The 57,494-nt window shown below is 71.0% G+C and carries 48 protein-coding genes, 1 pseudogene and 1 riboswitch (2 of these 50 cut by a window edge); of the genes and pseudogenes, 23 read left to right on the top strand and 26 right to left on the bottom strand.

Annotated elements, in window-relative coordinates:
* From ACFYT4_RS06700 to ACFYT4_RS06685, 4 genes are all read left to right on the top strand, one after another.
* Positions 1-477: the end of an MFS transporter gene (locus ACFYT4_RS06700; RefSeq protein ID WP_389266264.1), read on the top strand. 819 nt of this gene lie to the left of the window's left edge; 477 of the gene's 1,296 nt are visible here — the last part of the coding sequence; its start codon lies beyond the left edge, outside the window; it ends in the stop codon at positions 475-477.
* Positions 478-708: 231 nt separating this feature from the next.
* On the top strand, positions 709-1,830 hold the full coding sequence (locus ACFYT4_RS06695; RefSeq protein ID WP_389265956.1) for a MerR family transcriptional regulator: 1,122 nt from the start codon (positions 709-711) through the stop codon (positions 1,828-1,830).
* Positions 1,831-1,946: 116 nt separating this feature from the next.
* Positions 1,947-2,660, top strand: coding sequence for a hypothetical protein (locus ACFYT4_RS06690; RefSeq protein WP_389265954.1), 714 nt, complete (start codon positions 1,947-1,949; stop codon positions 2,658-2,660).
* A 515-nt stretch (positions 2,661-3,175) separates the two neighbouring features.
* Positions 3,176-4,561 (top strand): serine hydrolase domain-containing protein, encoded by a 1,386-nt coding sequence (locus ACFYT4_RS06685; protein ID WP_389265952.1) that lies wholly within the window; start codon positions 3,176-3,178, stop codon positions 4,559-4,561.
* A 309-nt stretch (positions 4,562-4,870) separates the two neighbouring features.
* Here ACFYT4_RS06685 and ACFYT4_RS06680 read toward each other — a convergent pair whose 3' ends face one another.
* The 7 genes from ACFYT4_RS06680 to ACFYT4_RS06650 all read right to left on the bottom strand — a co-directional run bounded on the left by ACFYT4_RS06680 (position 4,871) and on the right by ACFYT4_RS06650 (position 10,455).
* On the bottom strand, positions 4,871-5,329 hold the full coding sequence (locus ACFYT4_RS06680; RefSeq protein ID WP_389265950.1) for a MarR family winged helix-turn-helix transcriptional regulator: 459 nt from the start codon (positions 5,327-5,329) through the stop codon (positions 4,871-4,873).
* A 284-nt stretch (positions 5,330-5,613) separates the two neighbouring features.
* The gene (locus ACFYT4_RS06675; RefSeq protein ID WP_389265948.1) at positions 5,614-6,474 is read right to left on the bottom strand and encodes a GNAT family N-acetyltransferase; all 861 of its coding nucleotides are present in this window, start codon (positions 6,472-6,474) and stop codon (positions 5,614-5,616) included.
* Positions 6,475-6,479: 5 nt separating this feature from the next.
* Complete coding sequence (locus tag ACFYT4_RS06670; RefSeq protein ID WP_389265946.1) at positions 6,480-7,025, bottom strand: DUF2269 domain-containing protein; 546 nt, start codon at positions 7,023-7,025, stop codon at positions 6,480-6,482.
* 209 nt (positions 7,026-7,234) lie between these two features.
* Entirely contained in the window at positions 7,235-7,714 is a 480-nt protein-coding gene (locus ACFYT4_RS06665) for an NUDIX domain-containing protein (protein ID WP_389265945.1), read from the bottom strand.
* 49 nt (positions 7,715-7,763) lie between these two features.
* Positions 7,764-8,654 carry a LysR family transcriptional regulator gene (locus ACFYT4_RS06660; RefSeq protein WP_389265943.1) on the bottom strand — a complete coding sequence of 297 codons (891 nt, stop codon included), beginning with the start codon at positions 8,652-8,654 and terminating at the stop codon, positions 7,764-7,766.
* A 240-nt stretch (positions 8,655-8,894) separates the two neighbouring features.
* Positions 8,895-10,019 (bottom strand): cystathionine gamma-lyase, encoded by a 1,125-nt coding sequence (locus tag ACFYT4_RS06655; protein WP_389265941.1) that lies wholly within the window; start codon positions 10,017-10,019, stop codon positions 8,895-8,897.
* A gap of 58 nt (positions 10,020-10,077) precedes the next feature.
* Entirely contained in the window at positions 10,078-10,455 is a 378-nt protein-coding gene (locus tag ACFYT4_RS06650) for a phage holin family protein (RefSeq protein ID WP_389265939.1), read from the bottom strand.
* Between the two features lie 51 nt (positions 10,456-10,506).
* Here ACFYT4_RS06650 and ACFYT4_RS06645 point away from each other — a divergent pair, with 51 nt between their 5' ends.
* From ACFYT4_RS06645 to ACFYT4_RS06630, 4 genes are all read left to right on the top strand, one after another.
* Positions 10,507-10,824: a cupin domain-containing protein gene (locus ACFYT4_RS06645; protein WP_389265937.1), complete on the top strand. Its 318-nt coding sequence runs from the start codon at positions 10,507-10,509 to the stop codon at positions 10,822-10,824.
* A gap of 127 nt (positions 10,825-10,951) precedes the next feature.
* Entirely contained in the window at positions 10,952-11,164 is a 213-nt protein-coding gene (locus tag ACFYT4_RS06640; protein ID WP_389266263.1) for a DUF5326 family protein, read from the top strand.
* A gap of 253 nt (positions 11,165-11,417) precedes the next feature.
* The gene (locus tag ACFYT4_RS06635; protein ID WP_389265936.1) at positions 11,418-12,203 is read left to right on the top strand and encodes an IclR family transcriptional regulator; all 786 of its coding nucleotides are present in this window, start codon (positions 11,418-11,420) and stop codon (positions 12,201-12,203) included.
* A gap of 124 nt (positions 12,204-12,327) precedes the next feature.
* On the top strand, positions 12,328-12,762 hold the full coding sequence (locus ACFYT4_RS06630; RefSeq protein ID WP_389265934.1) for an SsgA family sporulation/cell division regulator: 435 nt from the start codon (positions 12,328-12,330) through the stop codon (positions 12,760-12,762).
* A 411-nt stretch (positions 12,763-13,173) separates the two neighbouring features.
* Here ACFYT4_RS06630 and ACFYT4_RS06625 read toward each other — a convergent pair whose 3' ends face one another.
* Entirely contained in the window at positions 13,174-14,607 is a 1,434-nt protein-coding gene (locus ACFYT4_RS06625) for a YibE/F family protein (RefSeq protein WP_389265932.1), read from the bottom strand.
* Between the two features lie 72 nt (positions 14,608-14,679).
* Positions 14,680-14,838, top strand: a riboswitch (TPP riboswitch).
* Between ACFYT4_RS06625 and thiC the strand changes: the two genes are divergently transcribed.
* Together thiC and ACFYT4_RS06615 are read left to right on the top strand one after the other, a co-directional pair.
* On the top strand, positions 14,831-16,642 hold the full coding sequence (gene thiC / locus ACFYT4_RS06620; protein WP_389265930.1) for a phosphomethylpyrimidine synthase ThiC: 1,812 nt from the start codon (positions 14,831-14,833) through the stop codon (positions 16,640-16,642). Its footprint overlaps the riboswitch before it by 8 nt.
* A gap of 80 nt (positions 16,643-16,722) precedes the next feature.
* Positions 16,723-18,123, top strand: a complete 1,401-nt coding sequence (locus ACFYT4_RS06615) for a VWA domain-containing protein (RefSeq protein WP_389266261.1) — start codon at positions 16,723-16,725, stop codon at positions 18,121-18,123.
* A gap of 172 nt (positions 18,124-18,295) precedes the next feature.
* On the opposite strand, the gene ACFYT4_RS06610 is transcribed toward ACFYT4_RS06615, so the two are convergent.
* The 3 genes from ACFYT4_RS06610 to ACFYT4_RS06600 form a co-directional block, all read right to left on the bottom strand.
* Positions 18,296-19,123 carry a hypothetical protein gene (locus ACFYT4_RS06610; protein WP_389265929.1) on the bottom strand — a complete coding sequence of 276 codons (828 nt, stop codon included), beginning with the start codon at positions 19,121-19,123 and terminating at the stop codon, positions 18,296-18,298.
* Between the two features lie 149 nt (positions 19,124-19,272).
* Positions 19,273-20,607 (bottom strand): metallophosphoesterase, encoded by a 1,335-nt coding sequence (locus ACFYT4_RS06605; RefSeq protein WP_389266259.1) that lies wholly within the window; start codon positions 20,605-20,607, stop codon positions 19,273-19,275.
* 169 nt (positions 20,608-20,776) lie between these two features.
* Positions 20,777-21,889, bottom strand: coding sequence for a LacI family DNA-binding transcriptional regulator (locus ACFYT4_RS06600; protein WP_389265927.1), 1,113 nt, complete (start codon positions 21,887-21,889; stop codon positions 20,777-20,779).
* Between the two features lie 549 nt (positions 21,890-22,438).
* Here ACFYT4_RS06600 and hisC point away from each other — a divergent pair.
* From hisC to ACFYT4_RS06570, 6 genes are all read left to right on the top strand, one after another.
* Positions 22,439-23,518, top strand: coding sequence for a histidinol-phosphate transaminase (hisC, locus tag ACFYT4_RS06595; protein ID WP_389265925.1), 1,080 nt, complete (start codon positions 22,439-22,441; stop codon positions 23,516-23,518).
* Positions 23,519-24,245: 727 nt separating this feature from the next.
* A complete protein-coding gene (locus tag ACFYT4_RS06590; protein ID WP_389265923.1) occupies positions 24,246-25,754 on the top strand; it encodes a cytochrome ubiquinol oxidase subunit I in 1,509 nt (502 codons plus the stop codon).
* 22 nt (positions 25,755-25,776) lie between these two features.
* Positions 25,777-26,778, top strand: a complete 1,002-nt coding sequence (gene cydB / locus ACFYT4_RS06585) for a cytochrome d ubiquinol oxidase subunit II (RefSeq protein WP_389265921.1) — start codon at positions 25,777-25,779, stop codon at positions 26,776-26,778.
* 66 nt (positions 26,779-26,844) lie between these two features.
* The gene (cydD, locus tag ACFYT4_RS06580) at positions 26,845-30,459 is read left to right on the top strand and encodes a thiol reductant ABC exporter subunit CydD (protein WP_389265919.1); all 3,615 of its coding nucleotides are present in this window, start codon (positions 26,845-26,847) and stop codon (positions 30,457-30,459) included.
* 613 nt (positions 30,460-31,072) lie between these two features.
* Positions 31,073-32,797, top strand: coding sequence for a GAF domain-containing sensor histidine kinase (locus ACFYT4_RS06575; protein ID WP_389265917.1), 1,725 nt, complete (start codon positions 31,073-31,075; stop codon positions 32,795-32,797).
* 135 nt (positions 32,798-32,932) lie between these two features.
* On the top strand, positions 32,933-34,009 hold the full coding sequence (locus tag ACFYT4_RS06570) for a M23 family metallopeptidase (protein ID WP_389265915.1): 1,077 nt from the start codon (positions 32,933-32,935) through the stop codon (positions 34,007-34,009).
* 21 nt (positions 34,010-34,030) lie between these two features.
* Here the strand turns inward: ACFYT4_RS06570 and ACFYT4_RS06565 are convergent, their stop codons facing one another.
* The 6 genes from ACFYT4_RS06565 to ACFYT4_RS06540 all read right to left on the bottom strand — a co-directional run bounded on the left by ACFYT4_RS06565 (position 34,031) and on the right by ACFYT4_RS06540 (position 42,798).
* On the bottom strand, positions 34,031-34,882 hold the full coding sequence (locus ACFYT4_RS06565; RefSeq protein WP_389265913.1) for a Cof-type HAD-IIB family hydrolase: 852 nt from the start codon (positions 34,880-34,882) through the stop codon (positions 34,031-34,033).
* Between the two features lie 480 nt (positions 34,883-35,362).
* Positions 35,363-36,040 (bottom strand): hypothetical protein, encoded by a 678-nt coding sequence (locus ACFYT4_RS06560; RefSeq protein WP_389265912.1) that lies wholly within the window; start codon positions 36,038-36,040, stop codon positions 35,363-35,365.
* A gap of 476 nt (positions 36,041-36,516) precedes the next feature.
* The gene (locus ACFYT4_RS06555) at positions 36,517-37,260 is read right to left on the bottom strand and encodes a Crp/Fnr family transcriptional regulator (RefSeq protein ID WP_389265910.1); all 744 of its coding nucleotides are present in this window, start codon (positions 37,258-37,260) and stop codon (positions 36,517-36,519) included.
* A 216-nt stretch (positions 37,261-37,476) separates the two neighbouring features.
* Positions 37,477-38,373: an LLM class flavin-dependent oxidoreductase gene (locus tag ACFYT4_RS06550; RefSeq protein WP_389265909.1), complete on the bottom strand. Its 897-nt coding sequence runs from the start codon at positions 38,371-38,373 to the stop codon at positions 37,477-37,479.
* Positions 38,374-38,671: 298 nt separating this feature from the next.
* Complete coding sequence (locus tag ACFYT4_RS06545; protein WP_389265907.1) at positions 38,672-39,919, bottom strand: SWIM zinc finger family protein; 1,248 nt, start codon at positions 39,917-39,919, stop codon at positions 38,672-38,674.
* Positions 39,916-42,798, bottom strand: coding sequence for a DEAD/DEAH box helicase (locus tag ACFYT4_RS06540; RefSeq protein WP_389265905.1), 2,883 nt, complete (start codon positions 42,796-42,798; stop codon positions 39,916-39,918). Before ACFYT4_RS06540 ends, ACFYT4_RS06545 begins: the two co-directional genes overlap by 4 nt.
* Before the next feature lie 308 nt (positions 42,799-43,106).
* Here ACFYT4_RS06540 and ACFYT4_RS06535 point away from each other — a divergent pair, with 308 nt between their 5' ends.
* Together ACFYT4_RS06535 and ACFYT4_RS06530 are read left to right on the top strand one after the other, a co-directional pair.
* Positions 43,107-43,355, top strand: coding sequence for a hypothetical protein (locus tag ACFYT4_RS06535; RefSeq protein WP_389265903.1), 249 nt, complete (start codon positions 43,107-43,109; stop codon positions 43,353-43,355).
* A complete protein-coding gene (locus ACFYT4_RS06530) occupies positions 43,352-43,753 on the top strand; it encodes a DNA-binding protein (RefSeq protein ID WP_389265902.1) in 402 nt (133 codons plus the stop codon). The genes ACFYT4_RS06535 and ACFYT4_RS06530 overlap by 4 nt, the downstream gene beginning before the upstream one ends.
* 48 nt (positions 43,754-43,801) lie before the next feature.
* On the opposite strand, the gene ACFYT4_RS06525 is transcribed toward ACFYT4_RS06530, so the two are convergent.
* The 5 genes and pseudogenes from ACFYT4_RS06525 to ACFYT4_RS06505 form a co-directional block, all read right to left on the bottom strand.
* The gene (locus ACFYT4_RS06525) at positions 43,802-44,056 is read right to left on the bottom strand and encodes an LLM class flavin-dependent oxidoreductase (RefSeq protein ID WP_389265900.1); all 255 of its coding nucleotides are present in this window, start codon (positions 44,054-44,056) and stop codon (positions 43,802-43,804) included.
* A 194-nt stretch (positions 44,057-44,250) separates the two neighbouring features.
* Positions 44,251-44,802 (bottom strand): RNA 2'-phosphotransferase, encoded by a 552-nt coding sequence (locus ACFYT4_RS06520; RefSeq protein ID WP_389265899.1) that lies wholly within the window; start codon positions 44,800-44,802, stop codon positions 44,251-44,253.
* A 129-nt stretch (positions 44,803-44,931) separates the two neighbouring features.
* Positions 44,932-45,870, bottom strand: coding sequence for a MerR family transcriptional regulator (locus ACFYT4_RS06515; RefSeq protein ID WP_389265897.1), 939 nt, complete (start codon positions 45,868-45,870; stop codon positions 44,932-44,934).
* Between the two features lie 466 nt (positions 45,871-46,336).
* The gene (locus tag ACFYT4_RS06510; protein ID WP_389265895.1) at positions 46,337-48,109 is read right to left on the bottom strand and encodes an SDR family oxidoreductase; all 1,773 of its coding nucleotides are present in this window, start codon (positions 48,107-48,109) and stop codon (positions 46,337-46,339) included.
* Between the two features lie 85 nt (positions 48,110-48,194).
* Positions 48,195-48,338 (bottom strand): annotated as a pseudogene (locus ACFYT4_RS06505) (Xaa-Pro aminopeptidase); the annotation flags it as partial.
* Positions 48,339-48,681: 343 nt separating this feature from the next.
* Between ACFYT4_RS06505 and ACFYT4_RS06500 the strand changes: the two are divergent.
* From ACFYT4_RS06500 to ACFYT4_RS06480, 5 genes are read left to right on the top strand one after another with little or no spacing between them, the layout of a single operon-like run.
* Entirely contained in the window at positions 48,682-49,683 is a 1,002-nt protein-coding gene (locus tag ACFYT4_RS06500; RefSeq protein WP_389266258.1) for an ABC transporter ATP-binding protein, read from the top strand.
* Entirely contained in the window at positions 49,680-50,582 is a 903-nt protein-coding gene (locus tag ACFYT4_RS06495; protein WP_389265893.1) for an ABC transporter permease, read from the top strand. The genes ACFYT4_RS06500 and ACFYT4_RS06495 overlap by 4 nt, the downstream gene beginning before the upstream one ends.
* 49 nt (positions 50,583-50,631) lie before the next feature.
* Positions 50,632-51,543 (top strand): ABC transporter ATP-binding protein, encoded by a 912-nt coding sequence (locus ACFYT4_RS06490; RefSeq protein ID WP_389265891.1) that lies wholly within the window; start codon positions 50,632-50,634, stop codon positions 51,541-51,543.
* 16 nt (positions 51,544-51,559) lie between these two features.
* Positions 51,560-52,279 carry an ABC transporter permease subunit gene (locus ACFYT4_RS06485; protein ID WP_389265889.1) on the top strand — a complete coding sequence of 240 codons (720 nt, stop codon included), beginning with the start codon at positions 51,560-51,562 and terminating at the stop codon, positions 52,277-52,279.
* Positions 52,280-52,300: 21 nt separating this feature from the next.
* Positions 52,301-52,510, top strand: coding sequence for a hypothetical protein (locus tag ACFYT4_RS06480; RefSeq protein ID WP_389265887.1), 210 nt, complete (start codon positions 52,301-52,303; stop codon positions 52,508-52,510).
* Positions 52,511-52,990: 480 nt separating this feature from the next.
* On the opposite strand, the gene ACFYT4_RS06475 is transcribed toward ACFYT4_RS06480, so the two are convergent.
* The 4 genes from ACFYT4_RS06475 to efeB all read right to left on the bottom strand — a co-directional run.
* Positions 52,991-53,809 (bottom strand): HAD family hydrolase, encoded by an 819-nt coding sequence (locus ACFYT4_RS06475; RefSeq protein ID WP_389265885.1) that lies wholly within the window; start codon positions 53,807-53,809, stop codon positions 52,991-52,993.
* Positions 53,806-55,083, bottom strand: a complete 1,278-nt coding sequence (gene serS, locus ACFYT4_RS06470) for a serine--tRNA ligase (protein WP_389265883.1) — start codon at positions 55,081-55,083, stop codon at positions 53,806-53,808. Before serS ends, ACFYT4_RS06475 begins: the two co-directional genes overlap by 4 nt.
* Positions 55,084-55,718: 635 nt before the next feature.
* A complete protein-coding gene (gene pheA, locus ACFYT4_RS06465; protein ID WP_389265881.1) occupies positions 55,719-56,654 on the bottom strand; it encodes a prephenate dehydratase in 936 nt (311 codons plus the stop codon).
* A 340-nt stretch (positions 56,655-56,994) separates the two neighbouring features.
* Positions 56,995-57,494, bottom strand: partial view of an iron uptake transporter deferrochelatase/peroxidase subunit gene (efeB, locus tag ACFYT4_RS06460; protein WP_389265880.1) — the final stretch only. It continues 787 nt past the right edge of the window; 500 of the gene's 1,287 nt are visible here — the last part of the coding sequence; its start codon lies off the right edge, out of view; it ends in the stop codon at positions 56,995-56,997.

Below are 57,494 nucleotides of genomic sequence, written 5' to 3'. Positions count from 1 at the left end.
CCGGTGGGGATCGGGCTGGCCTTCACGGGTGCCGCCGTGGCCTGGGCGGCTTCCTCCTGGGTACAGGGCCATCTGCTGGAGCACTGGTCCCGCCACCGTCTGGTCGTGACCGGCGCCCTGGTGCTGGCGGGGGCGGTCACGATCGCGATCGCCGGGACGTTTCCGCCGGTGCCCGCGTTTGTCGCCGCGTCGGCCATGGTCGTCGCCGCCGTCGGTATGGGGCTGTTCGCCCCTTCTCTCACGGTGCTGTCGCTCTCCCACAGCCCACCGGGCCGTCAGGGATATGCCAGCAGCGCGATGCAGACCAGCCAGAACCTGGGCCAGGTGTCCGTGCTGGGTGCCGCCTCCGCCGTCTTCAACGCCTTCCTGGCCCTCGGTTCCGGCGACCCCGCAGGCTACGGCGCCGCCTTCGGGCTCCTGCTGGTTCCGTGCGCCGTGGCCGCCCTGTACGCCGTCCGCGTCCGCGCCGGGAAATGACCGCGCGCCGGTGTGGCGACCCGGCCCGGCCCGAGCGGCGGCTCCCGGCCCCAACCCCGGCCTCCTCGAACCCGGCGCCGTGAACGGGCCCGACCGGTCAGCCCGACCGGTCACCACGTCGGCCCGGCCTGCTGGTGAGGATCCGTACCTCGCGCGTTGACCTGCCTCCCGCGCGTGGAGCATGACCCGTGCGTTGACCTTCAAGCCGCTTGAACGCCGACAATCGCGTGCATGGACGACATCGAAGCGCCGCTGAGCATCGGCGCCTTCGCCCGGCGGGTGGGGCTCGCCCCGAGCGCCCTGCGCTTCTACGACGACTGCGGCATCCTGCGGCCCGCCCGGGTGGACGACGGGACCGGCTACCGGTACTACGGCCCGGACCAGGAGGTCCGTGCCGTTCTGGTACGCCGGTTGAGGGAGGCGGGGCTGCCGCTGACCGACGCCTCGGTGGTGCTCGACGGCTCCCCCGAGGAGGCCCGGATCGTTCTGGAGAGGCATGCACGCAGGACCCGGGACCGGGCGTCCGCGGCGCAGTCGGCCATCGAGCGGATCCTCCGTGAACTGCCCGCCGGGGCCGGACGGGCCGAGGCCCGTATCGGCGGGGCCGAGCTGTCCAGCGCGGTCCGGCAGGTGGCTCCGGCGGTGGCGGTCGTCTCCGTGCGGGAGGAGTTTCCCGTACTGGGCTGTGTCCTGCTCGAACTCGACGGCCAGGAAGTCCGCCTGGTGGCCACCGACCGCTACCGCCTGGCGGTGCGGGTGCTGCGTCCCGGCTCCATCGAGGGTGGATCGTGCCATGTCCCGGTCGATGCCGCCGAGATGAAGCACATCGCGTCCTGGGCGCTGCGCCTGCCGGACGTCACCATCGGGACGGACGGGCGCGATGCCTGGATCCGCGGCGGTGACGAGGTGCGGACACTGCCGGGCATCGACGCCGTCTTTCCCTCGTACCGGGAGATTCTCGAAGATCTGCCCGCCGCCCGGCACCGGGTGATCACCGACCGGGACGCCCTTCAGCAGGCGCTTGCCGTGAGGGAAGGAGGAGCCGGGGGAAGCGGACCCGTCACCTTGCGCACCGACGGGCAACGAGTTCTCGTCTCGGGCCGTGGACCGGTGGATACGGCGTTGCGTGCCATCTGCACCGGACCGCCGCTGCTCATCGCCTTCGCCCCGGACGTACTGCTGTCGGCACTCGACGCCGGTGTCGGCCCCGATGTGCTGCTGGAGATCTCGTCACCGACGCAGCCGGTCGTGGTCCGCTCGGCGGATCAGGGCAGTTTCACCACCCTGGTCATGCCCGTCCACCCGGTGACGGTCCGCCCGACGCCTGTCCACCCGGCATCGGGGAACGGCTGAGCCGTCTCCCGAACGGGGCCGGCCCGCTCCTCCCCACGGGCCGGGACTTCGGCCCTGGAGTGGTGCCCCGATGCCACGAGGTGACACCCCTGACCACGAAGAAGGAGGACAACCACATGAACCCCGACAACCCGGTGGTGCGTCTGTGCGCCCAGGGCATGGAGGCCGAGGCCGCCGGCAGGGACGCCGACGCGCGTGATCTCTTCCGCCGGGCCTGGGAGGCCGCTGCCGACGACTACGAAGCCTGCGTGGCCGCCCACTATCTGGCCCGGCATCAGCCCACACCCGAGGAGACGCTCCACTGGAACCGCGAATGCCTCAGCCGGGCGGATCTCGTGGCCGACGAACGCGTCGAGGGCTTCTACGCCTCTCTGCACCTGAACATGGCCAGGAGCCACCTGGATCTCGGAGAACCGGGCGCGGCGCGCGAGCACTTCGTCCGCGCCTCCGAGCGTGTTCACACCGTGCCGCCCGGGCCGTACGGCGACGGGATCCGTTGTGCGATCGCCGAGGGGCTGCGCTCGACGGGCGCGACCGCGCCCCGCGCCGGCGGTGATCTCCTCGCCGGGCTGCTCGCCGCGTTCTGTGCCCGGGGCGACCTCAAGGCCCTGGGCCTGATCCTGCCCGCCTATCTGGGAGACCTCGGCACGGACGACGACCGGGTGCGGCTCTCGACGGCTCTGCGCCTGGTTCACGCCGGCCGGTGGCTGCCGGACGGGGAGCAGGCCACGCTGGGCCGGGTGATCGGCTCCCTCACCGGGCCCGTTCCCGCCGCCACGGCCGCCCCCGGCCGTGAGCTCCGGGATCAGGCCGGTGACATCAGTTCTTAGAGGTTTGTCCCAGTCGTCGATGAAGAGAGGCCGCGCGGGGCCGGCGGATGGCCGACACGGCCGTTGTCGGGCTCCGAAGGTCGTTTCCATACGGGACCGAGGCTTCCCGTAGCCGGTCGAGCACCGCGTCGAAGGCGTCCGGGTCGACACCGAACGCGAGATGTGTGCCGGGCGGCTGCGGAACCGTCGGGAAGTCCAGGGTGAGGGAGTCGTCGACCCGTACGGAGGCGAAGTGGCGTCCGGACCCCAGTAGCCGAGCCGGATGGTGACGGCGCTGTCGTGTGCGATGGCCAGAGGGACGGTGGCGCGCACGATCACCGCGCGGCGCTCCTCAGGACTCATGGCGGGGGCGCGTCACTCCTTTGGCAGGTGGCATGGCATCCAGACCACGGAGTGACTGCTCACCCAGTGATGGCCGGTGCGGGCTTCCGCGCTTCGCGCAAGGGCGGGCTGTGCGCTCGACATGGCGGGCCGTGCGGTCGACTCGGGCCCCCGGTCGGCGATAGACCTGCTTCATGACCTCATCCCTGACAGAACAGCTTCTGCCCGCCACCGAGCGGGCCCTTCTGCATCGCATCGCCGTAGCTCAGTCGGACGGACGGGCGCCTTCCCTCGTCGCCGGGGTGGCGCGCGAGGGCCGACTGGTGTGGACCGGGGCCCGGTCCGGTGGCGCAGGGGCGTCGGCGGGCGCCGATACGCAGTACCGCATCGGCTCCATCACCAAGACCTTCACGGCCGTTCTGGTGATGAGGCTGCGGGACGAGGGGCTGCTCGATCTGAACGATCCCCTGGAGAAGTATCTGCCCGGGTCGGGCGTCGGGGAGGTGACGATCGCTCAACTGCTCGCCCACAGTGCCGGTCTGAGCGCCGAGTCACCGGCGCCGTGGTGGGAGCGGACGCCCGCTTCGCTGCGGCCGGAGCTGGCCGACGTGCTGGGGGACCGGACGCGGATGCATCCGGTCGGCCGCCGGTTCCACTACTCCAACCCCGGCTACACGCTCCTCGGTTCCCTGGTCGAGGCGGTACGCGGCGCGTCCTGGGCGGACGTACTGCGGCGGGAGATCCTGGAACCACTGGGCCTGGAGCGTACGAGCGTGCAGCCGAGGGCTCCCCACGCCGACGGCTGGGCGGTGCATCCCTGGGCCGATGTGCTGCTTCCGGAACCCTGCGAGGACCTCGGGCTGATGGCCCCGGCCGGACAGCTGTGGTCGACCGTCGCCGACCTCTGCCGGTTCGCCGTGTTCCTCGCCAAGGGCGACGACCGGGTGCTGGACGCGTCCTCCGTACGGGAGATGCGGACACCGTCCGTACCCGCGGAGGCGGGCGCCCTCGGCAGCGTCTACGGACTGGGGACCCAGATCCTGGGGCAGGACGGCCGCACCCTTGTGGGGCACACCGGCTCGCTGCCCGGCTTTGTCGCGGGGCTCTGGGTGAGCGTGGAGGACGCGGTGGCCGCGGTCGTGCTCGCCAACGCGACCTCGGGCCCGTCAGCAGGCGTCGTCACCGCCGAACTCGTCCGGATCGTGGCCGAGGCAGAGCCGCGTATCCCCGAGCCCTGGCGGCCCCTGCCGGAGGTCGACCGGGATCTCCTGGCGCTGACCGGACCCTGGTACTGGGGCACCCAGTCCTTCGGGCTGCGGCTGCTCCCCGATCGGGTGCTGGAACTCCAGCCCCTGAGCGCCACCGGCCGCGGGGCCCGCTTCACCGTCGAGCCGGACGGGACCTGGACCGGCCGGAACGGCTACTACGCGGGGGAGACTCTCCGGGTGGTGCGCAGGTACGACGGATCCGTGCGCCATCTCGATGTGGGGTCCTTCGTTTTCACCCGTGAGCCCTATGAGCCGGACGCCGGAGTGCCGGGCGGAGTCGACGAGGACGGCTGGCGCGGGCTGCGGCCCTGAGCGTGTTTCACGTGAAACACCCTCCGCTGCCCGGCCGACGGATGCGCTTACGTCGCGGCTCCCCCTCCGGCGGTGTACGGAAACGGGGTGAATCCTGGCTGCACCGGCCGGGGCCGGGCAGACGCCCGGCATCCGGCCCGGTGGCGCCCGGCCTCCGCCTCGATCACAGCGGTGGCCTCATGTCCGGCGTCGGTGAGCAGCCGCCGGACGATCTCGCCGTCGTGCCCCGGGCCCGGCAAACCGGCCGTTCACCACCGGTGGGCCGAGAGATTCCCCGTCAGAGGCGGAGCTTGAATCCGGCTCGGCAGGCTACGCGGGGATCCGCAGCTCCTCGACCGTCCGGACCAGCGGAGCGAGCGTGGGGTTCTTGGCGGCCTCGTCGAAGGCCTCGCGCAGGGCGGCGTCATTGGTGGGCCGGGCCTCGGCGAGCAGTGCCAGTCCGGCTTCGGTCACATCGGTGTAGATCCCGCGGCGGTCGGTGTCGCACAGGTAGCGGGTCAGCAGTCCTCTGTCCTCAAGCCGGGTGACCAGGCGGGTCGTCGCGCTCTGGCTGAGCACGACCGTGTCGGCGACCTGCTTCATCTGGAGGTGGCCGCCGGGACCGTCGTGCTGGCGGCTGAGGGCGTCCAGGAGGGAGTACTCGCGCACGCTGAGACCGTGCCTGCCCTCCAGGGCCCGCTCGACATGGGTCTCGATCTTCCCGTGGAGCAGGGAGAGGGCGCACCAGCTCTGGGAGAGCGCGGAGAGTGCGGGATCCATGGCGGTCATCGCTGTTCCTCCTCCGTGCTGCCCTGTGCTCGATCCGTTGGTGCGCGACGACAGGGCGCTGTCTCCAGGGTAGACGACAAGCGCAATATTCCGCGTCTGCAACCATCTTGTGTCCGCTCGGCCCGGGCGGCGCCGGACCCCTGACGCTGCCTCGCTCGGCTCTGGGCAACGGCGGCGGACCCCCGAGCGTGCCGTGCTCGGCCCGGACGGCGCCGGCGCACCTCCGACTGTGCCCGGCCCCACCGCGCCCGATGCTCCGACCGGCTCCCGGCCGTGCCCTGAGGTCAGCCGCAGGCGAGCGAGAGCGGGGCGAAGCGCCGGGACCGGTCGCCGGGCAGATCGTCGACGGCACGGATCATCACCTCGTTGAAGGCGATCGTCTCCATGCCGTGTTCCTTCACCCAGGTCAGCAGCTCCTCATGGTGCCCGTCGACGTCCGTTCGCAGGGCACGGTCCGTTCCGGCGGCGAGTGAGGCGATGAGAGCCTTTGCCGTTCTGGTGTCCCCGGCGATCAGCGGGCCCACGACATGCGTGTCCATGTTCGGCCAAGCCGCCGCGTACCCCGTGAGTACGCCGTCCTCCTCCGCCACCCTCAGCTGGTCGGCGAAGGCGGGCAGCCGAGCGATCATATGGGTGCGGTCCAGGCCGAAGACCTCGGTGTCCAGGCGCACGATCGCCGCAAGGTCCTCGGCGGTCGCCGGGCGGGTGGCCGCGTCGGCCGAGGCGGTGAGGGCGGAGTCCCGGAGGCGGCCGCTGACCATCTCGGCGCGCCCCACGGAGGTGAAGCCCAGCTGTTCGTACAGCGGCTGTCCGTGCGGGGTGGCGTACAGCGTGAGCGGGGTGTCTCCGGTTTCGCTCAGCACATGCCGCATCATCCGGCGGCCGATACCCTGGCGCGCGTACCGGTCCGCGACGACCATCATGCCGATCGCCGAGAGCTCGGCGCCGTAGGAGGTCACCACACAGGTGGCGACCAGCCCCTTGCCGGAAGGGTCGTCGATTCCGTGCACGGTCCCCGCAGCCAGCAACAGTCCCCACTTGTGCTCCTCGCGAGGCCAGCCGCGGTCTTCGGCGAGATCGGCACAGGCAACAAGATCGTCCATCGTGAGACGGCGAATGGGGAGTCCCGGGAGAGGAGTTGACATAAGGATCAGACTGTCTGGCCCGGTGATCGCTCGTCCAGTGCTTTCCGGGAAGTGGCCTCCGCGCGCAGTCGCCGACCGCGACGGGTCGGCCCCCATGGCTTCAGTACGGAGATGACGGTCATGAAGAGATAGGCACTGAAGGAGACGATCGGGCCCATCACCAGATCCGTCGCACTGGGCAACGGGGCACCGGAGGCCACGGTCTGGACCGCGTGATCGACACCCGGCCGCAGAGCGAAGACCGAGGCCGTGAGGGTCACCAGGGTGATGCAGAACTTGGTGACAACCCAGCGGTGTCGCATCAGACCCCATGCGGTGCCGAGGGCCAGGGTGAGTCCGCTGAGCAGGGTCAGCACCGCGAGGGGCAGCACCAGCCAGTCGGTGAACACCTTCATCGAACGGGCCGCCGCCTCGGTCATGGTGCCGGAGTCCGTGGTGATCGCGGCGGTGGCCAGCGCGAGGAGACCGAGCGTGAGCCCGAGCCAGCCGGCGGACGCGGAGACATGGACGACAAGGACGGCACGCCGTAGGGGACGCTTGAGTGGTTTCACGTGAAACACGGTGCCGGGCGAGCTGTCGTCCTGCGTCTGACAGCGGGAGTAATCGGCGGTACTAGCCTCGGCGTACGGCCCGCGGTCCGGCCGCCGCCGCGAGACCGGGCAGTGCCGTGCCGGGCACGGCCCCAGGACGGCTCAGCGGCCCGTCCGCGGGCGGGGGGCATCGGCCCGCCCGGCGTGCAAGGACTGCCCCCAGCGAGCGGTCAGCCCAGGTCGGGGGCGTGCATCGCCCGTACACCCTCGATATTGCCGTCGAGATAGTGCCGCAGTGACAGCGGTACGAGATGGACCCCGGCGATCCCCATCCGGCTGAAGGGGACCCGTACGATCTCGTACTCCCCGCAGGGCTCGTCGACCTCCGGGCCGTGGCGCTGCGCCGGATCCATGGATTCCAGACGGCAGACGAAGAAGTGCTGCACCTTCACTCCCGTCACTCCGCCGTCCGCGATGTGCTCGACGGTGTCGACGAAGCAGGGCACGATATCGGTGACCTTGGCACCCAGCTCCTCGTCCAGTTCGCGGTGGAGCGCGTCGATGACGGTGGCGTCGTCGGGCTCGACCCCGCCGCCGGGAGTGAGCCAGTAGGGATCCACACCGGGCTTGGTGCGCTTGATCAGGACGAGATCGTCGCCGTCGAGCAGGATGGCGCGTGCGGTGCGCTTGACCACGGGGCGTTCGGTCATGACTGGAAAATGGCCCGGACGGCCCGGTCTGAAACCCGAGGCCGTCCGGTCACCAGTCGACGGCCGCGCGCAGCAGCCCTTCGTGGGCCCGCGCGATGTGCGGCAGGGCGAGCGTACCGGTGCGTACGACGAGGAAATAGGTGCGCAGCGGAGGCACCTGGGGGTCGAGTAGCGCCACCAGCCGCCCGCGCTCCAGCGCGTCCTCGCACAGATAGCGCGGCAGGACGGCGAGCCCCGCACCGGAGGCGGCGGTCTCCAGGACGGCCCGCAGATCGGGGGCGATCACGGTGCCGGCGGCCGCGGGCCGTGATTCGAAGACGGCGGCCCAGTAGCGCGAGACCAGCGGCAGGGACTCATGGACCTCCACCACGGGCAACTGCTCCAGCACGACATGGCCCCCGCGCAGCACATCGGGCCCCAGCCGCGCTGCCCAGCGCGGGGAGGCGACCAGTACGTGTTCCTCGTCGCAGAGGGGAGTCGACGTCAGCAGTCCACCGCGCGGCCGGGCCGTGGTGATGGCCAGATCGTGATGTCCCGCCGCCAGCCCTTCCAGGGTCTCCTCGGAGTTCCCGAAGGAGGCCCGCAGCGCGAGTCCCTGGGAGATCAGCGGGGTGAGGGCGGGCAGGGCGCGCAGTGAGGTGAACTCGGGAAGACCCGCGAGATGCAGGGTCCGTCCGCCCGCCTCGTCGTCCAGCCCGGCCTCGGCGATCTCCACCAGGGCGTCCAGATGGGGCGCGGCGCGGTGGGCGAGTTCGTCGCCGATGGTGGTGGGGGTGACGCCCCGGGCCTGGCGCAGGAACAGCGGTCGGCCCAGCTGCCGCTCCAGGGTGCGGATCTGTCCGGTGACGGCGGGCTGGGAGAGCCCGAGCAGTGCGGCGGCACGGGTGAAGGAACCGGCCCGGTGCACCGTGACGAACGTGCGCAGCAGGGCCAGATCCATGCCCATGGCCTCCCGACCGACGATGCCCGCGGACCCGCACAACTATAAATAAGTCGATAGGTCGCTGTCGCTACTGTGATTGGACACTGACGCAGAGTCAACTAGCCTTGTTCGCGCGGTTCTTCGGGGAATGAACCGGGACGGCCCGAGCCATGAGGGGGGAGGCTCGGGCCGTCCGCCCCGTGAAGAACGCCCCGGCCACGGGCGCTCCGGGGTATGCGGCCGATCCGCGCGCGGGCCCTATCGCGCCGCGTCGAGCGCCCGCAGCACATCCGCGAGCAGGTCCTCGGGGTCCTCCGCACCCGCCGACAGCCGGATGAAACCCTCCGGTACCGCGTCGCCGCCCCAGCGGCCCCGGCGCTCGGCCGAGGAGCGCACCCCGCCGAAGCTCGTCGCGTCGTCGACCAGCCGGAGCGCGTCCAGAAAACGTTCCGCGTGGCCGCGGTCGGGCAGGACGAAGGAGACCACCGCGCCGTACCGCCGCATCTGGCGCGTCGCGTTCGCGTACGAGGGATCCGACGGCAGCCCCGGATAGCGCAGCCCCGTGATCTCGTCCCGCTCACGGAGCGCCTCGGCGAGGGCCAGCGCGTTGGCGCACTGCCGCTCGATCCGCAGGTGCAGCGTGGCGAGTGAACGGTGGGCGAGCCATGCCTCCATGGGCCCGGGAATCGCCCCGGCGATCTTGCGCCAGCGCCGCACCTGCGCCGCGAGAGCGGCGTCACGGCAGGTCACATGGCCGAGCAGAAGATCGCCGTGACCGGTCATGCCCTTGGTGTCGCTGGCCACGGAGAAGTCGGCGCCCAGCTCCAGCGGGCGCTGGCCGAGCGGGGTCGCCAGGGTGTTGTCGACGGCGACCAGCGCGCCGGCGGCATGGGCGGCGTCGGTCAGCCGCCGTACATCGCACACATCGAGCCCCGGGTTGGACGGGGTCTCGATCCACAGCAGCCGTGCTCCCCCGAGCAGGGACAGCTGCGCGTCGCCGCCCGTCGGCGCGGTCCTGACCTCGACGCCGTACGCCGCGAGCTGCTCGCCCACCAGAGGCAGCGCCTGATAGCCGTCGGCGGGCAGCACCACCGCGTCCCCCGCCCGCAGCAGGGAGAACAGCACGGCGGAGATCGCGGCCATCCCGGAGGCGAAGGTGACGGTCTCGACGGGCTCCCCGGGCGCCTCCAGCTCTCCGATCGCCCGCTCCAGAAGGGTCCAGGTCGGGTTGGAGTCCCGGCCGTAGGTGTACGGGCCGGCCGGCTCGCCCGGCAGGTGGAAGTGGGCCGCGAACACCGGGCCCGGCAGCGTCGGCTCGTGCTTCACCGGCGCGGGCAGTCCCGCCCGTACCGCCCGCGTACCGTCTCCGGCGCCTGCGCTCATGTCCCTGCCGCTCCTCGTGCCGCCGGTCCGCCCGTCACCCCATCCTGCGTGATCCGGCTCAGTCGCCGTCGGGCAGGGCGACGTTCACGGCCCAGGAGACGACCGAGATGATCAGGGCGCCGAGCACGGCGGTCCAGAAGCCCTCGACATGGAAGCCCAGACCGACCGTGTCGGCCAGCCAGGAGGTCAGCAGCAGCATCAGCGCGTTGATGACCAGGGTGATCAGCCCGAGGGTGAGGATGAACAGCGGCAGCGCCAGCAGCTTCGCCAAGGGCTTGACGAGGACGTTGACCAGACCGAAGATCAGGGCGACCAGCACCAGGGCCAGCGTTTTCTTCCCGGTGCTGTCACCGGTGAGCGTGATGTCCGCGACCAGCCAGATGGCCACAGCCAGGGCCACCGCGTTCGCGATCGTCTTGACTACGAAATTCTTCATGTGTCTGATCGTGGCAGACGTGATCGGAACGAGAGCAGGGGCGGACGCAGGATGAAGGCATACCGGCTGGACGAGCTGGAGGTGGAGCGCGCCGCGAACGACGGCGCGTACCTCCAGTTCCTCCGCGAGCGGAACATGTCGGTCGGTCTCTACGCGCTCGACGCGGGGGCGCTGGACCCGCAGCAGCCCCACCGCCAGGACGAGGTCTACTTCGTCGTCAGCGGCCGTGCCGCGATCACGGTGGGTACGGAGACGACCCAGGTCGCACGCGGAAGTGTGATCTATGTCCCGGCCGGAGTGCCGCACAAGTTCCACCACATCACCGAGGATCTGCGGGTGATGGTGGTCTTCTCTCCCCCCGAGAGCTGACCCGCACCCCCGGGAATCCTTAAGGGGCGGATCAGGGGAGTTCAAGGGCTTGGAGCCCCCCGTTGCCCACTGCCGTCCGCCTAGCATCGAGGGCAGGAACTCAGAACCACGAGGAGGAGCGATGGCTGTGCGAGAGATATTCGCGGGGATGCCGTGGTGGTTGAAGTGGGTCGCGGTGCCCGTCATCGCGCTGGCCGTCTTCGGCGGACTGATCACGAGCGTCGTCGGATTTGTGATCGGTCTGCTGTTCAAGGCTCTGGTCCTGGTCGCCCTCGTGGCCGGACTGGTCTTCGTCGTACGCAAGTTCATGACGTCCTCGAACTCGCGCGGTGACTGGTAACCATTGTCGGTTCGGGTGTTAACCCAGCCGGGGGAACACCCCCCAAACCCCAGGTCCGGCGGGTGGGGCGACCATTACAGTGGCAATCCGCCGCCAGGCTTCCGGATTCACCACCCCTAGTGAGCCCTCTTGTGACCTCTTGAGCGCCCCCCTGGGACCGATGTGGGAATCCCCCGAGGGGCCTCGCGGCGGGCACACGGGGACGGCCCCCGCGGGCGGGCGAGTCGCCCGTCACGAAGCCCGGGGGTGACCTTTGGCCACATTCACGAACGCCGTCGGCACACATGCCGCCGTTCCCACACTGATCGGCTCGGTACAGCGGGCGCTCAGGCTGCTGGAGGCGGCGGCGTCCCATCCGGACGGGGCGCCGGCGAAACAGCTCGCCCGGGAAGCGGGCATTCCGCTGCCCACGGCCTACCACCTGCTGCGGACACTGACCCATGAGAACTATCTGCGCCGTGAGAAGGGCGTTTTTGTCGTGGGGGACGCGGTCGACCTGCTGGCCCTTGGGGGGTCTGTGCAGAATCGTCGCACCAGACTGGAGGAGGCACTGGCGCACTGGCGGGACGCGATCGGTGTCCCCGTCTACTTCGCGGTCTACCGCGAGGGCGAGATCGAACTCGTCGCCGTCTCCGACACCCCGTACGCCCCCGCCGTCACCGAGTGGGCGGACTTCCGCGAGACCGGGCATGCTCATGCCATCGGTCAGTGTCTGCTCAGCCAGCTCGGCCAGGCCGCCCGCCGTGACCATCTGGATCGGCATCCCGTACGGCCGGTGACGCCCTACTCCGTACGCGACCGGCGCGCGCTGCTGGAGCGGCTCGCCGCCGTCGAGCGCATGCAGCCGGTCGTGGAGCGGCAGGAGTACGCCCTCGGCACGGTCTGCGCGGCGATCCCTATCACAGCCGGATCCACCGCCGCGGCCATGGCGATTTCCCTCCCCCTGCACCAGGAGGAGCGGCTGCTACCGGCGATCGAGCAACTACGCAAGGGCATAGGCGGGTTGCTCAGCTCCCTCGCGTTCTCTATCAGTATCTGAAAAATCACTCCTTGTAGTTCTCTGGTCGCTTAGAGCACGATTGCACCAAGAGGTTCAGGGGAATCCTTCCTGACCGTTTTCTGCAAGCTTCTTCTAGCAGGCTTCATCCACTGCGGGGTACACAATGCATGAGTCGGTCCAGGCCGAGGTCCTGATGAGCTTTCTTGTCTCCGAGGAGCTCTCGTTCCGGATCCCGGTGGAGCTCCGGTACGGGACGGAGGATCCGTACGCCGTGCGGATGACCTTCCACCTGCCCGGTGACGCGCCTGTGACCTGGGCCTTCAGCCGCGATCTGCTGCTCGACGGCATCGTCGGGCCGAGCGGGGACGGTGATGTGCACATCGCTCCCATGGGGCCCGAGGAACTGTCCGACCTCGGCATCCGGCTCCAGGTGGGCGGAGACCGGGCGCTGTTCCAGGTGAGCGCGGCGCCGGTCGTCGCCTTCCTCGACCGTACGGACCGGTTGGTACCGCTCGGGCAGGAGCGGGCGTTCGGCGACTTCGAGGACGCTCTGGAGAAGGCGCTGAGGAGCATCCTCGCCGAGGAGAACGCGGGCTGAGCCGTACGGGGGCACTCCGCACCGCGGAACCCGCCCCGGTCCGGATCCCGGGCCCGCCGACCCGGACCCCTGGTTCGTACGCCCGGTCCGGACTCCCCGGGTACGGGCTCTCGGGTACGGACGTTCCGGTACGGTCCCGGTTCCGACCTCCGGGTCCTGGTTCCGACCCTCGGGTCCCGACGTTCCGGCTCCCGGACCGACGCACCGGTCCAGCCACCTGACCGACCGCCTGTGGCCGCGACCGACCCCCGCCACGCCGACCCGCCACGACGCCCCCCGGCGCCTTCCGCGGCTGACCCCCGCCGGCGCTCCGGCCGCGCCCCGGCTGGCCGCCCCGCGCGGCCCGCTTCCGCAGTCGCTCCGGCGCGGTTCCTCCCCGCTCCGTCCCCGTCCCCGCCAACTCCGCTCGGGCTACTTCTTGCGGCGGCGTCCGGTGCCGCCACGCCCCGGGAACCCCAGCCCGCCGAACCCGCCCGGCGCCGGCACCCCGCCGCGCGGGGGCGTCCCGGTATGCGCCACCGGGCCGTCGGCACCCGGCCGGTCGGCGGAGACGACCAGCGCCGCGAGCGCGGTGGTCACCGGCACGGAGGCGACCAGGCCGATCGACCCGACCAGTGTCCGGACGATCTCCTCCGCCACCAGTTCACTGTTGGCGACCGTGCCCACACTGCTCTGGGCGATGGTGAACAGCAGGAGCAGCGGCAGCGCGGCACCCGCGTAGGCCAGGACGAGCGTATTGACCACGGACGCGATGTGGTCCCGCCCGATCCGGATGGCGGCGCGGTACAGCTCCCGGGGGCCCATACCGGGATCGGCCTGCCGCAGTTCCCACACGGCCGACGTCTGGGTGACCGTCACGTCGTCGAGCACACCCAGCGAGCCGATGATCACCCCCGCCAGCAGCAGACCGCTCATGTCGATACCGGGATACAGGCCGTGGATCAGGCCCGTGTTGTCGTCGGTGTTGCCGGTCAGGCTCGCCCAGTCGATGAACACCGAGCCGAGCAGCCCGATCAGCAGCAGCGAGATCAGCGTGCCGAGCACCGCGACCGATGTCCGCGCGGTCAGCCCGTGGCAGAGATACAGCGCGATCAGCATGATGGCGCTCGACCCGATGATCGCGACGATCAGCGGATTGGAGCCCTCCAGGATCGCGGGCAGGATGAACAGCGTCAGTACGGCGAAGGAGGCGGCGAGCGCGATCAGCGCCATCACTCCGCGCATCCGCCCCACCAGCACCACCGCCAGCGCGAAGATCCCCGCGAGCACCGCCATCGGGACCTTGCGGTTCACATCGATCACGGAGTACTGGAGATCGCGGGGCGCGTCGGGGGCGTACGCCACCACCACTCCCTGCCCCTTCTCCAGCTGCCGTGACGCGTCGGGCTGGATGATCTCGGTGAAGGTGCGTCCCTTGTCCTTGCCGCTGGTGACCTCGATCGTCGCCTTCTTGCAGTCGCCCTGTTGGGCGTTGACCGCCTCGCGCCCCTGGGGAGTGCCGGTGTCGCCCGTGGGCGGGACCTGCGCGACGTTCACGTCCTTGCAGTCGACGGTGTCGACCCGCGTGACCGTCCCCTGCTGGGTCTGGCGGTCGAAGCCCACACCGGTGCGCTCATGGCCGGGCGCGGAGCCGGGCCAGAGGACCACCAGACCCACGGCGACCGCGGTGGCGAAGGGAATCAGCACCGCGGCGATGACCTTGCGCAGATGCCGGGAGACGGGGGCCGCCGGGCCGTGGCCGTGGGTGTGGCCGTGGACGTGCCCGTCGGGCTCGGACGGCTCCTGTCGCCGGGGGGGCTGCGAAGGTCCGTGCGGCTGCTGGGGGTCGGACGGTGAAGAGGTCACCGGCCGATCATCGCAAGAACGGACGGGGGCACCCTGTTCAGCACGCCAGACATGACGCTAGCGTGGTGGCACCTTTGCACACGCGGGAGCTCGGAGCACCGGGCTGAGAGGGCGCTGATCGCCGTACGACCCGTCTGGCCAACGCCAGTACGCCGTCTGCGGAAACCGCTGCGTCGACCGCCGAACCTGTTACCGGGTAATGCCGGCGTAGGGAGTAGGTCTCATGACCGTTCAGGATGCACGCACGCCTGCCGCCGACCGGAACGCAGACCGGGCCGCCGGGTCCGGCGAGCGCAAGCCGGGCTGGCACAAGGGATATGTCGAGGGCTCACGCCCCGACCTCCGGGTGCCGGTCCGTCACGTGCACCTCACCAACGGGACGGATGTGACGCTGTACGACACATCCGGTCCGTACACCGACCCCACCGTCGAGACCGATGTACGCCGCGGCCTGCCGCCGCTACGGGAGCACTGGATCACCGGGCGCGGAGACACCGAGGAGTACGCGGGCCGTCCCGTGCGCCCCGAGGACGACGGGATCAAGCACACATCGCCGCGTGGCGGGCTCAGGAACCTCGACGCGGTCTTCCCCGGCCGTCCGCGCCAGCCCCGCCGGGGCCGTGACGGGCGGGCGGTGACCCAGCTCGCCTATGCCCGACGGGGCGAGATCACCCCGGAGATGGAGTACGCGGCCATCCGGGAGAACGTTTCCCCCGAGGTCGTACGGGAGGAGATCGCCGCAGGCCGCGCGGTGCTGCCGGCCAACGTCAACCACCCGGAGATCGAGCCGATGATCATCGGCAAGCGGTTCCTGGTGAAGGTCAACGCCAACATCGGCAACTCCGCCGTCACCTCCTCCATCGAGGAGGAGGTCGAGAAGATGACCTGGGCGACCCGCTGGGGAGCCGACACGGTGATGGACCTGTCGACGGGCCGCAACATCCACACCACCCGCGAGTGGGTCCTGCGCAACTCGCCCGTGCCGATCGGCACCGTCCCGCTCTACCAGGCCCTGGAGAAGGTCGACGGCAGGGCCGAGGAGCTGAGCTGGGAGGTCTACAAGGACACGGTGATCGAACAGGCCGAGCAGGGCGTCGACTACATGACCGTCCACGCCGGAGTGCTGCTGCGCTACGTCCCGCTCACCGCCCGCCGCAAGACGGGGATCGTCTCGCGCGGCGGCTCGATCATGGCGGCCTGGTGTCTGGCGCACCACAGGGAATCGTTCCTGTACGAGAACTTCGAGGAACTGTGCGAGATCCTCGCCGCCTACGACGTGACGTACTCGCTCGGGGACGGACTGCGGCCCGGTTCGATCGCGGACGCCAACGACGAGGCGCAGTTCGCGGAGTTGCGGACGCTCGGGGAACTCAACCGGATCGCCAAGCGTTTCCAGGTTCAGACGATGATCGAAGGCCCCGGTCACGTCCCGATGCACAAGATCAAGGAGAACATCGACCTCCAGCAGGAGATCTGCGAGGAGGCCCCCTTCTACACGCTCGGCCCGCTCACGACGGATGTGGCCCCCGCGTACGACCACATCACCTCCGGCATCGGAGCGGCGATGATCGCCTGGTGGGGCACGGCCATGCTCTGCTACGTCACTCCCAAGGAACATCTCGGTCTGCCGAACCGGGACGATGTGAAGACCGGCGTCATCACCTACAAGATCGCGGCACACGCGGCCGATCTCGCCAAGGGGCACCCGGGAGCCCAGAAATGGGACGACGCCCTCTCGGACGCCCGTTTCGAGTTCCGGTGGGAGGACCAGTTCCATCTGGCCCTCGACCCGGACACCGCACGGGAGTTCCATGACGAGACCCTGCCGGCCGAGCCCGCGAAGACCGCGCACTTCTGCTCGATGTGCGGTCCGAAGTTCTGCTCGATGAAGATCAGCAGGGACATCGCCGAGCAGTTCGGCGGCGATGCCGCTGCCTCCACCTCGACGGATGAGGAGATCACCGAAGGCATGCTCCAGAAGTCCAGGGAGTTCGCCGCGAGCGGGAATCGCGTTTACCTGCCGCTCGCGGACTGACCGCCGGTCCCGGTCGAGCGGGCGGTGGGAATCCTGGCCGGATTTCCACCGCTCTGCACAATGGGTCCATGACTGACTCCATGATCAAGGGCGCAAATCTTCCCGTGGGTGCGGCCGTGGTGCGTGCCGTGCTGACCTGGACACCCGTGCCGGGCGCACCGGACGTCGACGCGTCGGCGCTGCTGCTCACCGGCGGCGGACGGGTGCGTGACGACGGTGACTTCGTCTTCTACAACCAGCCGCGGCACACCTCCGGCGCTGTCAGCCATCTCGGCAAGCGCCACGACTCCGGAACCGTCATGGACACCGTCGAGGTGACCCTCGGCGCGCTGGAGCCGGCGATCGAGCGGGTCGTCCTGGCCGCGTCGGCGGACGGCGGCACCTTCGGAGGGCTGTCCGGGCTGGTGCTGCGGCTGCTGGACGCCGCGGCAGGGACCGAATTGGCACGATTCGACATGGAGGCGACGACCGAGACCGCGTTCATAGGCGGAGAGCTGTATCTGCGGAACGGGCAGTGGAAGTTCCGCGCGGTGGGGCAGGGGTATGCCTCGGGGCTGACGGGGCTCGCCACCGACTTCGGCATCAGCGTCGACGAGGAGCCGCCCCCCGCCGCGGTCACGCCGTCGGCCCCTGCCCCTGCCACGGTGCCTTCGGCGGCTGCCACGACCGGTCTCGTCAAGGGGGAGGAGCAACTGCCCGCCGAGATGCGTGAGCGGCTGTCGCTGCGCAAGGAGCAGGTCTCCGTCAGCCTTCGGAAGCACAACGCCTCCGGGGTCACGGCACGGGTCGTCCTGGTTCTGGACGCCTCTGGCTCGATGGAACTCCTGTACTCCGAGGGGGTCGTGGCCGATGTGGTGGAGCGGATGGCAGCCGTAGCCGCGCAGTTGGACGACGACGGCGAGATGCAGGCGTGGACGTTCGCCTCTAATCCGGCCCGGCTGCCGGATCTGAGCCCGGGGGATCTGCCCGAGTGGCTGCGGCTCCATGTCCGGGTCGGAGATGAGGGTCCGGGGGATTGGCCCGAGTGGCTGCGGCTCCAAGTCCGGGCCGAGGGGAGCATTCCCGAGCCGACGCCGGAGCACGGACGTCTGCCCGGTCAGGTGGACATGCGGGAGGTCGGTATCCTGAACGAGGAACAGAAGGTCATCGCCGAGATCCGCGCGTTCGTCCGCGACACCCCGGTGTCCGTGCCCACCCTGGTGCTGTTCTTCTCCGACGGAGGCGTGTACCGCGACGCCGAGATCGCGCAGGAGCTGAGGGAGGCCTCCGAGGAGCCGGTCTTCTGGCAGTTCGTGGGCATGGGAGGGGCGAGCTACGGCGTGCTGGAACGATTCGACACGATGGAGGGTCGGCGGGTGGACAATGTGGGCTTCTTCGCCGTCGACGACATCGCGGCCGTCCCCGACTCCGAGTTGTACGACCGGCTGCTCTCCGAGTTCCCCCGCTGGATCACCGCCGCGAGGCAGGCCGGCGTTCTGTGAGCCCGGCAGCCGTACCGGACCCGGCGGCCGTACGGCTGCGCGTACGGCGAGAGGGGCCGTCGGCGCACCGGGACCGCCCCTGAGCACACCGGCTCGCCCGGACCCGTACGCGCCGACCGCCGGCCGGAACCGGGCCGCGGGCACCCCGCCCTCCGGCGTCGCCCGGAAGAGGTCACTCCGGCGGGTGCTCGGGGCCGCCGAAGTCCGGGCTGGTGAAGTCGGGGCTGGTGAACGTGGGCCGCTGCCCCGAGGTCGAGCCCTCGCTCGGACTGGAGTACTCCGGTCCGCTGTAGCCCACCTTCGGGATACGGCTGACATGGCGCGGCGGCGCCGTGGACGTCGGATCCGCGCTCGGATCCGCCAGCGACACCTGGAGGAACGGCAGGATGCCGCGTTCCAGCAGGGCGTGCCGCCAGGCGTCCTTGGCACGTGCCACCTCGTCGGGCAGCTCGCCCGTGGTCTCCTCGGCGGGTACCTGCGTCGCGCCGTTGCGCAGCGCGGTGAGCAGGAGCCCGACCGCGGCGACCAGGATGGCGGCCGCCGTCAGCGCCCCGAAGAACCAGCCCGCGGAGACCAGGGTCGTCGCGAAGGAGGGGGTGGGTTCGAGCATCTTCAGGATGTAGCCGACGAGCAGGAATATCACCGCCGCCGTCCCGGCCAGCACGGGCGCGAGGACGGCGATGACCGCCGCGAACCCGGCGCCGTTGCCGTCGGGCGCGCTCCACGCGGCGTCCGAGGCGGAGTTCTGTCCGCCCGCCGTGACGACGGGCGCGCGCGTCTCCTCGCGGATCTTCCGGTAGTGCTCGTACTCGGCCGAGGCGGCGGTGCTGATCAGCGCCGTCGCGTTCAAGGCCATGGTGCGCAGTTGGGTGGCGTTCAGCCGCTGCCCGATGGCGGCGAGTTCGGGCCGTTCATGGGCGTTACGCAGCGCGTCGTCGAGGACGCGCTCGAACTCGGCGCGGTCCTCGGCCAGCAGGTGCGGAGCGCTGTTCATGTGCATCCCCCGATGCTCCGTAGGGCCGGATCACCCGTGCTACGACGGATCGGCCGGCCGCAAACGGAGGAGAGCCTGCTACGGATAAGCCGATGGTAGAGCCGTTACGGCACGGGGTGACAGGGGGTTTCGGTAAATCGCCTGCCGGGCTTGGCTCAGCCGGGCAGCGGAAGCTGGACGACAAGGAGCTTTCCGGCCATCGTCACACCGCCGTCCATGGCGATGGCCAGCCCGTCCGCGTACACGTGCGGGCCCTCGACGACCGGGCGCTCGCCGTCCTCGCCGTCCTCCGTGCCGACCTCGCCGAGCAGATACGGAATGGGGCTGTGGCCGTGGACGACCCGCCGGCCGCCGTAGGTGGAGAGCAGCTCACGCACGGCCTGGGGGCCCGCCTCGTCGCGGAAGGCGAAGCGTTTGGTCAGCTTGCGGAACAGGTCCCAGCACTCGTCGGCGTCATTGCGGGTCAGGATCTCGTGGACGGTCTCGTTCACGTCCTCGATGGTGGAGCCGTACTCCAGATACGCCGTGGTGTCGGAGTGCATCAGCAGATGCTCGTCCTCCTCGACCACCGCGTCGAGGCGGGACATCCACTGCAGATGGACGTCCTGGAGGCGGTCCATGTCGGCCTTCTGCCCGCCGTTGAGGAGCCAGGCGGCCTGGAAGGTGGCGGTTCCCGCACCGGAGTTCACCGGGGTGTCGCCGAACCGTTTGGCGCCGAGCAGCAGCAGTTCGTGGTTGCCCATGAGGGCCTTGCAGTAGCCGCCCGCCGCGGCGGCCTCGGCGGAGAGCCGCATGACCAGATCGATGACACCGATGCCGTCGGGGCCCCGGTCGGTGAAGTCGCCGAGGAACCAGAGACGGGCATGGCCCGCCGCCCAGCCGCCGTCGGCGTCGATGAGTCCCTGTGCGGTGAGGGCCTCCAGCAGCTCGTCCAGATAGCCGTGGACGTCGCCGACGACATAGAGCGGGCCGAGGCCGTCGGGCGCCGGTGCCTCGTCGGGGTCGACCTGGATCTGGACGGTGTCTCCGGGGCCGCCCCTGCGGATCACCGGCAGATCGCGTTCCGTGGGGGTGTAGCCCTCGGGGATCTCGTCCTCCGGCACGGCGTTGCCCGGGTGACCGGAGGGACCGCCCGGCGGCTGGGGAGGCGGAGGAGGGGCGTGGGTGCTCTGGGGCGCCTCCGAGGGCTGCCGCCTCCCGGGCGCGTCCTCCCCGGCTGACTGCTCGCTGCGGGGGTGATGCGGGAGCGGGTGTTCCCGGCGGGGGTCTCCCTGGGACGTCCGGTGCGGAGGCGTCCCCGGCGGCTGCTGATGCGGCTGCCGGGCGTCGGAGCCCTGGGCAGGGCGGGGGTGCTGAGGATCCTGGGGATCCCGGGGTGTCTCGGATCGCACCGGCATCTGCGCGTACGGCGGAACGCGGAAATCGCGCAATGTCGCCGTACGCACCACGGGTCCCTGACCGGCCCCCTGAGTCATCGACCCCTCCACCACCGTCGCGCCGCCGTTCACCTCTCGGCCCAGCCTGGTCGGGGTGGTCCGCGGTGTCGTGCGCCCATCATAGGAATGAGGTCCGCGCTGTGTGACGCACCAGGGGTGGTGAATCCATCCGCACCCCTGGCACGTCGGTTGTTTCGCCCGAATAGGGCCCTATTGAGGGTTTCTAGTCCGGCGACGGAGAGCGCGGTGCGCTCACCGTCGTCCGCGGGGAGCGGCGCTGCGAGGACGTCCGGACGATCAGCTCGGTCGGTATCACCTGCTCGACCGGCCGGTCCTGGTCGATTCCCTCGATGGCGTCGATGAGGAGCTGGACGACCGCCGTCCCGATCCTCCGCGGCTTGAGCGAGAGCGTCGTGATGGGCGGTTCGGTCGTGGCGTACACGGTCGACTCGCTGCAGCAGACCAGCAGCAGGTCGTCGGGGACGCGCAGGCCGTAGCGGCGGGCGGCGGCGAGGAGGTCGGTGCCGTTGGGGTCGAAGAGGCCGTAGACGGCGTCCGGGCGGTCCGGCCGGGCGAGCAGCCGGTCGGCGGCGACGGCGCCCGCGCACGGGTCGTGGGCGGGGTAGGACTCGTAGACGGGGTCCTGGCCGACGCGCTCGCACCAGCTGAGGTACGCGGTCGTGGACAGGCGCGTATAGGTGTCGGTGGTGGTGCCGGTGAGGAGCCCGATCCTGCGGGCACCGGCGTCGGCGAGATGGTCGAGCAGATCGAGTACGGCGGCCTGGTGGTCGTTGTCGACCCAGGCGGTGACCGGGAGGGTCCCGGCCGGGCGGCCGTCGGAGACGACGGGCAGGCCCTGTCTGACGAGCTCGGTGACGACCGGATCGTGGTCGGAGGGATCGATGACGACCGTGCCGTCGAGTGCGACGTTCGACCAGACGTCATGGCGCGAGGTCGCGGGGAGAATCACCAGGGCGTACCCGCGGGCGAGTGCCGCGGAGGTCGCGGCTCTCGCCATTTCGGCGAAGTACGCGAACTCCGTGAAGGTGAAAGGTTCATCCCCGTAGGTCGTCACGGTCAGGCCGATGAGGCCCGACTTGCCGGTACGGAGGGTTCGGGCCGCGGCGGAGGGGCGGTAGCCCAACCGGTCCGCGACCTCGCGGACATGTCTGCGGGTGGCGTCCGGGAGCCGGCCCTTCCCGTTGAGCGCGTCAGAGACAGTCGTGATGGAGACTCCGGCTGCGGCGGCGACGTCTCGAATGCCTGCCCGACCTTGCCGGCTTCCCCGGCGGGATGTGTCCGTCCGGCTCACCTGGTGCTTCCCTGCTGCTGTCATGGCGAGCCGATATTAGGGCTCGCGTGGGTGGTTGGGCCGGTCGCATATTCACTCGTTGACAGGCACGATTCTGCATGATCATAAGGCATGAACTACCTTGGAAATTAAGGGACTTGACCACGTAACTTGCGGCGCCTGGGGTGTCCGGTCGTATCGACCTGCCGAACGGTCGATGTTTCGAAGAGGTCTCAACTCACCTTCACGGGGGACGCGCGCCACGGAGCGAGCCACCGGCGTGCGCCAGGGCGGCGAGCGCTCCCCCCGGATCCGGCCCGTCCGGATGAGGTTCCCCGGCCGGGGCGGAGGGTGTCCGCGGCCCGTGCGGAGGGCCGCCGTAGCCCGTGCGCACCGGCCGATGGACAAGCTCCGGGGCACGGCATCGCACGGTCCCGCCCAGGTTCCCCGCCTGAGGCCGTACGCATTGCCCGGGGATCCTCATAAGGTGAGCAGTATTGGTTTCTGCGGTGTTGGTTCCGAAGGCGCCGGCTCCGGGACATCACTCCCGGAGCCTCGGCTCCCGGATGTACGGACGGTCGAGGAGGACCTGCGGTGAGTGAGACGAGCCCGAAGCTGCGTGCCGAGCTGGACGGTGTGCCCACCTACAAGCCGGGCAGGCCCGCGGCCGCCGACGGCCCCGTCGCGTACAAGCTGTCGTCCAACGAGAACCCGTATCCGCCGCTGCCCGGGGTGATGGAGCGCGTGATCGCCGCGGCGCAGGGGTTCAACCGCTACCCCGACATGGCCTGTACCGGCCTGATGAACGAGCTGGCGGACCGTTTCGGGGTGCCGGTCACCCATCTGGCGACCGGTACGGGTTCGGTGGGCGTCGCCCAGCAGCTGCTGCAGTCCACCTCGGGCCCGGGGGACGAGGTCGTCTACGCGTGGCGGTCCTTCGAGGCGTATCCGATCATCACCCGGATCAGCGGGGCGACGCCGGTGCAGGTGCCGCTCACCCCCGGTGAGGTGCACGATCTGGACGCGATGGCGGACGCTGTCACCGACCGGACCCGGCTGATCTTCGTCTGCAACCCCAACAATCCGACCGGCACGGTGGTGCGCCGGGCGGAGCTGGAACGATTCCTCGACCGGGTGCCCTCCGATGTCCTGGTGGTGCTGGACGAGGCGTACCGCGAGTTCATCCGTGACCCGCGGGTGCCGGACGGTGTGGAGATCTACCGCGAGCGCCCGAACGTGGCCGTGCTGCGGACCTTCTCCAAGGCGTACGGCCTCGCGGGGCTGCGGGTCGGTTTTGCGATCGCGCACGAGCCGGTGGCCGCCGCGCTGCGGAAGACCGCGGTGCCCTTCGGTGTGTCACAGCTCGCACAGGACGCGGCGGTGGCGTCCCTGCGGGCCGAGGACGAGCTGCTCGGCCGGGTCGGAGCGCTGGTCGGGGAGCGGGCGCGGGTGTACGAGGGCCTGGTCAAGCAGGGCTGGACGGTCCCGGAGACCCAGGCCAACTTCGTCTGGCTGCGGCTCGGGGAGCGGACGGCCGATTTTGCCGCGGTCTGTGAGAGGGCGGGGGTCGTGGTGCGGCCGTTCGCGGGCGAGGGGGTGCGGATCACGATCGGCGAGACCGAGGCCAACGATCTGCTTCTGCACACGGCGGAGGCGTTCCTCAAGGAGATCTAGTGCGGTCACCGCCCTAGGGCGTGTTTCGAAAGTAGCGTCGTCCGCCCGGAGGGCGGGGCCTGCGGCGTCCGGTGCGTGCAATCGCAAGGCGGAGGGTCGCCCTCGTACTGGACGTACTTGGGTGATTCCGACAACGCAGCGAGTGTGCGTGCTGGGCGTCGCAGGCCAGGCGGGACTTTCGATACACGCCCTAGCGGCCGCGGGGAGCTGCGGCGGCCGTCCCGGGAGTACGCGGGGCGCATGAGCTCCGGTGCCGTCCGGCCCGGATCCCGGTGGGGGTCCGGGCCGGACCCGTGTCCGCCTCCGGTGCCTCCGCTCCGAGGGCCCCCGGGGCGGCTCCCGGGGGCGCGCGGCTCACCGTCCGCCCCGAGCCCGCGGCCCGGCTCCCCGGGCGGACGGCCTCCCGCCCGGGGAGCCGGCGGGCAGGGCGCCGGGCTGTCCGTCGCCCGCCCGCGGGAGGCCGCCGGACCGAGTGCCGCGGCTCCCCGGGTTCCCGTACATCCGGGGCGGGGCACGGGCGTCGGCCAGTGGGTGTGGAGCGGTCGCGACTACCCGTACCAGGACGTAGACGTCAAGAGGTACCCCCCGGTCATCAGTGTGGATTTCGTATGAGTCATAATGCTTGTGAATGTGAACGCGTTCACAAGCGTGTCCTGTTCATCCCGCGATAGAGCGGATATTTCAGGCAAACTGCCGCACGACCTCGTCGATGTAAGGAGATGACGACGTGGACTTGGCTCTGGCGCCGGAGACTTTGGCGCGATGGCAGTTCGGCATCACCACCGTCTACCACTTCCTCTTCGTCCCTCTGACGATCTCCCTCGCCGCGCTCACCGCGGGCCTCCAGACCGCCTGGGTCCGGACGGGCAAGGAGAAGTATCTGAAGGCGACGAAGTTCTGGGGCAAGCTGTTCCTGATCAATATCGCCATGGGTGTCGTCACCGGCATCGTGCAGGAGTTCCAGTTCGGCATGAACTGGTCCGACTACTCCCGCTTCGTCGGTGACATCTTCGGCGCGCCGCTCGCCTTCGAAGCGCTGATCGCGTTCTTCTTCGAGTCCACCTTCATCGGTCTGTGGATCTTCGGCTGGGACAAGCTGCCGAAGAAGATCCATCTGGCCTGCATCTGGATGGTCTCGATCGGCACCATCTTCTCCGCGTTCTTCATCCTGGCCGCCAACTCCTGGATGCAGCACCCGGTGGGCTACCGCATCAACGAGGAGCGGGGACGGGCCGAGCTGACCGACTTCTGGCGCGTCCTGACCCAGGACACCGCGCTCGCGCAGTTCTTCCACACCATCACCGCCGCGTTTGTCGTCGGTGGCGCGTTCCTGGTCGGCATCGCCGCGTACCACCTGGCCCGCAAGAAGCACATCCCCGTGATGCGGACCTCGCTGCGGCTCGGCCTGGTCACCCTGATCGTCGCCGGAATGTTCACCGCCATCAGCGGTGACGTCCTCGGCAAGGTCATGTACCGGCAGCAGCCCATGAAGATGGCCGCCGCCGAGGCCCTGTGGGACGGCGAGGCGCCGGCCCCCTTCTCGGTCTTCGCCTACGGGGACGTCGACGAGGGCCACAACAAGGTCGCCATAGAGATTCCGGGCCTGCTGTCCTTCCTCGCCAAGGGTGACTTCGAGTCGTACGTCCCCGGGATCAACGACGTCAACAAGGCCGAGCAGCAGAAGTACGGCCCCGGTGACTACCGGCCCAACATCCCCGTCGCCTACTGGGGCTTCCGCTGGATGATCGGCTTCGGCATGGCGTCCGTCGCCGTCGGGGTGCTCGGCCTCTGGCTCACCCGCAAGAGGTTCCTGCTGCCACCGGCGCTGCGGACCGGTGAGGACGAGGTGCCGAACCTGGTGCTCTTCCGCAAGAAGGCGCTGAGCCCGCGCCTGAGCAGGTGGTACTGGAACATCGCGCTCTGGACCCTCACCTTCCCGCTGATCGCCACCTCCTGGGGCTGGATCTTCACCGAGATGGGCCGGCAGCCCTGGGTCGTGTACGGGGTGCTCCGCACCGAGGACGCGGTCTCCCCCGGTGTCTCCCAGGGCGAGGTGCTCACCTCGATGATCGTCTTCACCCTGCTCTACGCCGTGCTCGCGGTGATCGAGGTCAAGCTGCTGGTGAAGTACGTCAAGGCAGGACCCCCGGAGCTCACGGAGGCCGACCTCAATCCGCCCACCAGGATCGGCGGTCATGACGACGACGCCGACCGGCCGATGGCCTTCTCCTACTGAGGCCCCGAGGAGCTGCTGAGGCATGGAACTTCACAACGTCTGGTTTGTACTCATCGCCGTCCTGTGGATCGGCTACTTCTTCCTCGAAGGGTTCGACTTCGGTGTCGGCGTTCTGACCAAGCTGCTCGCCCGCGACCGCAAGGAGCGGCGTGTACTGATCAACACCATCGGGCCCGTCTGGGACGGCAACGAGGTCTGGCTCCTGTCCGCGGGCGGCGCGACCTTCGCCGCCTTCCCGGAGTGGTACGCGACCCTCTTCTCCGGCTTCTATCTGCCGCTGCTGATCATTCTGTTCTGTCTGATCGTGCGGGGGGTGTCCTTCGAGTACCGGCACAAGCGGGAGGAGGACCGCTGGCAGACCAACTGGGAGCACGCGATCTTCTGGTCCTCGCTGATCCCGGCCTTCCTGTGGGGTGTGGCCTTCGGCAACATCGTGCGCGGGGTCAAGATCAACGCGGACAAGGAGTACGTCGGCAATGTCTTCGACCTGCTCAACGCCTACTCGCTGCTCGGCGGACTGGTGACGCTGACCCTCTTCACCTTCCACGGCGCGGTGTTCGTCGCGCTGAAGACGGTGGGGGACATCCGGGTCCGTGCCCGCGCGCTCGCCACGAAGCTGGGTCTGCTGACCGCCGTCCTCGCACTCGGCTTCCTGATCTGGACCCAGGCCTCGCGCGGAGACGGCAACAGCCTGATCGCCATGATCGTGGCGGTGGTGGCGCTGGTGGCGGCGATCGGGATGAACCTGGCGGGACGCGAGGGATGGTCGTTCAGCTTCTCGGGTGTGACGATCGTGGCCGCGGTCGCGATGCTGTTCCTGACGCTGTTCCCGAACGTCATGCCGTCGTCGCTCAACGAGGCGTGGAACCTCACGGTCACCAACGCCTCGTCCACTCCGTACACCCTGAAGATCATGACCTGGTGTGCCGGTATCGCGACACCGCTCGTGATGCTCTACCAGGGGTGGACCTACTGGGTGTTCCGCAAGCGCATCGGCACGCACCACATCGCCGATGCCCACTGAGCCCTCGTCCATGAGACCGGCCATGGAGATACCCGGACCCATCAGTCGTCCCATCAGCTGCAGGGGATGTTTCACGTGAAACCGATCGACCCGCGTCTGCTCCGGTACGCCCGGACCACCCGCCGCTTCCTGATCGCGGTAGTGCTACTCGGCCTGGCCGGGGCAGCGCTGGTCGTCGCCCAGGCGATGCTCATCGCCGAAGTGGTGGTGGGAGCCTTCCAGAAGGGCTTCTCCGCCTCCGATCTGGTGACCCCGCTGGCCCTGCTGGCGGCGGTCGCCGCCGGCCGGGCCCTGGTCTCGTGGCTGACCGAACTCGCCGCTCACCGGGCCAGTGCCGCGGTCAAGTCGGAGCTGCGGGGACGGCTGCTGGCCCACGCCGCCGCGCTCGGCCCCGGCTGGCTGAGCGGCCGTCGCACCGGCTCCCTCGTCGCCGGCGCGACCCGGGGAATCGACGCGCTCGACGACTACTTCTCGCGCTATCTGCCCCAGCTCGGTCTCGCGGTCGTCGTGCCGGTGGCGGTCCTGGCCCGGGTGGTCACCGAGGACTGGGTCTCCGCCGCGATCATCGTGGTGACCCTGCCGCTGATCCCTCTCTTCATGGTCCTCATCGGCTGGTACACCCAGACACGGATGGACCGCCAGTGGCGGATGCTGTCCCGGCTGTCGGGCCACTTCCTCGATGTGGTCGCCGGACTGCCGACCCTCAAGATCTTCGGCCGGGCCAAGGCTCAGGCCGAGTCGATCCGCTCCATCACCTCGGAGTACCGGCGTGCCACCATGCGCACGCTGCGGATCGCCTTCATCTCCTCCTTCGCGCTGGAGCTGCTGTCCACTCTGTCCGTCGCCCTGGTGGCCGTCACCATCGGAATGCGGCTGGTCCACGGCGACATGGACCTCTACACCGGGCTCGTCATCCTGATCCTGGCACCCGAGGCATATCTGCCGATCCGGATGGTGGGGACGCAGTATCACGCGGCCGCCGAGGGGCTGGCGGCCGCCGAGGAGATCTTCGAGGTCCTGGAGAACGAGCCGCGCACGGGCGGCACCAGGCCGGTGCCCGCCGTCGCCCGCCTGGAGCTGGACGCGGTGACCGTGCGCCACGACGGCCGCGGCGAGCCCTCACTGGACGCCGCCTCGCTGGTCGTCGAACCGGGGGAAACCGTCGCCCTGGTCGGCCCCAGCGGCATCGGGAAATCCACCCTCCTCGACGTGGTGCTCGGCTTCGCCGCACCGGCCGAGGGCACGGTGCGCGTCGGCGGAGTCGACCTCGCCGACCTCGACCCGGCCCGCTGGCGCGAGCGGATCGCCTGGGTCCCCCAGCGGCCGTACTTCTTCGCCGGAACGATCGCCGAGAACGTACGGCTGGCCCGGCCCGACGCCGACGATTCGGCGGTACGGGACGCGCTGCGGGAGGCCGGGGCGTACGACTTCGTGACCGCGCTCCCCCAGGGCGCGGACACCGTGCTCGGCGAGGACGGCGCCGGGCTCTCCGCGGGCCAGCGCCAGCGGCTCGCGATCGCGCGGGCCTTCCTCGCCGACCGGCCCCTGCTCCTCCTCGACGAGCCGACGGCGGCACTGGACGGCGAGACCGAGGAAGGCATCGTCGAGGCGGTACGGCGGCTGGCGGCCGGACGGACCGTGCTGCTGGTGGTCCACCGCCCGGCCCTCCTGGCCGTGGCGGACCGGGTGGTCACGCTCACCCGGACCACGCCGTCCGCTCCGGCCCCACCGACCGTTTCGGAGCCGGTACGGGCCGCTGGGCGCCGCTCGGCCGACGGGCCCACCGCGCACGCGGTGGGCGGCACCAGCTACGAGGACGTCTACCGGGACTTCGACGCCGACACCCCGGGGGACAGGTACCGGTTCGACGGGGGCGCCGAGGGCGGCGTCCCCGCGCTCACCCGGGTACGGAAGGCCGCCGAGAAGCAGCGGGGACGGTTCTGGCTCGCGCTGCTGCTGGGCAGCCTGGCGCTGGCATCCGCCGTGGGACTCATGGCCGTTTCCGGCTGGCTGATCTCCCGCGCCTCCGAGCAGCCGCCCGTGCTCTATCTGATGGTGGCCGTGACGGCGACGCGCGCCTTCGGTATCGGCCGGGCCGTGTTCCGCTACGCCGAACGGATCGTCTCCCACGACGCCGTCCTGCGGATGCTCGCCGAACTGAGGGTCGCCGTCTTCCGCCGTCTGGAGCGCATCGCCCCGGCCGGGCTCGGAAAGAGCAGGCGCGGCGATCTCCTCTCCCGTCTGGTCACCGATGTGGACGCCCTCCAGGACTACTGGCTGCGCTGGCTGCTGCCCGCGGGCTCGGCCCTCGTCGTGAGCCTGGCAGCGGTCGGCTTCACCGCCTGGCTGCTGCCCGAGGCCGCTGCCGTCCTCGCCGTGGGACTGCTGGTCGCCGGGCTGGCCGTCCCTCTGGTCAGCGGCACGGTCGCGCGCCGCGCCGAACGCCGGCTCGCGCCCGCCAGGGGCCTGCTCGCCACCCGGACCGTCGATCTGCTGAGGGGCACGGCCGAACTGACTGTCGCCGGAGCACTGAAGGACCGCCTCGCGGGCACGCGCGACGCCGACCGGGAGCTGACGCGGATCGCCTCCCGGGGCGCCGCCGCCACCGCCGTCGGCGCCGGGCTCTCGGCTCTCGCCTGTGGGCTGACGGTGGTGTTCGCCGCACTCGCCGGAGTACAGGCGGTGCGCGACGGACGGCTCGACGGGGTGAACCTCGCCGTCGTCGTGCTCACCCCGCTCGCCGCCTTCGAGGCGGTCAACGGACTGCCGCTCGCCGTGCAGTACCGCCAGCGCATCCGGCGGAGTGCCGAGCGGGTGTACGAGGTGCTGGACGCGCCCGTGCCCGTGCACGAGCCGGAGCGGCCCGCCGCCGCGCCCGCGTCGGTCTTCCCCCTGCGCGTCCAGGGGCTGCGGGCCCGGTACGCGGGCCAGGACCGCGACGCCCTCGCCGGGCTGGACCTCATGGTCACCGAGGGCAAGCGCATCGCCGTCGTGGGGACATCGGGTTCGGGCAAGACCACCCTCGCGCAGGTGCTGCTCCGCTTCCTGGACGCCCGGGAAGGGTCGTACACGATCGGCGGGGTGTCCGCGGACACGCTGGAGGGGGACACGGTCCGCGGGTTCGTCGGGCTGTGTGCACAGGATGCCCACCTCTTCGACAGCTCCCTGCGGGAGAACCTCAGGCTCGCCCGTACCGAGGCGACCGACAACGAACTGCGCCGGGCGCTCGCGGACGCCCGGCTGCTGGAGTGGGTCGACGAGCTGCCGGAGGGCCTCGACACCCTCGTCGGCGAGCACGGGGCCCAGCTCTCCGGCGGCCAGCGGCAGCGGCTCGCCCTCGCACGGGCGCTGCTCGCCGACTTCCCGGTCCTGGTGCTCGACGAGCCGGCCGAGCATCTCGATCTGGCGACGGCCGACGCGCTGACGGCGGATCTGCTGGCGGCGACCGAGGGGCGTACCGCCCGGGGAGCGGCCACCGTGCTGATCACCCACCGGCTGCGGGGGCTCGACGCCGTGGACGAGGTGGTCGTCCTGGAGGACGGGCTGGCCGTCCAGCGGGGCCCGTACGCCGAACTGGCCGCCGCGGAGGGGCCGCTGCGGCGGATGCTGGATCGCGAGCGGGCGACGGACCGGTCGGTGGAACTGCTCGGGGCCCGGCTGTCGGAGGCGGCGGCCGTCTGACGGCCGTCGAGCGGCCGTTGCCCCCGGGCGAAGGGGGCGGCGGGCACGCCGGTCCGTCTTGGTGCCCGGGTCCGGGACCCTGCCCCGGACCGGGACCGGGACCGGGACCGGTCGGCCGGGGTGAGGCCGGGGCGAGGCGGCGGCCCGGACCGGGTCGGTCCGGGCTCCTGGCCGCCACCATCGCGGCGTCGCCCGGGCCGCCGGTGTCCCCGGCGGGCCCGGGCCGGACCTGGACCGTCGCCGGTCCGGAACCTGACCCGGGACCCGGCCCGCATCTGGACCGGGACCTGCCCCAGACCGGGATCCGGAACCTGCCCCGGACGCCGACCCGGACCGGTCGGCCGGCGGCGGAGAGCGGTCCCGGTCGACCTGTGCGAAGCTGTCGGCCCCACGACCGCCCACGACTGCCCCGACTGCCCGCGGCCGTCCGACCGCCGCCCTCGAACTGCCCCGGACCGGTCCGGGACAGGCGTCCGACCGGCTCGTACGTGGGCCGTGAGGCTTCGCGGCGGCCTGCGCCCGGGCGGCCCGGGGCGGACGCCGGGCCCGGGTCCGCCCTCGCCTCCCGGGAGCCGACTTTCCTCTCTAAATAGGAATTACTAGGCTCAAGGCCATGACAGCGCCCGAATCGCAGGATCCCCGGGATCCACAGGATCCGCTCGACGCCGCGACCTCGGCGACCCGGAGCCTCCAGGGCCTGTCCACCGAACTCACCGCCCGCGTCCCGCAGCTGCTGGAGGCCATGCGGTCCGTCGGCACCGGACTGGAACTGCACTCCACGCTCGACCGGATCTGTGAGACGGCCGCCGAACTGGCCGACGCCCGTTACGCGGCCATCGGCGTCGTCGACGAGGAGGGCAGGGGCCTGTCCGACTTCGTGACGCACGGGGTCGGGGAGGACGTCGCCCGGCGCATCGGCCACCGGCCCGACGGCCACCGGGGACTGCTCGGCGCGCTGATCCACGACCCCGCCCCCGTCCGGCTCGCCGATCTGACGTCCGATCCGCGCTCGGCCGGATTCCCCTCGGGCCATCCGCCGATGCGGACCTTCCTGGGCGTCCCCATCCGCGTCCAGGGCGAGATCTTCGGCAATCTGTATCTGGCGGAGAAGCGCGGCGGGGCCGAGTTCAACGACTACGACCTCCACATGGTGCGCGTCCTCGCCACCGAGGCCGGGATCGCCATCGGCAACGCCCGGCTCTACGAGGCCGCACGGCAGCGCGAACGCTGGATCGACGGCTCGGTCGCCGTCACCACCGCCCTGCTCTCCGGCGGCGACGCCGAGGACGCCCTGACCGTCGTCGCCGAACAGGCCCGAAGACTCGCCGACTCCGCCGCCGGGATCGTCCTGCTGCCCGCCGAGGAGGGCGGCCTGGAGATCGTCGCGGTCGCCGCCGACCATCCCGCGACCTCGCTGGGCACGGTCATCCCGCCCAAGAGCCCCGCGATCGCCAGCCTGCTCGCCGGTGAACCCGTGTTCGTCACGGACTCGGCCACCGATCCACGCGTGCTCACCACGGCCGCCGGACGGTACGGCCCCAGCATGATGCTGCCGCTGCAGAGCGGCGGCCGGGTCCTCGGGGCGCTCGCCACCCCCCGGGCACGCGGCGCGCGACCGTTTACCGAGGCCGAGCGGACCCTCGCCACCCAGTTCGCCTCCCAGGCCGCGCTGGCGCTGATCATGGCGGAGGCACAGCGCGACCGGGAACGGCTCGCGGTGTACGAGGACCGTGACCGCATCGCGCGAGATCTGCACGATCTGGTCATCCAGCGGCTGTTCGCCACCGGCATGATGCTGGAGGGCGCACAGCGCCGGTCGGTCGTCCCCGCCGTGCAGGACGGCGTCGGCAAGGCGGTCGACGAGCTGGACGTGACCATCCAGGAGATCCGCACGGCCATCTTCGCGCTTCAGCAGGGCCCCGCCGAGGCGCCCTCCGGGCTGCGGACCCGCGTCCTGCGCGAGATCAACATGGCGGCCGTGCCCCTCGGCTTCAAGCCCGGCCACCGCTTCCTCGGCACGGTGGACTCCACCGTGGGCGAGCTCACCGGCAAGAACCTGATCGCGGCGCTGCGGGAGGCGCTGTCCAACGCCTTCCGGCATGCCGAGGCATCCCGTATCGAGGTCGTCGTCGACGCCACCGTCACGCTGCCGGACGGCTCCGACGGCGTCCGGCTCACCGTCGCGGACGACGGGGTCGGCATCCCGGCGGGCGGCCGGCGCAGCGGGCTGCGGAATCTCGCCCGCCGGGCGGAGGCGCTCGGCGGATCGAGTACGTGCGGTCCGGGCATCGGGGAGGACGGGCAGGGAACGACGGTGTGCTGGGAGGCACCGCTGTAGCCGTCCGGACTCCGGCACCGCCGTGGCGGCCCTGAGCCAATCGGACCGCGGGCCTGGGGTTTTCCTCGGCCAGGTGGCCGTACGACACCGTCCGGATCCCCGGATTCCCGTCCGCGCCGGGCGACGATCCCGGACATGGGCTCACGACACCGCGACCGGCTGCTGCTTCTCGTCCCGGTGATGCTGTGCGTCCTGCTGACGCCCACCGCGGCGACGGCGTCCGGCGATCCGTCCCACGGACCGGATCCGAACGCCGGTACCGAGGTGGCCCGGCTGTACGAGGAAGCGGCCGAGGCGACCGCCGAGTACGAGCGGAGCAGGCGCGCGGCCGACGCGCAGCGCGCCGGTGCGGGCAGGCTGCAGCGTCAGCTCGACGCGCGGCGGCGTGAACTCGCCGCCGTCCACGACGCCGTGGGGGCGGTCGCCCGCGCCCAGTACCGCTCCGGGGGCCGGCTGCTGTTCACCGCGCGGCTGCTGCTGTCCGGGAATCCCGACGAGCTGATGCGCGGGCGGCGGTTCGCCCGGCAGGCGGAGAAGGCCGTGCACCAGCTGATCGGCCGGTCCAGGGCCGCCGAACGCAGGCTCGCGGCGGCGGAGTCCCGCGCCAGGGCGGGCTGGCACGACTTCGACGCGCGCAAGAAGAGGCTGGCGATCGTCAAACAGCGCATCGAGACCAGGCTGGCGGAGGTGCGGTGGACCCTCCAGGGCCAGGCGGAGAGCAGTGTCGCCGCGGGCACCTGCGCCGGGGCCGTGCGGGACGGCGGGCTCGGCCCCGGCGTCCCTCCGGGGACCGCCTGGGTCACACCGGTCGAGCGGTACGAGCTGTCCGCCGGGTTCGGCAGCGGTGGTGCCCGCTGGGCGCGCCGCCACACCGGGCAGGACTTCGCGGTGGATATCGGCACCCCGGTGCGCTCGGCCGGCGCGGGGCGGGTGCTGTCGGTCTCCTGCGGGGGAGCCTTCGGCATCCAGATCATCGTCGCGCACCCGGGCGGCTACTACACGCAGTACGCCCATCTGGCGTCGGTCGCCGTCGACCAGGGGGAGCGCGTGCGCACCGGCCAGCGGATCGGGCAGGCGGGGACGACGGGCAATTCGACGGGGCCGCATCTGCACTTCGAGGTGCGGCTCACGCCGTATCTGGGGTCGGGGGTGGACCCGGAGGAGTGGTTCCGGGAGCGGGGCGTACCGCTGGAGCCGTCCACGGCCGACTGACGCGCACCGGACCGGAAGGTGTCAGGGCAGGTCCCCGAGGATCCGCTCGATGACGATCGCGACACCGTCCTCGTTGTTGGCGGTGGTCCGCCCGGAGGCGGCGGCGATGGCGTCCGGATGGGCGTTGCCCATCGCGTACGAGGTCCCGGCCCAGGTCAGCATGTCCACATCGTTCGGCATGTCGCCGAAGGCGACGACCTCGCCGGCGGAGATACCGCGCTCGGCACAGCAGCGCGCGAGGGTGCTGGCCTTGCTCACACCCGGGCCGCTGATCTCCAGCAGCGCACTCGGGCTGGAACGGGTGACGGACGCGTGCGCCCCCACGGTCGCGCGGGCCAGCGCGAGGAAGCCGTCGGGCTCCAGCCGGGGGTGCTGCGCGAGCAGCTTGAGCACCGGGGCGCCGGGGCGCGCCTCGTGGTGGAGCAGTTTCTCGGCGACGGCGACGATGGTGCCCGGATCGTGGGTGTACTGCGCCGAGTAGGTCGGCTCGTGGTGGAACCCCTCGGTCGTCTCCACCGCGAAGGAGGTGCCGGGGGCGCGCTCGCGGAGGGAGCGTACGACCTCCAGGGCGGTCGCCCGTTCCAAGGAGTGCACCTCCAGCATCGTCCCGCCACCGTGCAGGTCCACCACGGCGGCGCCGTTGGCGCAGATCGCCAGACCGTGGCCGTGGACATGCTCGCTGACCACATCCATCCAGCGGGCCGGGCGCCCGGTGACGAAGAAGACCTCGATCCCGGCCTCCTCGGCTGCGGCGAGTGCGGCGACGGTGCGGTCCGAGACGGACTTGTCGTCGCGGAGCAGCGTGCCGTCCAGATCGGTGGCGATCAGCCGGGGCGTGGGGGGCTGGATACGGGGATCCGTTGCTGGGGTCACACACGCATTCTCCCGTACGTGTCGCACGGGCGTGCGGGTGGGCGCACATATGAGTGGGTGCGTGGGGGCAGGGGAGCGTAACCCGGTGAACGTATCGGGCTGAAGGGGCGCAGAGGGCGCGTGATACCCGCGCTGGGGGGCGCGGCGGCTCCGGTTTCCATGGCGCGGACCGCCTCCGGGCGACGCCGTGGTGACCGGTTGCGCCGTGCCGGGCCGTGCCGGGGGCGCCCGTGCCGACTGCGGCGCGGGCGGCTCGGGGTCGGGTCGGCACGGGTTCGGCCGGGTGGGTCTGTCCGGACCGGCGCCGGGTGGAGGGCTTGGCCCGGTGTGCGACCGTGACGGCGCAGGCCGGGAAGGCGCGGTCGGCTGGTACGTACGGGCCCTGCGCTGGCCTGGTTCGTACGGCCGGGGCGGTACGCGTCCTGCACGGCCGGGGCTGTACGGGCGAGGCTGGGCGCGCCGGTTGTGCGGGGAGTGGCCTCAGGCCCGTCGGCCCGTGTCGGGCGGACCGGCCGGGCAGGTACCGGCCGTGCCCGCGACGCCCGCGCCTGAGGTGTCCCCACCCGGGGCGCCTGTGCGTGAGGCGCCGGGGTCCCTGTGGGCGGGGTCCGGAGCGGTCGGCCGCATGCGTTCCGCCAGCCTGCGCAGGTCCTCGCGGTCCTTGTCCCGGCCGAGGTGCCGCTTCCAGACGACCGTGTCGGCGAGGGACAGAAAGCACAGACCGCCGAAGACGTCGGCCCGCTCGAACAGCTCGTCGACACCGCCGAGCAGGCTCTCGTACCACTCGTCCGTGATCTCGATCCGCCCGTCGAGCGGGCGGATCGACAGCGAGCCCTCGATCGGCGTCCGGTGCGCCGTGCCGAGCGTCAGCGCCCGTTCCCATGCCCGGCCGCGGGCCACCACATCGAGGTCGGTGATCCGGTCCCGTAGCCCCCGGATGTACAGCGGCGCGCTGCCGCAGATCAGCAGATCACCGCTGGGCAGGCCCAGCTCCCGCAGCCGGCGGAACGGTTCCGTGAGCAGCCGCTCGGGCAGGGCGGGGAGCTGTGACAGCCCGCCGTCCTCCGCCCGAGCGGCTCCGCTCACCCCGAACACCCCGTACGTGACCGGCTCCACGGCGGCCGGCACCACTGCCGGGCCGAGCGCCACCATCCACATGTCCCCTTGTCCATACCGTCTCCCGGGTTCGCTTTCCGACTGCCGAGCCCTGCTCATGACCGGCCGCAAACACCCGGGCGCGCACGCGTGAACGCGTACCCGCACGGGCGCGAACGCCTTGGTAGGAGGCGTGGCTGACGACCACGGTCGGTCGGATCCCACGGTACGGGCGGCCGTCCGGCCGATCCAGACCCCGGAGAAGCGGTCGGCGTCGGCAAGAAACCCGCCCAGATCCCGTACTTTGACAAGGTTCTGCTTCCGGCGGGGGAACTAGGCTGGTCACGCCGTTGCTGGGATCACTTGCCGAGCCCGCTCCGGTCTTTGAGGCAGAAGGAGTTGTGGGGGTGGTAGCCCACAACTCCTGTCTGCTATGTCCAGTTGCTCATCGGCCGTTGTGCGTACGGTTTCTACGGCACGTGTGCAGGCGCCGCCGCCCACCGCCTCGCAGCCCTCGTTGGCCGGCTCTCCGCGCGCGCTCACTCATCGGCGATCTGGGTCAGCCGGGGCAGGTCCCGGATCACCAGATTCCGGTATCCGGTGTCGATGACCCCGTCCGCCCGCAGACCTCTGAGTGACCTCTCCAGACTCGCCTGGGACGACCCGATCAGGGACGCCAGATCGCTGTGACTGAGCGGGATGCCGATCCGTATGCCGCTCTTCCCGGCTGTGCCATGGGTCCTGGCCAGTGACGTCAGCATTCTTGCCAGCCGGACCCGGGGTGTGTACCCGCCGAGTTCGATCCGGGCCTGGTCCGAGGCCCTCAGCCTGTTGGTGACGATCCGCATCAGAGCGAGCGGCATCTGCGGTTCACGCTCGCACAGCGCCCGGAAGGTCTGGCCCGCGACGACGGACACGACGACCATGCGGACGGCGATCACGCTGGCCGACCGGGGGCGGCTGTCGAGCGCGCCCAGTTCGCCGACGATGTCGCCGACGGCGCGGATCGCCAGCAGCGCGGTGTGACCTTCCGCCGTGTGCGAGACGACCTTCACCACACCCTCGCGGATCACCATCACATGGCTGGAGTCGTCACCCTGGCTGATCAGGGGCTCACCGGCGGCGTACGTCCGGACGGAACCGGCCTCGAACAGCGCCAGGCGCGAACTCTCCGACAGCTGCCCGACAAACGACTCGACGGGCCAGTGGGCCTTGCTGAGCCTTCGGGTGTGCGCGTCTCCCGGGCTGGCGGTGCCGTCGGACGTCTGCGCGTCAGCGTTCATCCGGCACCTCCCTGGCGGGGATCATGTATCCGATCGTTCCAGACGACCCGGCCCACCCGCAGCCTGTCGCCATCCGGGGGCCTCCCGCAAGGCCGCGCGGCAGCCGCGGGGCGCGCCGTGCGGTCGCAGCGCGGGCCGGGGTACGGCCCCGGGTGCCCTGCGCGCGTGCGCCCCGCCCGCCATCACTGGTGAGATCCGTCCGGCGCCGGGAATCGATCAGCGCAGCTGCGCGAGCGCCTCGGTCGCGATCTTCTCGAAGACCGCCTGGTCGGCCGCGAAGTCCGAATCGGGGATCGGCGCGTGGATCACGATTTCGTCGATCCCGAGTGCAAAATGCCTGCCGGCGAAGTCCACGAACGCGTCCAGCGAATCGAGCGGCCGCCCCCGGTCCGGGGTGAATCCGGTGAGAAGGATCTTGTCCAGCTCGGCGGTGTCCCGGCCGATTCCGGCGCACGCCGCGCCGAGCCCCTCGATCTGCGCGCGGATGGCCTTGCGCGACTGCTCCGGCGTGCCGTCCTCGAAGATCCTCGGGTCGCCCGTGGTCACCCATGCCTGTCCGTGTGCCGCGGCCAGCCCCATCCCGCGCGGGCCGGTCGCGGCCACCGCGAAGGGCAGGCGCGGGCGCTGCACACAGCCGGGGACGGTGCGGGCCTCGTGGGCGGAGTAGTGGGTGCCCCGGTGAGTGACATCTGCCTCTGTCAGCAGCCGGTCCAGCAGGGGTACGAACTCGGCGAAACGATCCGCTCGCTCACGCGGCGTCCATGCCTCCTGACCGAGCGCGGTGGCGTCGAACCCGCTGCCGCCCGCCCCGATGCCGAGCGTGAACCGGCCCGCGGATATGTCGTCGAGCGACATCAGCTCCTTGGCCAGGGTGACGGGGTGCCGGAAGTTCGGCGAGGTGACGAGGGTGCCCAGGCGCAGCCGTTCGGTGGCGGTCGCGGCGGCGGTCAGCGTCGGCAGCGCGCCGAACCAGGGGCCGTCGCGGAAGGTGCGCCAGGACAGATGGTCATAGGTGTACGCGGTGTGGAAGCCCAGCTCCTCGGCGCTTGTCCACTGCTCCTGCCCTCCCTCGCGCCAGGGACGGACAGGGAGGATCACGGTGCTCAGTCGCATGCCTACGACTCTATGCTCCGGTGACTGGGGGCAACGGTGGCACCGGACATTCCCGGCTGAGGGCCGCCTCAGCCCTCCCGATACCCTCGCTGTCCCGGCGGGAGGCATCGCCGAGCGGGTGGCTGATGATCGGCCCGCGGTAGTGGACGTGACCTGGTGTTCCTTCGCCTTCAGTTCTTCGCTGAGGGACTTGCACCAGCCGTCTCGTCCAGCGCTGCCTCGTACTCGGCGTCGCCCTGTCTCATCCGAACCTCCCCCTCCTCGCTCCCCACCGTATCCGTCACGGTCGATGCCATGGTCACCGCTGGCGTTCCGTTCCGGTCCGGTGCCAGACTGCGGTGAGCGCGGCGACCGGGTCGGTGTCGGCCGGTGCTGCGGGCCACCATTCGCCGTCTCCGTCCCGGACGTAGGGGTACCAGCGGATGTCGGGGCCCAGGCGCAGTTGGATGCCGTGGTCGGCGAGGGTGAGGCGGTTGCGCCAGGTCTTGAGAGGGACGGGGGCGGTGGCCATCTCCATGAGGGCCGTGGCCAAGGCGGTACGGGCGGCCTTCATGGCCGCCGGGGCAGGGGTGTGGGGTTGATCGGCGACGGTGAGGCCGGTGGGGCCGCCGTGGCGCCACGCCCGGGTGAGGCGGGCGAACGCGGTCGGGCTGGCACCGGTGTTCTGGATCAGGCTGTGGAACCACTCGGGTCCATGGCCGCCCGCGGCGATGCGTACCGCGTCCTGGTGCTGGGACAGGCGCAGGTCGGTGGTGTCGCCCGCGAGGAGCCGTGCGGCGCGGGCGGCGGCGTCGGTCATGAGGCGCTCCAGGTCCGTGGTGGCCAGGCCGCTGCCGGGTGGCGGGGTGACCGGGAGCGTGCCGGTGTGGGGAACTGGTTCGGGGGGTTCGGGCAGTGGGGGCGTGTGCTCGGCCCAGCGGGTGTACGCGGCGGCGGCCGGGATGCCGGTCGCCGCCGGTGGGCTCGTGGTCTCCTGGGGTGCCGTACGGCGTGTGCGCAACTGGGCGAGGACCTCCTCGCGGCCACGGCCGCGCAGAGCGAAGACCACGAACGGGTCGGCGTCGATGGTGGCGGCGATGGCGTAGCAGAGCGCGGCGGCGTGCTTGCAGGGGTATCCCCAGTCGGGGCAGGAGCAGTCGGGGGCGAGTTCCGTGGGCTGCGGCAGCAGGGGGACGCCTGCCTGGCGGGCGTCGTCGACGAGTTCGGCGGGCATCTCACCGTCGAGGAGTGCGGCGAGATGACCGGCTCGGGCCGCGATGGTGCCGAGGAGGGTGTCCCACTGGGCGTCGGTGAGGACGGGCAGATGGACGGCGGAGCGGTAGGGGCGGGGCCTGCTGCCCTGGACGGCGGCTTTGACCTGGCCGGGGGCGATGGTGACGGGGCCGACCATGCCCCGGCGGGCGTAGGTGCGACCGCGGGACAGGCGCCCCGAGTCGAGGGTGGAGTCCTCCAGGGCCGTCACCCACGCCTGGCCCCACCATGTCGAGGCGAAGGCGTGCCTGCCGCGGGTGGGCGCGCGGCGCGGGCCGGGGAGTGAGGGGCTCATGACTGCCTTCCGAGAGCGACGAGCTCGGCGAGGTCGGCGTCGGACAGTTCGGTGAGGGCGGCCTCGCCGGAGCCGACCACGGCGTCGGCGAGCGCGCGTTTGGACTCCAGGAGCTTCGCCACCTTGTCCTCCACGGTGCCCTCCGCGATGAGTTTGTGTACTTGGACGGGCCGGTCCTGGCCGATGCGGTAGGCGCGGTCGGTGGCCTGGTCCTCGACGGCCGGGTTCCACCAGCGGTCGTAGTGAACGACGTGGGTGGCCCGGGTGAGGTTGAGCCCGGTGCCCGCCGCCTTCAACGACAGCAGGAACACCGGCACTTCACCGTGCTGGAAGCGTTCCACCATGTCCTCGCGCCGCGCGACGGGGGTGCCGCCGTGCAGGAAGAGGGTGGGGATGCCGCGTTCGGTGAGATGCCTCTCCAGGAGGGTCGCCATCTGCTTGTACTGGGTGAAGACCAGCGCCGATTCGCCCTCGGCGGTGATGGTGTCAACCAGTTCGTCGAGCAGCGCCAGTTTGCCGGAGCGGCCGTGCAGTGGCTGGCGCAGGCTGTGCTCTTTCAAATACTGGGCCGGGTGGTTGCAGATCTGCTTCAGCGCGGTGAGCAGCTTGAGCACCAGGCCGCGGCGGGCGATGCCCTCGGATTCAGAGATCTTCGCCATGGTTTCGCGGACCACCGCCTCGTACAGACTGGTCTGTTCGGCCGTCAGCGAGACGACGCGGTCGGTCTCGGTCTTGGCCGGCAACTCGGGCGCGATGCCAGGGTCGGACTTCCGGCGGCGCAGCAGGAAGGGGCGGACGAGACGGGACAGGCGCTCGGCGGCCTCGGGGTCCTCGCCCGACTCGATGGCACGGGCGTGCCGGTCACGGAACGCGGTGAGCGAGCCGAGGAGTCCGGGGGTGGTCCAGTCGAGGAGCGCCCATAGTTCGGAGAGGTTGTTCTCGACGGGGGTGCCGGTGAGGGCGACGCGGGCGCGGGCGGGCAGGGCGCGCAGTTCGCGGGCGGTGACAGCGTAGGGGTTCTTGACATGCTGGGCCTCGTCGGCGGCAACCAGCGACCAGGCAGTCCCGGCCAGGGCTTCGCGGTCGCGGCGCAGCACCCCGTAGGTGACCAGGACGATCTCGTCACCGGCCAGGTCACCGAGGTGTCGGTCTCCGCCGTGGTAACGGCGTACGGGGATGGACGGTGCGAACCTGGCCGCCTCCCGCTGCCAGTTGCCGAGCAGGGAGGCGGGGCAGACGACGAGCGTGGGACCGGCGGTTGCGGGGCCGGTCTGGCGGTGCAGATGCAGGGCGAGAAGAGTGATGGTCTTGCCCAGGCCCATGTCGTCGGCGAGGCAGCCGCCGAGGCCGAGTTCACACATCTCGGCCAGCCAGGCGAGGCCCCGCTTCTGGTAGTCGCGCAACGTGGCCTTGAGCGCGGCGGGCTGCGGGGCGGGGACGCGGGATTCGGGGTCGCGGATACGGGCGACGAGGTCGCCGAACTGGCCGACCGCCGCGCAGGGGACCGGCTCGCCGTCCCTTTCCACCTCGCCGGTCAGCGCGGCGCCGAGCGCCTCCATGGGGGTGAGTGGTTCCATCCGGCGGCGCCTGGCGCGGGCCACCAGCTTCGGGTCGGCGACCACCCACTGGTCACGCAGCCTCACGAGGGGGCGGCGGGCCTCGGTGAGGGCGTCCATCTCGGCCTCGGTGAGCGGCTCGCCACCGAGCGAGATCTGCCAGCGGAAGTCGAGGAGAGCGGCGGCGTCGAGGAGGCCGCCCGCGCTGGAGCCGGGGGCGGTGTGCTGTCCGATCTCCGCGGTCGCGGTGAGCGCCTTGACCAGCTCGCGCGGCCAGTGCACGTCGACACCGGCCGCTCGCAGCGTGTCGGTGGCGTCGCCCAACAGGTCGAATGCTTCGTCATCGGCCAGCCGGAGCTCGTCGGGGGCGGCGTCCTTCAGCAGCCGCTGGAGCGGGGGCCACGCGCGGGCGCCGCGGCGCAGTGCGAGCAGCGTCTCGGTCTCGGCGCGCGGGCCGAGCAGTCGCTCCACCTCGGCTGGCTCGTTCCACAGCCGTGCGGCGTCGACGACGAGCGCCGGATCCGCCTCGGTGCGCAACTGCAGGACGGCCCGGAACTGCCGGCGCCGCCCCTCGGGCAGGTCGACGCGCAGCGAGACACCGACCTCTGCGGTGAACGCGGCGGTGGTCTCCTCGGCCCATTCACGCAGGGTGTGCACAGCCCGCGTCTCGCGCCAGGCGTACGGCACCGCTCCCATGGCGAGTGGCGCGGCCGGAGTACGGACCAGGTCGTCGGCGACCGCGTCGCAGAACTGGCGTACCAGCGCGGCCGGTTCCGTGATCCGCAGCGGGGCCACCCCGGGCTCGGGCAGGCAGTGGGCGTGAGGTGGGAAGGCGGCGGCGAGGTCGCTCAGAGTCTGACGCTGGGCGGCGGTGAAAGGGCCGGCCTGCCAGGTGTCGTAGCCGGTCGGGGTGAGCGCCGGGTGGAGACGGCCGTCGGCGAGCAGCCGCAGCGCGAAACGGGCGGTGGCCTGCCAGGCGGCGGCGGACGGATGCGGCGGCTGAGCCTCCGCCAGGGCGGACACAGCGAGGGCGATGGGAAGCGCGTAGCCCTGCACCTTGCGCCGCCGGACCGACCGGCCGTGCGGCAGCACCAGTTCCACCGACTCGGTCTCGACGCCCGCGGGCGCCACGCCGTCGCCGGCGGCTGCCCCCACGGGCTGCCACAGCAGCAGTCGTCCGAGGCGGGCGGGCTCACCGGGCAGGAACACCGCCGCCCCGCCGTCGTCGAGCAGACCCCTTGCGAAGGCGGTTGCCTCCGGCGTGGCCAGCGGCGGCGCGACTCTCGTGCCCGCGCGTGGTTCTCGTACGACGACCCGTGCCATGCTCTTTCGCCCTATCGTCTCCAGGCGGCCCTCACCGAGCCCCTCTCACCACCCGACACGCTCGGGCCCGCCTCACCTTTCAGCTACGGGCCTGTTCTACGTGGCGTACACACGCCGGTCGGCTGCCTGTCGACGCCGGGCAGGCCCATCATGACGGCCGGGCGCAACCGCGCTCCAACCCGGACGCCGGGTGGTGGTCTATCTTCGGCGAGCGTAGTCCCGGTTCCACCCTCGGTGGGTACTTTGCACCCCCTGCTGACGTGTGCCGAGCGAGACGACCACTGGCGCATATCGCAGTACCTGATGGCATGGCTGACACGACCCGCATCACGGTGACGCTGCCGACCGAGCAGGTCGCCGAACCGAGGAAGCTCACCGACAACGTATCCGGCGATGTCGCCGAAGCGGTGGCGCGTCAACTGCGGCACCAGTTGCTCGGAGCTGACCTGCTGCGCCACCAGGAGGAGAACGGGGCCTTCAGCGAGGAGGAGCTGGCGGAGGCGCGTTCCAGGATCTTCGGGGCGACGGATGCCGACGGGTCGGCGAGCGCTGCGTGAACGAGCACGTCGAGACTGTCGTCCTGGACTCCCAGGGGCTATCCGCCTGGATCACACAGGATCGCAGGATTTTCGCGATGTTCCAGGTTTTCCATGCCATGGGCGCCGATGTCGTCGTCGGGGCCAACACCGTCGTGGAAGTCAGCCACCTACGGGTGAACATGCCCCGGCTGTGGTGGGTGCCGTCCCGCGTCAAGATCGCGCCGGTCACTGAGGACTCGGCGAGAGCGTCCGCAGAACTGCTCAAGGCCGCGGGTCTGCACGGCCACAAATACGCGATCGACGCGACTGTCGCCGAGATGGCACCGTGTCAGCCGGGGCCGGTGACCATGCTGACGTCCGATGTGGATGACATGGCCAGGCTGTGCGGTGACCGAATCCGGCTCATCGGCATCTGAGTACGGAAGTGCCCTTACCATCCCCGACCCAAAGTGAATTGTCCCAGGTCACGCTGCGATTGGTGAAAAAGGCTTGACTGGGGTGACGAGGGTGCCCAGGCGCAGCCGTTCGGTGGCGGTCGCGGCGGCGGTCAGCGTCGGCAGCGCGCCGAACCAGGGGCCGTCGCGGAAGGTGCGCCAGGACAGATGGTCATAGGTGTACGCGGTGTGGAAGCCGAGCTCCTCGGCGCGTGTCCACTGCTCCTGCCCTCCCTCGCGCCAGGGACGGACGGGGAGGATCACGGTGCTCAGACGCTGACTCATGCCCCAGAGCCTACGGCGGCGGCCCGGCGCCCGACCGCGCCCGTTCCCGGACGCCCCGCCCGCGCCCGTTCCCGGCCGGACCCGACCGCATCGATCGGCCCGCACCCGACCCCGCCCGCACTGGACCGCGTACCCGACCGCGCGCACCGCCCCACCCGCACCGGGCTGCCCTGTCCACACCCCGCCGCCCGCGGCTACCGGTCCTGGAAACGCAGAAACTGCGGGGGTACGGAGTCGGCGAGCCAGACCCCGTTCGCGCTGACCCGGAAGACATGGCCCGCCCGGTGCATCGCCCCGGATTCGACCGAGAGCACGACCGGGCGCCCGCGGCGGGCGCCGACGCGGGTCGCGGTCTCGCGGTCGGGGGAGAGGTGCACATGGTGGCGGGCCATGGGACGCAGGCCGTCGGCGCGGATGGCGTCCAGATTGCGGGCGACCGTGCCGTGGTACAGATACGCGGGAGGCTCGACCGGGGGGAGCCCGAGGTCGACCTCGACGGTGTGCCCCTGGTTGGCGCGGATACGGGTGCCGTCGACGGTGAACCGCCGCTTGTCGTTGACCGCGACGACGTGGTCCAGTTCGGCCCGGGTGAACGGGAAGCTGTGCGCGGCCGCCGCCCGTATCAGCTCGTCGACCTCCACCCACCCGTTCTCGTCGAGGGTGATGCCGATGCGTTCGGGCTGATGGCGCAGATGCTTCGAAAGGTACTTCGACACTCTCACGGTGCGTCGTTCGTCGGGCGTCATGGTCTCAGGGTGGCCCGGCGGACAATCCGGCCGCCACTGAAAAAACTTCTGATCGGCAGGTTTGATCCACAGCCAACTATGGTTATCCACAGGCTAATTGAAGAATCTGTGGACAACTCTGCTTTCTCCTCAGTCTTCTTGATCAAGTCCACTGCCCTCGAAGCCTCTTGAGGCCAGAGCATCCAAGGTCCTTGTCTGCACTTCCCGTTCTGCCGCCGCCGCGATGAACGCCGCCGTGTTCTCCCGGCCAACCAGGGCCTGAACCGCCTGGATTGTCGCCGACGGCAGTGCGACGGAACGGCTCTCGGAGGCCATGGGTGCAGAATCCTCCGCCGCCAGATGCTGGAGGCGCCGCGTGGCGAACATCCGCATGGCCCTGGCCAGTTCGGCGTCGACTGTTTGCTGGGCGAGCGGCCGGAGGCGGCGGACCAGGGATGCCGCTTCGGCCGCGCTCGCGTCGGTCGGCGGACGATGCCCGAGATACCGGGCGAAGACGTGCTCGGTGGTGAACTCAAGGAAACGGGAGGCGATGTGTTCGACCTGACCGCGAAGTTCCCGAAGATGGCCCGCGATTGCGGCCAGAGGGACTCCTGCTGCGTGCAACTCAGCTGCGACCGCCAGCTCTTGAGGGCTGGGAACGAGAAACGCGTCGTCCCGGCCCGGGAGAGGCTCCAGAACACCCAGCTCGATCGCGTCCGCGACAGCCCGCTCGTCCGGAGGGCCACCGAACTTCTCGTCCAGCTCGGCCCGGGTGATCCGGGCGGCCTCCTCATCCGACCAGGGGCCCTGCACCTCGGCGACCAGGCCGAGCACCCCGCCCAGCCCCCGGCCCGCGTCCCACGCCTCCAGCAGCTCCTTGATCGAGGCCAGGGTGTACCCCCGGTCGAGCAGATCGGCGATCTGCCGCAGCCGCGCCAGATGGGCGGATCCGTACACGTTGGACCGGCCGCGCCGCTCGGGCCTCGGCAGCAGACCCCGGTCCTGATAGGCGCGGATCGTCCGGACGGTGGCACCGCTGTGGTGCGCCAGGTCCTCGATCCGGTATTCGGCGACTGACTGCTCGGACAAGCCCGCTCCCTCGACGACAGACCGCGTACGACAGACGGCTCGGCCCGCCCGCCCCCACGGTTACCCCACCTCACCGGCCACGCGGCTCCATCCGCCCCGACCCATGGGTCACCCGCGCCGCACCGGAGACCGTCCCACCGGCGACCCGTCCCCACGGTCCGAACGCTCCTGCGGGCAGACCACTCCCGCGGGCCGGCCGCGGCACCGGACACGTCCGGGCCCGGGCCCGAGCCCGGCTCCCGAACGCCTCTGCGAGGGATGGTACGACCGGCGCCCGCAGTGGGATACGGCCGTGAAGGCCGCGCACCCGACCACCGCCGGACTCCGCCCCCGCCAGGGCCCGTCCGCGTACTCGGAACGGGCTGACCAGCGACATGGACCAGCCACTCGGAACAGGCGGACCAGCCACACGGAACAGGGGCGGGGCCACGCCGGGACGGGTGCCGCCCCGAAACCCCGGCCGCCCTCACAGCGGGGGATCCAGCCGGGCGACCGCACGCAGCACTCGGGGAGATATACGCGATAGGAACAGCGCCCCATGTGCCTCGGGAGTCACCGGGACCACCGCCCGATTCCGGACGACCGCGCGCAGGACCGCGTCGGCCACCTTCTCCGGCGGGTAGTTCCGCAGCCCGTACAGCCGGGCGGACTTCTCGCGGCGGCGCTGCTGCTCGGCCTCGTCGACCCCGGCGAAGCGCGCGGTGGACGTGATGTTCGTATGGACGAACCCCGGGCAGATCGCCGAGACCCCGATGTCCCTGCCCGCCAGCTCCGCCCGGAGGCACTCGCTCAGCATCAGCACGGCCGCCTTGGAGGTGCTGTACGCGGGGAGCGCCTTCGACGGCAGATAGGCCGCGGCGGACGCGATGTTGACGATGTGGCCGCCCTGTCCGCGCTCGGCCATCTGCCCGCCGAAGAGCCGGCAGCCGTGGATGACGCCCCACAGATTGACGTCGAGAACCCGCTTCCAGTCCTCGGTGCCGGTTTTGAGAAGGGGACCGGCGAGCCCGATGCCCGCGTTGTTGACCAGGACGTCCACCACGCCGTACTCGGTGGCGACCTTCTCGGCGAGCTTCTCCATCGTGTCCTCGTCGCCGACGTCCGCCGTCTCGTCCCAGGCGTCGGGGGCGCCGATCAGCTGTGACATCTCCGCGGTCCTGGCCGCGCCCTCCCCGTCCCGGTCCACGGCCACGATCCGCGCACCCGCCTCGGCGAACGCGAGGGCCGTGGCCCGGCCGATGCCGCTGGCCGCCCCCGTCACCAGCACGAGCCGACCGCCGAACCGCTCCGCGTACGGCCCCCGGGGCACGGCCACGGCCGTGCCCGCCGTCCCCGGCGGGCCGCCGTCGTGGGCCCGGACGAAGTCACCGATCCAGGTGGACAGCTGGTCGGGCCGGGTGCGCGGCACCCAGTGCTTGGCGGGCAGGGTACGACGGGTCAACCGCGGGACCCACTCGTCCAGTTCGTCGTTGAGCCGCTCGGACAGAAACGCGTCACCGGTCGGTGTGATCAGCTGGACGGGCGCGTGGGCGTACGCGTCGGAGCGCGGGCGACGCAGCCGGGCACGGACATTGTCCCGGTAGAGCCAGGCACCGCGCGCCGCGTCCTCGGGCAGGGACGGGGTCGGATAGCCGCCGGTCGGCGGCTTCTCCATCCGCCGGAGGATTCCGGGCCACCGCCTGCCCAGCGGCCCTCGCCAGGCCAGTTCCGGCAGCACCGGCGTATGCAGCGCGTACACGTACCAGGACTTGGCGCCCTGGCCGAGGAGCTGGGCGACGCGGCGGGGGGTGGGCCGGGTCGTCCGCTTCCTGATCCAGTGCCCGAAGTGGTCGAGGGACGGCCCGGACACCGAGGTGAAGGAGGCGATACGGCCCTCGGCGCGCCGGACGGTGGTGAACTCCCAGCCCTGTACCGACCCCCAGTCGTGCCCGACGAGATGCACCGGCCGGTCCGGGCTGACCGCGTCCGCGACCGCGAGGAAGTCGTCCGTCAGCTTCTCCAGGGTGAAGCCGCCGCGCAGGGGTCTCGGCGCCGACGAACGGCCGTGCCCCCGCACGTCGTACAGCACCACATGAAAGCGGCCGGCGAGCCGCCCCGCCACCTCGGCCCACACCTCCTTGCTGTCCGGATACCCGTGGACGAGCACGACCGTGGGCCGCTCCGGGTCGCCCAACTCGGCGACGCACAGCTCGACTCCGCCCGTACGCACCCAGCGCTCCCGCGCGCCGTCGAGACTCATGCCGACTCCCTCGCTCATGATGCCCGGTGCCGCACGTGCGGCACATCGTCGTGCTGCCGGGAGGCGCTGTGCTCCGGGTCCCCGGAGTCGGTGACCACGGGATCTCCACCGCGTGGGCGACCACGCCGAAGGGATACGCGCGGTGGCGGTCGGCGTAACCCCGCCGGACCCCGAGCCGGTCCGGGTTCTCGTCGATCTCGCGCGCCGAGCCGCGCGGCCACAGCCTCCGCGCACGCATACACCGGCCGCTGGACGTCCCCCGAACCCCACAGCCGTGTGCTCGCCCCGCACTTCACCACCGAGGTCATGCCACTCCCCCTTCCAAGCCGGTCGCGGTACGCGTCCGTAAGGTGACACTGATGAATGTGACAATGCCCGACGGCTGCGTCAAGGGCCCTGCCCGGCCTGTGGAAAACTCCCCCGTCCGCCGGTCGGCGGACAGACTTCGGTCGGCCGACCTGTCCACTTTGGTATCGACCCCTTACGGGTACGTCCCTCTGGAGTCGGACACCGATCCAGCCGCCCAGGCTGACGTTCTCTGTGTCGTACGCCACTAGCGTCGAACCGTGACTGTGATCGTGACCGAAAGCCTGAGCAAGCGGTTCCCCAGGGTGACCGCGCTTGACCGGCTCTCCATGGACATCGGACCGGGCGTGACCGGTCTGGTGGGTGCCAATGGAGCCGGCAAGTCCACGTTGATCAAGATCCTGCTGGGTCTGTCCCCCGCCACGGAAGGCCGGGCCGCGGTGCTCGGGCTCGACGTCGCCACCAGCGGCGGCGCCATCCGGGAACAGGTGGGCTACATGCCCGAGCACGACTGTCTGCCGCCCGACGTCTCGGCCACTGAGTTCGTCGTCCACATGGCGCGCATGTCCGGACTCCCGCCGACCGCGGCCCGTGAGCGCACCGCGGACACCCTGCGGCACGTCGGCCTGTACGAGGAGCGCTACCGTCCCATCGGCGGCTACTCGACCGGCATGAAACAGCGGGTGAAACTCGCGCAGGCCCTCGTCCACGACCCCAAGCTGGTCCTCCTGGACGAGCCGACCAACGGACTCGACCCGGTCGGCCGGGACGAGATGCTGGGCCTGATCCGCCGGGTCCACACCGACTTCGGGATCTCGGTCCTGGTCACCTCCCACCTCCTCGGCGAGCTCGAACGCACCTGTGACCACGTCGTCGTCATCGACGGCGGATCGCTGCTGCGCTCCAGCTCCACCAGCGACTTCACCCAGTCCACCGCGACCCTCGCGGTGGAGGTCACCGACACCGACGAGCACCCCGACGGCACCGCCGTACTCCGCGAGCGGCTCGCCGCCGCCGGAATCACGCTCCACGCGCGCGTGGAGGACGGTCTGCCCGGAGCGGGCCACATCCTGCTCGTCGAGGCGACCGGGGACGAGACGTACGACGTCGTCCGCGACACCGTCGCCGCGCTCGGCCTCGGACTCGTACGCATGGAGCAGCGGCGTCACCACATCGCCGAGGTCTTCCACACCGCGACACCGGACCGGGCGACGGCCCCGGCCCCCGGGCAGTCGGCGGACCAGGCGATGGAGGCGCAGTCCCGATGAGCACACAGACCCCGGGGGCGGCCCCCGAGACCGCCCGTATCCACAACATCGGCTACCGCAACTACGACGGCCAGCGGCTCGGCCGCGCCTATGCGCGCCGGTCACTGTTCTCGCAGTCCCTGCGCGGCGCCTACGGACTCGGCCGCTCGGCCAAGTCCAAGGTCCTGCCGATGATCCTCTTCGCGGTGATGTGCCTGCCCGCGGCGATCATCGTCGCGGTCGCCATCGCCGGCAAGGCCAACAAGCTCCCGCTGGAGTACACCTCCTACGCGATCGTCACCCAGGGCATCATCGGGCTCTATCTGGCCGCGCAGGCGCCGCAGTCCGTCTCCCGCGATCTGCGGTTCAAGACCGTGCCGCTGTACTTCTCCCGCCCGATCGAGCGGATCGACTACGTCCTCGCCAAGTTCGGCGCGATGGCCTCGGCCCTGCTGATCCTCACGACATCGCCGCTGGTGATCCTCTACATCGGCTCGCTGCTCGCCAAGATGGACTTCGCCGACCAGACGAAGTGGTTCGCCCAGGGCCTGGTCTCGGTGGCGATCCTGTCCGTCCTCTACGGCGGAATCGGCCTGGTGATGGCGGCCCTCACCCCGCGCCGCGGCTTCGGAGTCGCCGCGATCATCGCCACCCTGACCATCACCTACGGCGCGGTCTCGACCGTCCAGGCCATCGCCTCGGAGACGGGCTCGTTCGGCGCGGTCAAGTGGTTCGGCCTGTTCTCCCCGGCCACGCTCGTCGACGGTGTGCAGTCCGCCTTCCTCGGCGCCACCTCCAACTTCCCGCAGGAGGCCGGGCCGGGTGCCGGTGTCGGCGTGATCTATCTGCTGGTCGTCCTCGCGCTGATCGCCGGTTCGTACGGGGTCCTGATGCGCCGCTACCGAAAGGTCGGGCTGTGACCGCCCATCCGTCGCCCACCGCCACCCCTCTAAAGAATGGGCCGCGCCCATGAGCACTCTTCACATCGAGCACGCCTCCCGGTGGTTCGGGAACGTCGTGGCCGTCAACGACGTCACCATGGCCATCGGCCCCGGCGTCACCGGCCTGCTCGGTCCCAACGGTGCCGGAAAGTCCACGCTCATCAACATGATGGGCGGTTTCCTCGCCCCCTCCACCGGAAGCGTCACACTCGACGGACAGCCGATCTGGCGCAATGAATCCGTCTACCGCCGGATCGGCGTCGTACCGGAGCGGGAGGCGATGTACGACTTCCTCACCGGCCGTGAATTCGTGGTCGCCAACGCGGAGTTGCACGGCCTCGGCGCCAAGGAGGCCCGACAGGCGCTGGCCACGGTCGAGATGGAGTACGCGCAGGACCGCAAGATCTCGACGTACAGCAAGGGCATGCGCCAGCGCGTGAAGATGGCGTCCGCCCTGGTCCACGAACCGTCCGTGCTGCTGCTCGACGAGCCCTTCAACGGTATGGACCCGCGCCAGCGCATGCAGCTCATGGATCTTCTACGGCGTATGGGTGCCACGGGCAGGACGGTGCTCTTCTCCTCTCATATTCTGGAGGAGGTCGAGCAACTCGCCTCGCACATCGAGGTGATCGTGGCCGGGCGGCACGCGGCGTCCGGTGACTTCCGCAGGATCCGCAGGCTGATGACGGACCGCCCCCACCGTTATCTCGTGCGTTCCAGCGACGACCGCGCGCTCGCCGCCGCGTTGATCGCCGATCCGTCGACGGCGGGCATCGAGGTGGACCTCGCCGAGGGCGCGCTGCGTATCCAGGCGGTCGACTTCGGCCGGTTCACCGAGCTGCTGCCGCAGGTCGCCCGCGACCACTCCATCCGCCTGCTCACGGTCTCGCCCTCGGACGAGTCCCTGGAGTCGGTGTTCTCCTACCTCGTAGCGGCCTGAAAGGAGCTGTGACGTCATGTACAACCCCACAGTCGCCCGGCTCACCTATCGGGCCGTGCTCGGCCGGCGCAGGGCCGCGATCCTTCTGATCCTGCCCGCGCTGCTGCTGCTGATCGCGGGAGCGGTCCGCGGTTTCAACGGCGCGGACGACCAGATCGCCGCCGATGTGCTCGGCGGATTCGCCATCGCCACGATGGTGCCGCTGATCGGCGTGATCGCGGGCACCGGGTCGATCGGGCCCGAGATCGACGACGGCTCGATCGTCTATCTGCTCGCCAAGCCGGTGAAGCGGCCGACGATCATCTTCACCAAGCTCATCGTCGCGATCGCCGTGACCATGGCCTTCTCCGCGATCCCGACGCTGATCGCGGGCTTCATCCTCAATGGAAACGGCCAGCAGATCGCGGTGGCGTACACCGTGGCCGCGCTGGTCGCGTCGATCGCCTACAGCGCGATGTTCCTGCTCCTCGGGACGGTCAGCCGGCACGCGGTCGTCATCGGCCTCGTCTACGCCCTGGTGTGGGAGTCCCTCTTCGGCAGCCTGGTCGAGGGCGCGCGCATGCTGAGCGTGCAGCAGTGGGCCCTCGCGCTCGCCGAGAGGATCGGCGGCGAAGGAATGATCGGCTCGGACGTGGGACTGCCGGCGGCGGTGATTCTGCTCGCGGCCGTCACCGTGGCGGCGACCTGGTACGCGGGACAGAAGCTGCGGGTCCTCAAGCTCGCGGGCGATGAGTGAGTCGTCGGAAGCCCCCGCCGCATGACGCGAGGCGCCGGCCCCGCCCGGGACTCTTCCGGGCGGGGCCGCTGCCGCTCCGGCGCCCGGCCGGTCCGGTCCGGCCGCCTGCTCGTTCAGGCGCCCGGCACCAGGTCAGGGCCCGGCCCCGAGGGCACGCGCCCGGCGGCCCTCTCCGGCGAGGACGCCGACGCCGAGGCACGGGTGTCCGCGCCGCTGAAGGACCTCGGCTGAAAGGACGGCGCACGGTTCGGCCTCGGCGGGATCACCTCGGGCCGGGGACAGGAGCATCCGGCCCTGCCCTTCATGGGTGTGGCGGGCGTGCTCGGCTCGCACACCTTCACCTTCCGGGTCGTGCCGAGCGCGCCGCAGTAAAAATCGGTGGCGCAGAACAGCCGTGCCGGGGACAGTGGTTGGGCCGGACGTACATCAGTGCGACCGGTCCACCTGCCGGGAGAGGAGCGCGACGATGACCGAGAGTCCGTCATGCTCCCCACAGGGCAGCGCCGGGCAGGCCACGGAGTAGCCATCGCCACTCCGCGGAGCCGCGCGAGCAGCTGCCCGAGGAGGCGGCCGCTTCGAGCGCGCGAAAGCGCGGGCCGCCTCCTTCCCGGAGGGGTGGGGCAGGCCGCTCCCCCAGGGGCTGTCGGCTGACTCCCGCCGGCTGCCGTTTCCCGGCGCGGTGCCAAACGGTCCGCCACGGGCGCAGGGACGTTACGCCTCGGCCGCGAGCAGGGACTCCAGCGTGACCGCGATGCCGTCCTCGTCGTTCGAGGCGGTCATTTCTGTGGCCACTGCCTTCACGTCATCGTGGGCGTTGGCCATGGCGACGCTGTGGGCGGCCCAGGCGAACATGGGGATGTCGTTGGGCATGTCGCCGAAGGCGATCGTGTCGGCGGCGCGCAGGCCGAGACGGCGGGCGGCCAGGGACAGGCCCGTGGCCTTGGAGAGACCGAGCGGCAGGACCTCCACTATTCCGGCGCCCGCCATGACCACGTCGACGAGACCGCCGATGGTCTCCCTCGCGACCGCGGCCAGCGCGTCGTCGTCCAGGGCCGGGTGCTGTATGTAGATCTTGTTCAGCGGGGCCGCCCACAGATCGGACACATCGGTCAGCGGCACATACGGAAGCGGCCCCTCCTGGACCGCGTAGTCCGCGCCGACCAGCACCTCGCCGTCGAGACCGTCGCGGCTGGCCGCCAGGGCCAGCGGGCCGACCTCGCTCTCCAGCTTGGCGAGCGCGATCGCGGCGACCTGGCGGTCCAGGGTCAGCGAGGTCAGCAACCGGTGCTCGCCCGCGTGATAGACCTGCGCTCCCTGGCCGCAGACCGCGAGACCCCGGTAGCCGAGGTCGTCCAGGATGTAACGGGTCCACGGCACACCGCGCCCGGTGACGACGATGTGCGCGGCGCCCGCGCCGGTGGCGGCGGCGAGCGCGTCGCGCGTGCGCTGCGAGACGGTCTCGTCGGTACGCAGCAGCGTGCCGTCGAGGTCCGTGGCGATCAGGGTGTACGGGAACGGGGCGGGGCTCACCGGGCGATCGGCTCCAGGGTCTCCCGGCCGCCCAGGTACGGACGCAGCACCGGGGGCACGCGCACCGAGCCGTCGGCCAGCTGGTGGTTCTCCAGGATGGCCACGATCGTGCGCGGTACGGCGCAGAGCGTGCCGTTCAGCGTCGACAGGGGCTGGACCTTCTTGCCGTCGCGCATCCGGACCGAGAGCCGACGGGCCTGGAAGCCGTCGCAGTTCGACGCCGAGGTCAGCTCCCGGTACTTGCCCTGGGTGGGGATCCACGCCTCGCAGTCGTACTTGCGCGAGGCCGACGCACCGAGGTCGCCGGAGGCCACGTCGATGACCTGGAACGGCAGCTCAAGGCCGGTCAGCCACTGCTTCTCCCAGTCCAGCAGCCGCTGGTGCTCGGCCTCCGCGTCCTCGGGGGCCACGTACGAGAACATCTCGACCTTGTCGAACTGGTGGACGCGGAAGATGCCCCGGGTGTCCTTGCCGTAGGTGCCGGCCTCGCGGCGGAAGCAGGGCGAGAACCCCGCGTACCGCAGGGGCAGCCGGTCGGCGTCGATGATCTCGTCCATGTGGTACGCGGCGAGCGGGACCTCGGAGGTGCCGACCAGGTAGTAGTCGTCCTTCTCCAGGTGGTACACGTTCTCCGACGCCTGGCCGAGGAAGCCGGTGCCCTCCATGGCGCGCGGGCGGACGAGCGCGGGGGTCAGCATCGGGATGAAGCCCGCCTCGGTGGCCTGCGCGATCGCCGCGTTGACCAGGGCCAGCTCCAGCAGGGCGCCGACGCCCGTGAGGTAGTAGAACCGCGAGCCGGAGACCTTGGCGCCCCGCTCGACGTCGATGGCGCCCAGCGCTTCGCCCAGCTCCAGATGATCCCTGGGCTCGAAGCCCTCCGCGGCGAAGTCGCGGACGGTGCCGTGCGTCTCCAGGACGACGAAGTCCTCCTCGCCGCCGACCGGGACCTCTTCGTGGACGAGGTTGCCGAGCTGGAGGAGGAGGCGCCTGGTCTCCTCGTCGGCCTCGTTCTGAGCCGCGTCGGCCGCCCTGACGTCGGACTTGAGCTGCTCGGCCTGCTTCAGCAGCCCGGCCCGCTCCTCGGGGGACGCCTTGGGGATGAGCTTGCCGAGGGCCTTCTGCTCGGAACGCAGCTCGTCGAAGCGGACGCCGGAGGACCTGCGACGCTCGTCGGCGGAGAGCAGGGCGTCGACGAGCGCGACGTCCTCTCCACGGGCGCGCTGGGAGGCGCGAACACGGTCGGGGTCCTCACGGAGCAGGCGAAGGTCAATCACCCCACCAGGCTACCGGTGCGCGCTCCCCGCCCGCGCGTCCGTTATACCGGACGGCATTTTGTCCCTATTGATGGATTTTGGGCGCGGCGGGGCGACGTGCCGGACCGGCGTCAATGAATAGTGCCCCATTCGCCGGAACGGGGTAGCGGGATCGGGCCGGAATTGACCCATATCCCTTGTGGGCTGGGGGACTTGGCTCGGCGTTGTCCACAGGCATGCCCGGGTGCGGAAAGTTATCCACAGGCTGTGTGGGAGAACTGTGGATTGTGGAGGTGATCATTCCTGGAGGCGGGGCGGACCCAGTGGAGTCCACTCCCAAACCTGCTCGACACGCTCATTTGGGTGGTAATTGCTCGCCCCAAAGAGTTGATCGATGAAACACGGGTGACGGGAAGGTGTCAGGGGTGAACTGCGGTCCTGTGGAGGGAAGTGGGGTGAGTCGGCCGATTTGTCGACTGGGAGGGGCTTGGTTGTCGACTTGTCCCCAGGTCGAGATGCGAGCCTGTGGATAACTCTGTGGATGACAAAAATCGGCAGGTAGGACAGTTCTGGTCAGCCCGGCGCCCTCTGCCCGGCGGCCCGTCGGCCAGCGCTTCGGCTCCGGACCGGTCCGGTCCCCGCCCCGGGAGCCCGGCTCAGGGCCGGCCGTCCTGGCAGCGCGCCAGCCAGTCCGAGGCGGCCGTGAACTCCGCGTCCGACGTTCCCGCCCGTGGCCCCGTGACGTCCGCGGGCGACACCCCCGCGCGCGGGTACGAGCCGAGGAAGCGCACCTCCGGACAGATCCGCTTCAGCCCCATCAGCGCCTCACCCACCCGCCGGTCGGCGACATGCCCCTCGGCGTCGACGGCGAAGCAGTAGTTACCGATTCCCGCACCCGTCGGGCGGGACTGGAGCAGCATCAGGTTGACCCCGCGTACCGCGAACTCCTGGAGCAGCTCCAGAAGCGCGCCGGGGTGGTCCTCACGCTGCCAGATCACCACGGACGTCTTGTCCGCACCGGTCGGCGCGGCCGGCCGTGCCGGGCGGCCCACCAGGACGAAGCGGGTCTCCGCGTTCTCCGCGTCGTGGATGTCGGTGACCAGCGGCTCCAGGCCGTACGTCGCCGCCGCGAACTCACCCGCGAAGGCCGCGTCGTAACGTCCCTCCTGGACCAGCCGTGCGCCGTCCGCGTTCGAGGCGGCCGACTCCCACAGGGCGTGCGGGAGGTTCGCCCGCAGCCAGTTGCGCACCTGGGGCTGGGCGACCGGATGCCCGGTCACGGTCTTCACCGCGGACAGCTCGGTGCCCGGCCGGGCCAGCAGCGCGAAGGCGATCGGCAGCAGCACCTCGCGGTAGATCATCAGCGGCTCGCCCGACGCCAGCTCGTCCAGGGTCGCGGTGACACCGCCCTCGACGGAGTTCTCGATCGGTACGAGTGCCGCCGCGGCGTCCCCGTTGCGTACGGCGTCGAGCGCGGCCGGCACGGAGACCATCGGGACGAGTTCCCGGGTGGCGGCTTCGGGGAGCGTACGGAGAGCTGCTTCGGTGAACGTGCCCTCGGGGCCGAGGTAGGTGTACCGCGTGGCTGACATACGGTCACCCTAGTGGGCCCGGGACGGCACCCGCGCCCGTGGTGGCCGGCCCTCCGGAACGCCTCCCGCACCCCTCCGGCACCGGACCCCGTCCGCCTCCCGCGAGGGGCTCGGATGCCCCCGAGGACTCCGGTAACAGGCACCCGCCATGGACAGCGACCCTTACATCTGGCCCGCGACCCGGCCCCCGCCCGGCACCGGCTCAGGCCCCTGTCCGCGCCCCGGCTCCCGCGCCCGGCCCGGGCACTCCACTCCCGCGCCCCCGGCCCGCCCGCACGCCCGTCAGAGCGGCCCCCGCGGTCCCGGCGGCGCGCCGGGCCTCCCTTCCGCGCCCGGAGGTCTACGGCTCCAGCAGCCGCTGCCCCACGTACTCGCCCTCGCCCGGACCGCTCGGGACCGCGAAGAGCCCGCTGGCCTCGTGGCGTATGAACGGGGACAGGGCGTCCCCCCGGTCGAGCTTGCGCTGCACGGGCACGAAGCCGCGCAGCGGATCGGCCTGCCAGCAGATGAAGAGCAGCCCGGCGTCCGGCGTCCCGTCGGCGCCGATCCCGTCGTGGAAGGAGAACGGCCGCCGCAGCATCGCGGCACCCCCGTTCTGCTCGGGCGCGGAGATCCGGGCGTGGGCGTTGGACGCGATGACCGGTTTCCCGTCCGCGCCCCTTTCGTCGAGCGCCAGGGCGGTCGTCTCCGTGCCGCCGGTGAGCGGGGCGCCGTCGGACTTGCGGCGGCCGATGACCTTCTCCTGCTGCTTCGGAGCGAGCGCCTCCCAGTCGTCGAGAAGCATCCGGATCCGGCGTACGACGGCGTACGAGCCGCCCGCCAGCCAGGGCTGACCGGTAC

Origin of the sequence: Streptomyces sp. NPDC004609 (assembly GCF_042873655.1) — a bacterium.
Taxonomy (GTDB): domain Bacteria; phylum Actinomycetota; class Actinomycetes; order Streptomycetales; family Streptomycetaceae; genus Streptomyces.
The sequence above is the reverse complement of the archived record's forward strand: the minus strand, read 5'-3'. Positions and strand labels throughout refer to the sequence as shown.

Bases quoted from the DNA above. Each gene is read 5' to 3' on its own strand.
- pheA (WP_389265881.1), bottom strand. From the start codon at position 56,654: ATGTCAGCCACGCGGTACACCTACCTCGGCCCCGAGGGCACGTTCACC.
- ACFYT4_RS06665 (WP_389265945.1), bottom strand. From the start codon at position 7,714: ATGACCGAACGCCCCGTGGTCAAGCGCACCGCACGCGCCATCCTGCTC.
- ACFYT4_RS06610 (WP_389265929.1), bottom strand. From the start codon at position 19,123: ATGCACATGAACAGCGCTCCGCACCTGCTGGCCGAGGACCGCGCCGAG.
- ACFYT4_RS06660 (WP_389265943.1), bottom strand. From the start codon at position 8,654: ATGGATCTGGCCCTGCTGCGCACGTTCGTCACGGTGCACCGGGCCGGT.
- ACFYT4_RS06650 (WP_389265939.1), bottom strand. From the start codon at position 10,455: ATGAAGAATTTCGTAGTCAAGACGATCGCGAACGCGGTGGCCCTGGCT.
- ACFYT4_RS06600 (WP_389265927.1), bottom strand. From the start codon at position 21,889: ATGACAGCAGCAGGGAAGCACCAGGTGAGCCGGACGGACACATCCCGC.
- ACFYT4_RS06485 (WP_389265889.1), top strand. From the start codon at position 51,560: ATGTACAACCCCACAGTCGCCCGGCTCACCTATCGGGCCGTGCTCGGC.
- ACFYT4_RS06555 (WP_389265910.1), bottom strand. From the start codon at position 37,260: ATGAACGCTGACGCGCAGACGTCCGACGGCACCGCCAGCCCGGGAGAC.
- ACFYT4_RS06560 (WP_389265912.1), bottom strand. From the start codon at position 36,040: ATGTGGATGGTGGCGCTCGGCCCGGCAGTGGTGCCGGCCGCCGTGGAG.
- ACFYT4_RS06675 (WP_389265948.1), bottom strand. From the start codon at position 6,474: ATGTCAACTCCTCTCCCGGGACTCCCCATTCGCCGTCTCACGATGGAC.
- ACFYT4_RS06490 (WP_389265891.1), top strand. From the start codon at position 50,632: ATGAGCACTCTTCACATCGAGCACGCCTCCCGGTGGTTCGGGAACGTC.
- ACFYT4_RS06480 (WP_389265887.1), top strand. From the start codon at position 52,301: ATGACGCGAGGCGCCGGCCCCGCCCGGGACTCTTCCGGGCGGGGCCGC.
- ACFYT4_RS06685 (WP_389265952.1), top strand. From the start codon at position 3,176: ATGACCTCATCCCTGACAGAACAGCTTCTGCCCGCCACCGAGCGGGCC.
- ACFYT4_RS06645 (WP_389265937.1), top strand. From the start codon at position 10,507: ATGAAGGCATACCGGCTGGACGAGCTGGAGGTGGAGCGCGCCGCGAAC.
- ACFYT4_RS06695 (WP_389265956.1), top strand. From the start codon at position 709: ATGGACGACATCGAAGCGCCGCTGAGCATCGGCGCCTTCGCCCGGCGG.
- ACFYT4_RS06570 (WP_389265915.1), top strand. From the start codon at position 32,933: ATGGGCTCACGACACCGCGACCGGCTGCTGCTTCTCGTCCCGGTGATG.
- ACFYT4_RS06545 (WP_389265907.1), bottom strand. From the start codon at position 39,919: ATGAGCCCCTCACTCCCCGGCCCGCGCCGCGCGCCCACCCGCGGCAGG.
- ACFYT4_RS06615 (WP_389266261.1), top strand. From the start codon at position 16,723: ATGATCAAGGGCGCAAATCTTCCCGTGGGTGCGGCCGTGGTGCGTGCC.
- ACFYT4_RS06575 (WP_389265917.1), top strand. From the start codon at position 31,073: ATGACAGCGCCCGAATCGCAGGATCCCCGGGATCCACAGGATCCGCTC.
- ACFYT4_RS06630 (WP_389265934.1), top strand. From the start codon at position 12,328: ATGCATGAGTCGGTCCAGGCCGAGGTCCTGATGAGCTTTCTTGTCTCC.
- ACFYT4_RS06655 (WP_389265941.1), bottom strand. From the start codon at position 10,019: ATGAGCGCAGGCGCCGGAGACGGTACGCGGGCGGTACGGGCGGGACTG.
- ACFYT4_RS06680 (WP_389265950.1), bottom strand. From the start codon at position 5,329: ATGACCGCCATGGATCCCGCACTCTCCGCGCTCTCCCAGAGCTGGTGC.
- ACFYT4_RS06520 (WP_389265899.1), bottom strand. From the start codon at position 44,802: ATGACGCCCGACGAACGACGCACCGTGAGAGTGTCGAAGTACCTTTCG.
- ACFYT4_RS06535 (WP_389265903.1), top strand. From the start codon at position 43,107: ATGGCTGACACGACCCGCATCACGGTGACGCTGCCGACCGAGCAGGTC.
- ACFYT4_RS06540 (WP_389265905.1), bottom strand. From the start codon at position 42,798: ATGGCACGGGTCGTCGTACGAGAACCACGCGCGGGCACGAGAGTCGCG.
- cydD (WP_389265919.1), top strand. From the start codon at position 26,845: ATGTTTCACGTGAAACCGATCGACCCGCGTCTGCTCCGGTACGCCCGG.
- ACFYT4_RS06690 (WP_389265954.1), top strand. From the start codon at position 1,947: ATGAACCCCGACAACCCGGTGGTGCGTCTGTGCGCCCAGGGCATGGAG.
- ACFYT4_RS06510 (WP_389265895.1), bottom strand. From the start codon at position 48,109: ATGAGTCTCGACGGCGCGCGGGAGCGCTGGGTGCGTACGGGCGGAGTC.
- ACFYT4_RS06495 (WP_389265893.1), top strand. From the start codon at position 49,680: ATGAGCACACAGACCCCGGGGGCGGCCCCCGAGACCGCCCGTATCCAC.
- ACFYT4_RS06525 (WP_389265900.1), bottom strand. From the start codon at position 44,056: ATGAGTCAGCGTCTGAGCACCGTGATCCTCCCCGTCCGTCCCTGGCGC.
- thiC (WP_389265930.1), top strand. From the start codon at position 14,831: ATGACCGTTCAGGATGCACGCACGCCTGCCGCCGACCGGAACGCAGAC.
- ACFYT4_RS06550 (WP_389265909.1), bottom strand. From the start codon at position 38,373: ATGCGACTGAGCACCGTGATCCTCCCTGTCCGTCCCTGGCGCGAGGGA.
- cydB (WP_389265921.1), top strand. From the start codon at position 25,777: ATGGAACTTCACAACGTCTGGTTTGTACTCATCGCCGTCCTGTGGATC.